49 protein-coding genes (2 of these 49 only partly in view) are annotated in these 57,671 nt (G+C 72.1%); 39 read left to right on the top strand and 10 right to left on the bottom strand.

Annotated features, from left to right (window positions below; genetic code table 11):
- The 3 genes in view from AB0316_RS10165 to AB0316_RS10155 are tightly spaced (at most 26 nt apart) and all read left to right on the top strand, a layout consistent with a single transcriptional unit that may run on beyond the window.
- Window positions 1-1,368, top strand: partial view of a CTP synthase gene (locus AB0316_RS10165; protein WP_366272765.1) — the 3' portion only. The gene continues 465 nt to the left of window position 1, outside the view; 1,368 of the gene's 1,833 nt are visible here — the last part of the coding sequence; its start codon lies off the left edge, out of view; its stop codon occupies window positions 1,366-1,368.
- 7 nt (window positions 1,369-1,375) lie between these two features.
- Complete coding sequence (locus tag AB0316_RS10160) at window positions 1,376-2,050, top strand: NUDIX hydrolase (RefSeq protein ID WP_366272763.1); 675 nt, start codon at window positions 1,376-1,378, stop codon at window positions 2,048-2,050.
- 26 nt (window positions 2,051-2,076) lie between these two features.
- Entirely contained in the window at window positions 2,077-2,460 is a 384-nt protein-coding gene (locus tag AB0316_RS10155; RefSeq protein WP_366272855.1) for a YchJ family protein, read from the top strand.
- A gap of 18 nt (window positions 2,461-2,478) precedes the next feature.
- Here the strand turns inward: AB0316_RS10155 and helR are convergent, their stop codons facing one another.
- Together helR and AB0316_RS10145 are read right to left on the bottom strand one after the other, a co-directional pair.
- Entirely contained in the window at window positions 2,479-4,626 is a 2,148-nt protein-coding gene (gene helR / locus AB0316_RS10150; protein ID WP_366272761.1) for an RNA polymerase recycling motor ATPase HelR, read from the bottom strand.
- A 233-nt stretch (window positions 4,627-4,859) separates the two neighbouring features.
- Entirely contained in the window at window positions 4,860-6,005 is a 1,146-nt protein-coding gene (locus AB0316_RS10145; RefSeq protein ID WP_366272759.1) for an acyltransferase, read from the bottom strand.
- 149 nt (window positions 6,006-6,154) lie between these two features.
- On the opposite strand from AB0316_RS10145, the gene aspS reads away from it, so the two are divergent.
- Entirely contained in the window at window positions 6,155-7,984 is a 1,830-nt protein-coding gene (aspS, locus tag AB0316_RS10140) for an aspartate--tRNA ligase (RefSeq protein WP_366272757.1), read from the top strand.
- 137 nt (window positions 7,985-8,121) lie between these two features.
- The gene (locus AB0316_RS10135; protein ID WP_366272755.1) at window positions 8,122-9,858 is read left to right on the top strand and encodes a peptide-N4-asparagine amidase; all 1,737 of its coding nucleotides are present in this window, start codon (window positions 8,122-8,124) and stop codon (window positions 9,856-9,858) included.
- A gap of 72 nt (window positions 9,859-9,930) precedes the next feature.
- Here the strand turns inward: AB0316_RS10135 and AB0316_RS10130 are convergent, their stop codons facing one another.
- The 3 genes from AB0316_RS10130 to AB0316_RS10120 form a co-directional block, all read right to left on the bottom strand.
- The gene (locus AB0316_RS10130) at window positions 9,931-11,550 is read right to left on the bottom strand and encodes an APC family permease (protein WP_366272753.1); all 1,620 of its coding nucleotides are present in this window, start codon (window positions 11,548-11,550) and stop codon (window positions 9,931-9,933) included.
- Window positions 11,551-11,687: 137 nt separating this feature from the next.
- A complete protein-coding gene (locus AB0316_RS10125) occupies window positions 11,688-12,464 on the bottom strand; it encodes a GNAT family N-acetyltransferase (RefSeq protein WP_366272751.1) in 777 nt (258 codons plus the stop codon).
- A complete protein-coding gene (locus AB0316_RS10120; protein ID WP_366272749.1) occupies window positions 12,461-14,656 on the bottom strand; it encodes an MMPL family transporter in 2,196 nt (731 codons plus the stop codon). The genes AB0316_RS10125 and AB0316_RS10120 overlap by 4 nt, the downstream gene beginning before the upstream one ends.
- 20 nt (window positions 14,657-14,676) lie before the next feature.
- Between AB0316_RS10120 and AB0316_RS10115 the strand changes: the two genes are divergently transcribed.
- From AB0316_RS10115 to aroQ, 15 genes are all read left to right on the top strand, one after another.
- A complete protein-coding gene (locus AB0316_RS10115) occupies window positions 14,677-16,077 on the top strand; it encodes a replication-associated recombination protein A (protein ID WP_366272853.1) in 1,401 nt (466 codons plus the stop codon).
- Window positions 16,078-16,323: 246 nt separating this feature from the next.
- Window positions 16,324-17,355, top strand: coding sequence for an ABC transporter permease (locus AB0316_RS10110; protein ID WP_366272747.1), 1,032 nt, complete (start codon window positions 16,324-16,326; stop codon window positions 17,353-17,355).
- 95 nt (window positions 17,356-17,450) lie between these two features.
- Window positions 17,451-19,205, top strand: a complete 1,755-nt coding sequence (locus tag AB0316_RS10105; RefSeq protein WP_366272745.1) for an ABC transporter substrate-binding protein — start codon at window positions 17,451-17,453, stop codon at window positions 19,203-19,205.
- Between the two features lie 116 nt (window positions 19,206-19,321).
- Window positions 19,322-20,308 (top strand): ABC transporter permease, encoded by a 987-nt coding sequence (locus tag AB0316_RS10100; protein WP_366272743.1) that lies wholly within the window; start codon window positions 19,322-19,324, stop codon window positions 20,306-20,308.
- Window positions 20,305-21,375, top strand: coding sequence for an ABC transporter ATP-binding protein (locus AB0316_RS10095; RefSeq protein ID WP_366272741.1), 1,071 nt, complete (start codon window positions 20,305-20,307; stop codon window positions 21,373-21,375). The genes AB0316_RS10100 and AB0316_RS10095 overlap by 4 nt, the downstream gene beginning before the upstream one ends.
- A complete protein-coding gene (locus AB0316_RS10090) occupies window positions 21,372-22,418 on the top strand; it encodes a dipeptide ABC transporter ATP-binding protein (protein WP_366272739.1) in 1,047 nt (348 codons plus the stop codon). The genes AB0316_RS10095 and AB0316_RS10090 overlap by 4 nt, the downstream gene beginning before the upstream one ends.
- A 382-nt stretch (window positions 22,419-22,800) precedes the next feature.
- Window positions 22,801-25,473 (top strand): alanine--tRNA ligase, encoded by a 2,673-nt coding sequence (gene alaS / locus AB0316_RS10085; protein ID WP_366272738.1) that lies wholly within the window; start codon window positions 22,801-22,803, stop codon window positions 25,471-25,473.
- Window positions 25,470-25,979: a Holliday junction resolvase RuvX gene (gene ruvX / locus AB0316_RS10080; RefSeq protein WP_366272736.1), complete on the top strand. Its 510-nt coding sequence runs from the start codon at window positions 25,470-25,472 to the stop codon at window positions 25,977-25,979. Before alaS ends, ruvX begins: the two co-directional genes overlap by 4 nt.
- Window positions 25,976-27,310 carry an endolytic transglycosylase MltG gene (mltG, locus tag AB0316_RS10075; protein ID WP_366272734.1) on the top strand — a complete coding sequence of 445 codons (1,335 nt, stop codon included), beginning with the start codon at window positions 25,976-25,978 and terminating at the stop codon, window positions 27,308-27,310. Before ruvX ends, mltG begins: the two co-directional genes overlap by 4 nt.
- Window positions 27,304-28,257: a shikimate dehydrogenase gene (locus AB0316_RS10070; RefSeq protein WP_366272732.1), complete on the top strand. Its 954-nt coding sequence runs from the start codon at window positions 27,304-27,306 to the stop codon at window positions 28,255-28,257. Before mltG ends, AB0316_RS10070 begins: the two co-directional genes overlap by 7 nt.
- Before the next feature lie 8 nt (window positions 28,258-28,265).
- Complete coding sequence (locus AB0316_RS10065; protein ID WP_366272730.1) at window positions 28,266-28,967, top strand: A24 family peptidase; 702 nt, start codon at window positions 28,266-28,268, stop codon at window positions 28,965-28,967.
- An 89-nt stretch (window positions 28,968-29,056) separates the two neighbouring features.
- On the top strand, window positions 29,057-30,277 hold the full coding sequence (aroC, locus tag AB0316_RS10060) for a chorismate synthase (protein WP_366272728.1): 1,221 nt from the start codon (window positions 29,057-29,059) through the stop codon (window positions 30,275-30,277).
- Window positions 30,274-30,804 carry a shikimate kinase gene (locus AB0316_RS10055; protein WP_366272851.1) on the top strand — a complete coding sequence of 177 codons (531 nt, stop codon included), beginning with the start codon at window positions 30,274-30,276 and terminating at the stop codon, window positions 30,802-30,804. Before aroC ends, AB0316_RS10055 begins: the two co-directional genes overlap by 4 nt.
- Window positions 30,801-31,925: a 3-dehydroquinate synthase gene (aroB, locus tag AB0316_RS10050; RefSeq protein WP_366272727.1), complete on the top strand. Its 1,125-nt coding sequence runs from the start codon at window positions 30,801-30,803 to the stop codon at window positions 31,923-31,925. Before AB0316_RS10055 ends, aroB begins: the two co-directional genes overlap by 4 nt.
- 27 nt (window positions 31,926-31,952) lie before the next feature.
- Window positions 31,953-32,390, top strand: a complete 438-nt coding sequence (aroQ, locus tag AB0316_RS10045) for a type II 3-dehydroquinate dehydratase (RefSeq protein WP_366272725.1) — start codon at window positions 31,953-31,955, stop codon at window positions 32,388-32,390.
- Here aroQ and AB0316_RS10040 read toward each other — a convergent pair.
- Together AB0316_RS10040 and AB0316_RS10035 are read right to left on the bottom strand one after the other, a co-directional pair.
- Window positions 32,387-33,151 carry a DinB family protein gene (locus AB0316_RS10040; RefSeq protein ID WP_366272723.1) on the bottom strand — a complete coding sequence of 255 codons (765 nt, stop codon included), beginning with the start codon at window positions 33,149-33,151 and terminating at the stop codon, window positions 32,387-32,389. The genes aroQ and AB0316_RS10040 overlap by 4 nt on opposite strands.
- Before the next feature lie 127 nt (window positions 33,152-33,278).
- The gene (locus AB0316_RS10035) at window positions 33,279-35,315 is read right to left on the bottom strand and encodes an AAA family ATPase (protein WP_366272721.1); all 2,037 of its coding nucleotides are present in this window, start codon (window positions 35,313-35,315) and stop codon (window positions 33,279-33,281) included.
- Window positions 35,316-35,577: 262 nt separating this feature from the next.
- Between AB0316_RS10035 and efp the strand changes: the two genes are divergently transcribed.
- The 19 genes from efp (at window position 35,578) to AB0316_RS09940 (ending at window position 55,562) form a co-directional block, all read left to right on the top strand.
- Window positions 35,578-36,141, top strand: coding sequence for an elongation factor P (gene efp / locus AB0316_RS10030; protein WP_366272719.1), 564 nt, complete (start codon window positions 35,578-35,580; stop codon window positions 36,139-36,141).
- 16 nt (window positions 36,142-36,157) lie between these two features.
- Window positions 36,158-36,571 carry a transcription antitermination factor NusB gene (gene nusB / locus AB0316_RS10025; RefSeq protein WP_366272717.1) on the top strand — a complete coding sequence of 138 codons (414 nt, stop codon included), beginning with the start codon at window positions 36,158-36,160 and terminating at the stop codon, window positions 36,569-36,571.
- 316 nt (window positions 36,572-36,887) lie between these two features.
- On the top strand, window positions 36,888-37,436 hold the full coding sequence (gene pyrR / locus AB0316_RS10020; RefSeq protein ID WP_366272849.1) for a bifunctional pyr operon transcriptional regulator/uracil phosphoribosyltransferase PyrR: 549 nt from the start codon (window positions 36,888-36,890) through the stop codon (window positions 37,434-37,436).
- On the top strand, window positions 37,433-38,440 hold the full coding sequence (locus AB0316_RS10015; protein WP_366272715.1) for an aspartate carbamoyltransferase catalytic subunit: 1,008 nt from the start codon (window positions 37,433-37,435) through the stop codon (window positions 38,438-38,440). The genes pyrR and AB0316_RS10015 overlap by 4 nt, the downstream gene beginning before the upstream one ends.
- Window positions 38,437-39,783: a dihydroorotase gene (locus AB0316_RS10010; RefSeq protein ID WP_366272713.1), complete on the top strand. Its 1,347-nt coding sequence runs from the start codon at window positions 38,437-38,439 to the stop codon at window positions 39,781-39,783. The genes AB0316_RS10015 and AB0316_RS10010 overlap by 4 nt, the downstream gene beginning before the upstream one ends.
- A 20-nt stretch (window positions 39,784-39,803) precedes the next feature.
- Window positions 39,804-40,991, top strand: coding sequence for a glutamine-hydrolyzing carbamoyl-phosphate synthase small subunit (carA, locus tag AB0316_RS10005; RefSeq protein ID WP_366272847.1), 1,188 nt, complete (start codon window positions 39,804-39,806; stop codon window positions 40,989-40,991).
- Window positions 40,991-44,323, top strand: coding sequence for a carbamoyl-phosphate synthase large subunit (carB, locus tag AB0316_RS10000; RefSeq protein WP_366272711.1), 3,333 nt, complete (start codon window positions 40,991-40,993; stop codon window positions 44,321-44,323). Before carA ends, carB begins: the two co-directional genes overlap by 1 nt.
- Window positions 44,320-45,210 (top strand): dihydroorotate dehydrogenase electron transfer subunit, encoded by an 891-nt coding sequence (locus AB0316_RS09995; protein ID WP_366272710.1) that lies wholly within the window; start codon window positions 44,320-44,322, stop codon window positions 45,208-45,210. The genes carB and AB0316_RS09995 overlap by 4 nt, the downstream gene beginning before the upstream one ends.
- Entirely contained in the window at window positions 45,210-46,208 is a 999-nt protein-coding gene (locus AB0316_RS09990) for a dihydroorotate dehydrogenase (protein ID WP_366272709.1), read from the top strand. The genes AB0316_RS09995 and AB0316_RS09990 overlap by 1 nt, the downstream gene beginning before the upstream one ends.
- A gap of 97 nt (window positions 46,209-46,305) precedes the next feature.
- Window positions 46,306-47,148 carry an orotidine-5'-phosphate decarboxylase gene (gene pyrF / locus AB0316_RS09985; RefSeq protein WP_366272707.1) on the top strand — a complete coding sequence of 281 codons (843 nt, stop codon included), beginning with the start codon at window positions 46,306-46,308 and terminating at the stop codon, window positions 47,146-47,148.
- A 115-nt stretch (window positions 47,149-47,263) separates the two neighbouring features.
- On the top strand, window positions 47,264-47,653 hold the full coding sequence (locus AB0316_RS09980; protein WP_366272705.1) for a hypothetical protein: 390 nt from the start codon (window positions 47,264-47,266) through the stop codon (window positions 47,651-47,653).
- Between the two features lie 162 nt (window positions 47,654-47,815).
- Complete coding sequence (mihF, locus tag AB0316_RS09975) at window positions 47,816-48,133, top strand: integration host factor, actinobacterial type (RefSeq protein WP_366272703.1); 318 nt, start codon at window positions 47,816-47,818, stop codon at window positions 48,131-48,133.
- Entirely contained in the window at window positions 48,133-48,753 is a 621-nt protein-coding gene (gmk, locus tag AB0316_RS09970; RefSeq protein WP_366272701.1) for a guanylate kinase, read from the top strand. The genes mihF and gmk overlap by 1 nt, the downstream gene beginning before the upstream one ends.
- A 100-nt stretch (window positions 48,754-48,853) precedes the next feature.
- Window positions 48,854-49,117 (top strand): DNA-directed RNA polymerase subunit omega, encoded by a 264-nt coding sequence (gene rpoZ, locus AB0316_RS09965; protein ID WP_020143994.1) that lies wholly within the window; start codon window positions 48,854-48,856, stop codon window positions 49,115-49,117.
- Between the two features lie 26 nt (window positions 49,118-49,143).
- Window positions 49,144-50,382 carry a bifunctional phosphopantothenoylcysteine decarboxylase/phosphopantothenate--cysteine ligase CoaBC gene (gene coaBC, locus AB0316_RS09960; RefSeq protein WP_366272699.1) on the top strand — a complete coding sequence of 413 codons (1,239 nt, stop codon included), beginning with the start codon at window positions 49,144-49,146 and terminating at the stop codon, window positions 50,380-50,382.
- A gap of 102 nt (window positions 50,383-50,484) precedes the next feature.
- A complete protein-coding gene (gene metK, locus AB0316_RS09955) occupies window positions 50,485-51,708 on the top strand; it encodes a methionine adenosyltransferase (protein WP_366272697.1) in 1,224 nt (407 codons plus the stop codon).
- Between the two features lie 16 nt (window positions 51,709-51,724).
- Complete coding sequence (locus AB0316_RS09950) at window positions 51,725-53,773, top strand: primosomal protein N' (RefSeq protein ID WP_366272695.1); 2,049 nt, start codon at window positions 51,725-51,727, stop codon at window positions 53,771-53,773.
- 39 nt (window positions 53,774-53,812) lie between these two features.
- A complete protein-coding gene (locus AB0316_RS09945) occupies window positions 53,813-55,072 on the top strand; it encodes a saccharopine dehydrogenase NADP-binding domain-containing protein (protein WP_366272693.1) in 1,260 nt (419 codons plus the stop codon).
- A gap of 73 nt (window positions 55,073-55,145) precedes the next feature.
- Complete coding sequence (locus AB0316_RS09940; RefSeq protein ID WP_366272691.1) at window positions 55,146-55,562, top strand: DUF664 domain-containing protein; 417 nt, start codon at window positions 55,146-55,148, stop codon at window positions 55,560-55,562.
- Here the strand turns inward: AB0316_RS09940 and AB0316_RS09935 are convergent.
- The 3 genes from AB0316_RS09935 to AB0316_RS09925 form a co-directional block, all read right to left on the bottom strand.
- A complete protein-coding gene (locus AB0316_RS09935; RefSeq protein ID WP_366272690.1) occupies window positions 55,472-55,948 on the bottom strand; it encodes a GNAT family N-acetyltransferase in 477 nt (158 codons plus the stop codon). The genes AB0316_RS09940 and AB0316_RS09935 overlap by 91 nt on opposite strands.
- 60 nt (window positions 55,949-56,008) lie before the next feature.
- Complete coding sequence (locus AB0316_RS09930) at window positions 56,009-56,608, bottom strand: ATP-binding protein (protein ID WP_366272688.1); 600 nt, start codon at window positions 56,606-56,608, stop codon at window positions 56,009-56,011.
- An 84-nt stretch (window positions 56,609-56,692) separates the two neighbouring features.
- Window positions 56,693-57,671, bottom strand: partial view of an FUSC family protein gene (locus tag AB0316_RS09925; protein ID WP_366272686.1) — the 3' portion only. It continues 1,169 nt past the right edge of the window; only the last 979 of its 2,148 coding nucleotides appear in the window; its start codon lies beyond the right edge, outside the window; its stop codon occupies window positions 56,693-56,695.

The following is a 57,671-nucleotide window of genomic DNA, read 5'->3' as shown; positions in this document are numbered from 1 at the left end:
GACGCCCCGGACGTCATCATCACCGAGATCGGTGGCACCGTCGGCGACATCGAGTCGCTGCCCTTCCTCGAGGCCGCCCGCCAGGTGCGCCACCTCATCGGCCGCGACAACAGCTTCTTCCTGCACGTCTCGCTGGTGCCCTACCTCGCCCCGAGCGGCGAGCTGAAGACCAAGCCGACGCAGCACTCCGTCGCCGCCCTGCGCCAGGTCGGCATCCAGCCCGACAGCCTCGTGCTGCGCGCCGACCGCGACATCCCCGAGCCGATCAAGCGCAAGATCTCGCTCATGTGCGACGTCGACGTCGCCGCCGTGGCCGCCTGCGTCGACGCGCCGAGCATCTACGACATCCCCAAGGTGCTGCACCGCGAGGGCCTCGACGCCTACGTCATCCGGCGCCTGGGCCTGAAGTTCCGCGACGTCGACTGGACCGAGTGGGACCAGCTGCTCCAGCGCGTGCACGACCCCGAGCACCACCTCGAGATCGCGCTCGTCGGCAAGTACATCGACCTGCCCGACGCCTACCTGTCCGTGACCGAGGCGCTGCGGGCCGGCGGTTTCCACCATGACGCCAAGGTCAAGATCCGCTGGGTTCCCAGCGACGACTGCCAGACGCCCGCCGGTGCCCAGAAGGCCCTCGGCGGTGTCGACGCGGTGCTCGTGCCCGGAGGCTTCGGCGTGCGCGGCATCGAGGGCAAGCTCGGCGCGCTGACGTGGGCCCGTGAGAAGCAGGTGCCCACCCTCGGCATCTGCCTCGGCCTGCAGTGCATGGTCATCGAGTACGCCCGCACCGTGCTCGGCAACGCCGACGCGAGCTCCACCGAGTTCGACCCGCAGACCGCGCACCCGGTCATCGCGACGATGGAGGAGCAGAAGGCCTTCGTCGAGGGGGCCGGCGACCTCGGCGGCACGATGCGCCTCGGGCTCTACCCCGCAGCCCTCAAGGACGGCAGCGTCGTCCGCGAGGCCTACGGCCAGGCCGAGGTCAAGGAGCGCCACCGCCACCGCTACGAGGTCAACAACGCCTACCGGGCCGACCTCGAGAAGGCTGGTCTCGTCTTCTCCGGCACGTCGCCGGACGGCACCCTCGTGGAGTTCGTCGAGCTGCCGCGCGAGGTGCACCCCTACTACGTGTCGACGCAGGCGCACCCGGAGTTCCTCTCCCGCCCGAACCGCGCGCACCCGCTCTTCGCCGGCCTCGTCGGTGCGGCGCTGGAGCGCCGCCGCAGCGAGCGGCTCGTCGAGGTGGAGCGCCACCGCGCCGCCGTCGACGCCGGCAGGGCCGCCAACGAGGCGGCCGAGGCCGACCGGCACGACGCATACGCCTCCGTGTCCTCCGCCGGTGCGGACTCCGCGTCGGACGACGTCTGAGCCGCGGGTGAGTCTCGACGCGCCACGCGGCACCGGAGCCGACCTCGTCGAGGACTGGACCTCGGAACCCGTCCTCGAGTCGACCACGCCCTTCGAGGGCATGATCTTCGACGTCGTGCGTGACCGCGTCGACCTCGGCGAGGGCGGCGTGGTCACGCGTGACTACATCACGCACCCCGGCGCGGTCGCCGTGCTCGCCCTGCACGAGTTCGACGGGGTCGACCACGTCATGATGATCCGGCAGTACCGCCACGCCACCGGCGCCCACGTGTGGGAGCTGCCCGCGGGCCTGCTCGACGTCGACGGCGAGCCCCCGTGGGAGGCCGCCGCCCGCGAGCTCGGCGAGGAGGTCGACCTCGTGGCCGAGGAGTGGCACGTGCTCGCCGACGACGTCACCTCGCCCGGCGCCTTCCCCGAGACGGTGCGCATCTTCCTGGCGCGAGGCCTGCGCGACGTCGCGCAGGAGGACGCCCACGAGCGCACGGCCGAGGAGCTGACGCTGCGGCCGCTGTGGGTGCCGCTCGACGACGCCGTCGACGCCGCCCTGACCGGGCGGATCAGCAACTCGGCGACCCTCGTCGGCCTGCTGAGCGCCGGCCTCTCGCGCAGCCGGGGCTGGTCGACGCTGCGCCCGCGCGACGCGGCCTGGACCGCCCGCGAGGCGCAGCGCGACCGCCGGTGACCGGCGAGGCGTTCGGCGCGGCTCCGGTGCCCGCGGCGTGCCCCTGTGGCTCACGGACGGCGTATGCCGCGTGCTGCGGTCCGCTGCTCGCCGGAGAGCGCGCGGCGGCGACGGCCGAGGCGTTGATGCGCTCGCGGTACACGGCGTTCGCGGTGGGGGACGCGGCATACCTGCTGCGCACGTGGCACCCGCGGACCCGGCCCGACACGGTGGACCTCCAGCCCGGGACCCGCTGGACGGGGCTGGAGGTGGTGCGCACCGAGCGGGGCGGGCCGGACGACGACGAGGGCGTCGTCGAGTTCGTGGCGAGCTGGCTCGAGCCGGCCGGCCAGCGGGGCCGCCTCCACGAGGTCAGCAGCTTCGGGCGGCGGGCCGGGCGCTGGCTCTACGTCGACGGCGAGCACCGCTGAGCCGCTCCCGCCCACGCGTCAGGCAGGCGTGAGCACGACGAGCTCGCTCGTGGCCCGGGTCATCGCGACGTACCGGTCGACCGCGCCCTCGATGCCGGAACCGAAGCGGTCCGGGTCGACGAGGACCACGAGGTCGAACTCGAGGCCCTTCGTCAACGACGGCGGAAGGGAGCGCACCCTCGGGCGCGGTGCGAAGGAGGGGCAGCCGACGACGCAGGCGACTCCCTCGGCGTGCTGGGCGAGCCACGCGTCGACCACCCGGTCCAGCTGGTCCGGCGTGCCGGTGCGGACCGGAATCCCGCTGGCGCGCACCGAGACCGGGACGTTCGCGTCGGGCAGCGCGGACCGGATGACGGGCTCCGCCTGCGCCATCACCTCCTCCGGTGTGCGGTAGTTGACGCTGAGCGAGGCCACGGTGAGGCGCTCGAGGCCCACCCGTTCGAGCCGGTCCTCCCAGGGCTCCGGGAAGCCCCGTCGGGCCTGGGCCCGGTCCCCGACGACGGTCAGGCTGCGCGACGGGCAGCGCCGCAGGAGCATCCGCCACTCGGCGTCGGTCAGCTCCTGTGCCTCGTCGACGACGATGTGGGCGAACGGTCCGGCCAGCTCGTCGGCGCCCGTTCGAGCCGGCTCGTCGGTGTCGTCGAGAGCGCCCTGCAGGTCGGCTCCGCGCAGCATCGACATCAGGCGCATCTCCGAGTCGTCGTGCTCGACGAGGTGCTCGACCACCTTGGCGCGCTCGACCCGTTCCGCCGCTCGGGCGGCCTCACGCCGGCGGCGGCGAGCCGATGCCTCCGGATCTCCGAGGCGGTGCCGCGCCGCGTCGATGAGCGGCAGGTCGCTCACCGTCCAGGGTGATCCCTCCGGTCGCCGCAGCAGACGCACCTGCTCCGGCGAGAGTGACGGCGCGCACCGGCGCAGGTAGGCAGGCACGGACCACAGGTCGCCGATGAGATCGGTGGCCTCGAGCAGCGGCCACGCCCGGTTGACGGCCGCCCGCAGGTCGGGGTCGCGCTCGAGGGCGGCCCTGACCTGCTCCGGCGTCGCCTCCTCGTGGCTGTGACGGTGGACCAGGATGGCGATCAGCTCCTCCCGGACGACGTCACGTGCCTCGTTGTGCGGGGTCCCGGGCAGTGGCGCCGAGAAGGCCGCTGCCCAGTCCTCGGCCTCGACGCGCAGCTCCTCCCACGGCGTCGTGACCTCGAGGGCGTTCGTCGGCGGTTCCTCGTAGAGCGCCACCGCCGGCCCGATGGCGTCGACGAGGGGCAGGGAGGACTTGAGACGGGCGACCACGGGGTCCGCCTCCTCGCCGGCGCCGGCGCCCTCGGGCAGCAGGTCCCGCAGGGTGCACGTGCGCACGCTCTCCTCGCCGAGGCTCGGCAGCACGTCCGAGACGTAGGCGAGGTACGGCTCGTGCGGACCGACGAAGAGCACCCCTCCGCGGCGGTGTCCGAGCCTCGGGTCGGAGTAGAGCAGGTATGCCGTCCGGTGCAGTGCCACGACCGTCTTCCCGGTGCCGGGGCCACCGTCGACGACGAGCGCCCCGCGCGAGCCCGCCCGGATGATCGCGTCCTGGTCGGCGGCGATGGTGGCGAGGACGTCGCGCATGCGGTCCGAGCGCTCGGCGCCGAGGCTCGCGAGGAACGCAGACTCGTCGTCGAGAGCGGCGGTGTCCGTGGGAGCCTCCGGTGTGAACACCTCGTCCCAGAAGTCGGTGACCCGGCCTCGGGTCCAGCGGTAGCGGCGCCGGCTCACCAGCCCCAGGGGTTCGGCGCGGGTGGCGGCGAAGAACGGTTCGGCGACGGGGGAGCGCCAGTCGACCAGGAGCCGGCGGCCGTCCTCGGCGGTCAGGCCCAAACGCCCGACGTAGACGCGCTCGCCGTCGTGCCTGACCATGCGGCCGAGGGCGAGGTCCAGCCCGTACCGGCGCAGGGTGCGCAGCCGGGCGGTCAGGCGGTGAACGTCCTGGTCGCGCTCGAGCGCCGTCTGGCCGTGACCGGCAGGGGCACGACGCACCGCGTCGAGCCGACCGTCCAGCTCGGCGACGGTGTGTGCGAGGCTGAGCGCGATGGCGGTGAAGTGCTCCTCGTCGGCGGCGACGAGGGCAGGAACGGCCTTGTGGGCCAGGGCGGACGGCAGGTCGAAGGCATCGGTGGTCAGCGGTTTCACGCAAGCTCCCTGGGGTCGAGCGACCGGGTGGGTCGGCCGGAGTCGGGAATTCTCGACGAGGAGGGGGGTCTTGCCGCAAGACCCCGGGTGCGTTATACGTTGAAAGTGGAGGGCGATGCCCTGCTTCTCCATGCCCTCCTTCTCCAGGCGCTCGGCCATGAGGGGCGGCAGCGCGTCGACGCCGAGCGGCGGCGTCGTCTCGCCCCGGCTGCGTCACTGACCCGCTACTCGACTCACTGACGCAGCGACGGACCGGTGCTCGGCACGGCCGCACCGTCGGCCGGCCGGGACGGCTGGGAGTCCGCACGGGTGTCCGCACTGGTCTCCGCACGGGTGTCCGCAAAGGCCTGCTGGCGGCGCGAGGGCTGGTCCAGCCGGAGGCGGCCGCGCAGTCGTCCGACCGGTCGCTCGACGAGCACCCACGACAACCACGACACGAGCACGGCGACGGCGACCAGGGCCAGGTTGCGGGGCGTCGAGTGGCCCCCGAGCAGGGAGCTGTTGATCAGCGCCTGGTGCCACAGGTAGAGCGCGTAGCTGATCGTCCCGAAGAAGACCATGACCCTGGAACCGACGACGCGCGAGTGACCCGACACGGCGGCATACACCAGCCACACCCCGACCAGCGCGTAGACGGCCCCGAGCCCCCGGAAGAGCGGGTGGTCGACCTCCAGCGCGCGGCCGGGGAAGGCGGAGACGGCCACCATGACGAGGAACGGCACGAGCGGGCTCGCGGCCGGCAGCTCCCACCCGCGGCTGCGCACCCCCGCCAGGGCGAAGGCCAGCGACACCCCGAGCAGGAGGGCGAACGCGTTCGTCTCCGTCGAGATGTCGAGCCGGACCGCCGAACCCTGCGTCCACACCGAGTAGACGGTGGCGACCGCTGCCAGCGCCAGCACGACCGAGAGGGCGTGGCGGCGCAGCCACGTCATGAGGACGAGAAAGACGGCCGGCCACACGACGTAGAACTGCTCCTCGACCGAGAGCGACCACAGGTGGTTGAGCAGGCCGAGGTCGGTGCCGGCGATGCGCACCCAGTTGCCGACGTAGAACAACGATGCGAGGGCCGCCGTCGGGTAGTCGGCGAGGCGGCTGTCGCCCGTGGCCCACAGCAGCACCGGGACGAACGCAAGCAGCAGCACGAGCGCGGGGAGCAGGCGCAGCGCACGGCGGCCCCAGAAGCGCCAGAGGCTGATCGAGCCCCAGCGGTCCCACTCGCGGACCAGCAGGCTCGTGATGAGGTAGCCCGAGAGCACGAAGAAGAGCGTCACCCCGGACAGGCCGCCCCAGCGCACCGGCAGCCCCGCGTGTCCGGCCACGACGAGGAGGACCGCGAGTCCTCGGACGCCGTCGAGGTCACGGTTGCGGGAGTGCTGCACGGCGAAGAGCCTAGGCGCAGGCGGTCTAGGATTGGTCCTCGGTGCCCGCGGCCGTCCCGCCGCCGGGCGCCCGGCTCGGCCCTCGCGGCCCGATGGACGGCCACCCGTGCCGTCCGTGCCACCCGCCCCACCTCCCGGAAGGACCCTCCGTGCTCCGCACTCACGAGGCCGGCACTCTCCGTGCCGACCACGCAGGCCAGACCGTCACCCTCACCGGTTGGGTGGCTCGGCGCCGAGACCACGGCGGGGTCGCCTTCCTCGACCTGCGTGACGCCTCGGGCGTGGCCCAGGTCGTCGCGCGTGACGAGGTGCTGGCCGAGGGCGGCGCCCACGACGTGCGCAACGAGTACTGCGTACGGGTGACCGGCGAGGTGCGCGAGCGCCCGGAGGGCAACGCGAACCCCGACCTGCCGACCGGCGAGATCGAGGTCATCGTCGAGCAGCTCGAGGTCCTCAACCCGAGCGCCCCGTTGCCCTTCCAGATCGACGAGCGCGTCACCGTCGGCGAGGAGGCCCGCCTCAAGCACCGCTACCTCGACCTGCGCCGCCCCGGCGCGAGCTCGGCCGGCGCCGCGATCCGCCTGCGCTCCAAGGTCAACGCCGCGGCCCGCGCCGTCCTCGGTGAGCGCGACTTCGTCGAGATCGAGACCCCCACGCTCACCCGCTCCACGCCCGAGGGCGCCCGCGACTTCCTCGTGCCCGCGCGCCTGGCCCCGGGCTCCTGGTACGCCCTGCCGCAGAGCCCGCAGCTGTTCAAGCAGCTGCTCATGGTCGCCGGCATGGAGCGCTACTACCAGATCGCCCGTTGCTACCGAGACGAGGACTTCCGCGCCGACCGCCAGCCGGAGTTCACCCAGCTCGACATCGAGATGAGCTTCGTCGAGCAGGACGACGTCATCGAGCTCGGCGAGGCCATCATCTCGGCCCTGTGGCGCCTGATCGGCGTCGAGCTGCAGGCGCCGTTCCAGCGGATGACGTATGCCGAGGCGATGGCGCGCTACGGCTCCGACAAGCCGGACCTGCGCTTCGGCAACGAGCTCGTCGAGTGCACCGACTACTTCAAGGACACGACCTTCCGCGTCTTCCAGTCCGAGTACGTCGGGGCGGTCGTCATGCCCGGCGGCGCGAGCCAGCCCCGCAAGCAGCTCGACGCGTGGCAGGAGTGGGCCAAGCAGCGCGGAGCCCGCGGCCTCGCGTACGTCCTCGTCCAGGAGGACGGCCAGCTCGGCGGCCCGGTCGCCAAGAACCTCACCGACGCGGAGCGTGACGGCCTCGCCGCGCACGTCGGCGCGCAGCCCGGTGACTGCATCTTCTTCGCCGCCGGCACGGCCAAGGCCTCGCGGGCGCTCCTCGGTGCGGCCCGCCTCGAGATCGGCCGCCGCTGCGGGCTCATCGACGAGGACGCGTGGAGCTTCCTCTGGGTCGTCGACGCACCTCTCTTCGAGCCGGCGGCCGACGCGGTCGCCTCCGGTGACGTCGCCGTCGGGGCCGGTGCGTGGACGGCCGTGCACCACGCCTTCACGTCGCCGAAGCCGGAGTTCCTCGACACCTTCGACACCGACCCCGGGTCGGCGCTCGCCTACGCGTACGACATCGTCTGCAACGGCAACGAGATCGGCGGCGGCTCCATCCGTATCCACCAGCGCGACGTCCAGGAGCGCGTCTTCACGGTGATGGGCCTGTCCGAGGAGGACGCGCAGGAGAAGTTCGGCTTCCTGCTCGAGGCCTTCGCCTACGGCGCCCCGCCGCACGGCGGCATCGCCTTCGGCTGGGACCGCATCGTCTCCCTGCTGGCGCACACCGACTCGATCCGCGACGTCATCGCCTTCCCCAAGTCCGGTGGCGGCTACGACCCGCTGACCGCGGCGCCGGCCCCGATCACCCCCGAGCAGCGCAAGGAGGCCGGGGTCGACGCCAAGCCGGCCGCCTCGGCGCCCGCACCCCAGGGCGCCCCGGAGGTCAGCCCCGTCCGGAGCTGAGCTCCCGCAGACCCATGGAGGGCTGTCGTCACCTCGGTGGCGGCAGCCCTCCACGCGTATGCCGGTGGCTGCCGTATGCCGTCAGCGGGAGTGTGCTTTGCCCTGCCTTGACCTACCGGGTCCTAGCGTCGGATGCCATGCGCACACCTGCCCTGCGCCCCGTCAGCGCCGCGCTCCTCGGCGCGGCCCTGGCCCTGACGGGCGCCACCGCTGCCTCGGCCCTTCCCCACGCGACCTCGGCCGGGGCAAGCTCCACCACAGTCGCCTCCACCTCCCCAGCCGCGTCCACCGTGGCCGGCCCGCCGGCGGAGTTCGGCACCGGCTGGGACGACCCCCGCACCCCGGAGCCGCCCGTCACCGTTCCGAGTACGCGCCACTGCACGGTCCGGATCGTCGACGACTCCTTCGCCGACTTCGACGTGCACCGGAGCTCCTTCACGCCGCCGCCTGCGTGCGCGGGCCGGTGGTCGAAGGTCGTCATGCGTCTCACCGGCTCCGTCGCCGGGCGGCAGTACGACCGGCTCGGCTACCTGGACGTGGGAGGGGTGCGCATGCTGACGCTGTCCACTCCCGAGCCCAGCGTCGAGGGCATCCACTGGAACGTGCAGAAGGACGTCACCGACCTCGCGGCGCTGCTTCGCGACCCGCAGCAGGTGCAGATGTCCATCGGCAACGTCGTCAACGACACCTACACCGGCGTCATCCACGTGACGGTCGACCTCGACTTCTACACGACGGGCCACGGCGCCCCTGCCGCCGCGACCTCGGACCAGGTGCTGCCGCTCGCCGGTGCCGCCCGGGACGGCAGCGACCTCGTCGGCTCGCTGAGCGTGCCGCGCAACTCGACGCGGCTGCTCGCCGACGTCTTCGCCACCGGCTCGGGCGGCGGCTGCGAGGAGTTCTGGGACACCAGTGCACCCGCCTCCACCGGCTACTCCTGCGAGGACGGGCTGCCCTACCGCGAGGTGGACGTGCGTATCGACGGGCAGCTGGCCGGCGTCGCAGCGCCCTACCCGGTCATCTACACCGGCGGCTGGAGCAACCCGTTCCTCTGGTACACGATCCCCTCGCCCAAGGCGTTCGACATCCCGCCGCTCGGCTACGACCTGACACCGTTTCTCGGGCGGCTCGACGACGGGCGTCCCCACGAGGTGCGCCTCTCGGTGGTGGGGCTGCCTGCCGGACAGGGTGGTTGGACGCTGTCGCCCCGCTTCCGGGTGTGGCGTGACGCGGGCCGGAGCGTGGTGACCGGCACGACCGGCGCTCCGTCGGGTGGTGAGCCCGTGGTGAGCAGCAGGGTGTCCGGCACCGGCGACCACGCCGGCCGGGTCGACCTCGACGCCACCCGCCGCTTCCGCGTCACCGGCACCCTCCTCACCTCGCGCGGCCCGGTCACGACCACGGTGACGCGCGAGCTCGCGAACACCTCACGGCACACGTGGACGGACGACGAGGCCGACGACCGGCTCACGGCCTCCTGGACCGACACCCAGTCGGTCGCCACGTCCCACGGCCGCGGCACCCCGACCGTCGAGCGCACCGAGCACCGCTGGGGCAAGGACGGGCTGCTCGGGTTCCACCCGAAGCCGGGCACCGAGGGCGCGTACGACGTCACCGGTGACATCGCCATCGACTGGCGTCAGGACACCTCCGTGACGCGCGGTGGGGCACGGATCTCCAGCCGCTCGGAGAGCTCCTCCTACGACGGGCGCGCGAGCTGGGTCTACGGCGTGCCCCGCGACGAGCGCCATGCGACCGCCGACACGAGTGCCCGAGCGACGGTGACCGAGACGCAGCTCGGTCGCACGACCACCACCTACGACCACCGCCTGCGGTCGGTCAACGGGGTGTTCGTGCTCGACGCGGTCAGCTGAGCCCGGGGGCGAGGACGTGGAGGGTTGCTGCTGTTCTGGCGCGGCGACCCTCCACGGGTCTTTCGCGGGGAATCACTCCACCTCGTGGCGTTGCGCCCCCGTCGGCTCGAGTCGGTCGGCGAGGTGGCTCTCGAGTCGTCGGTGCGGACGCGCGACGACGAAGTAGATCGCGCCGACGACGAGAATGATGAGGACGACGACGAGGGTGATCCAGTCGAGGTTGAACAACGCCCCGCGAGGACTGGTCAGACCGGTCGGGGCCACGATGTTGACCAGCATGAGCGCGAGGTAGGCGGCTGCGACGACGCTGACCGGCCACGCCCACCGCCCGAGCCGGAAGGCGCCCTCCGGTACCCAGCCCCGGGCTCGGGCGACCATCGAGCCGATCACCGTGAGGAGGAAGGACAGGTAGATGCCCGAGACCCCGAACGACACCAGGGCCGTCAGCGCGTTGATGCCGGCCGGGAAGGTGAACCACAGGATCTGCAGGTCCTTCGACGGGTTGACGTTGACGAGCAGGGCGAAGAGCACCGGCACGACGGCGCCGACGAGCAGGGCGTTGGTGGGGGTGTGGAACCGGGTCGAGATCCGGCTGACCCACCTGCTGGCCGGCACCGCGCCGTCACGGGCGTACGAGTAGGCCAGCCGGGCGCCGGCGCCCTGCACTGCTGTGCCGCAGGAGAAGAACGCGAGGATGACGAGCACCAGGAAGACGTCCTGGAGCCACTGCGGCAGCTCCGCCAGGATCGCCGGCACACCGCCGGTGAACGAGGTGGCGTTCGCGTAGCCCTTGGCGTCGGAGGGGGTCGCCAGGATGAGGCCGGCGACGAGGACGAACGAGGCGATGCCACCGTAGACGAGGGCGGACCGCATCGCCCGCGGGACCTGACGACTGGCGTTCACCGTCTCCTCGGCGACGTCCCCGGCCGCCTCGAAGCCGTAGAAGATGTAGACGTGGGCGAGCACCGCCACGAGGGCAGCACCGGTCCACCAGTTGCCACCGAAGTCGACCTGGAGGCTGTTGGTCGAAGCGGTCTCGGCGCCGTTGGTGGAGAAGAGGAAACCGAAACCGTGGTGGAAACCCGCGATGCCCAGTGCGATCGCGACACCGAACGTACCGACGGTCTCGACGTAGACGCCCAGCCGTGCGATCCGGCCGAGCACCTTTGCGCCGACGGCGTTGAGGACGGTCTGCAGCAGGATCAGCAGCACGGTCACCAGCAGGATGACCGAGTGGCTCGCCGGGTCGATCGTGGTCCCGAAGAGCTGGTTCAGTAGGTCGGCGACGTAGGGCACGACACCGGTGTCGACGCTGGCGACGGTGACGAGCAGGGCGATGCCGTAGATCCACCCGACCCACCAGCCGTAGCCCGCACCGACGGAGTACTTGCCGTACTGGTACAGGGCCCCGGCGAGCGGGTAGTGGCTGCCGAGCTCGCCGAAGACCAGGGCCACGAGCAGCATCCCGGCTACCACGACGGGCATCAGCCAGAGGTAGCGCGGTCCGCCGGCCCCCACCCCGAGGACGAAGAGCGAGTAGACCCCGACCATCGGCGACAGGTACGAGAAGGCCACGCTGAAGTTGTCGAACAGCGAGAGCACTCGGGACAGCTCCTGGCGGTAGCCCAGGTCGGCGAGGCGGTCGCGGTCGGACGACGCCGACGGTGCTGGGGACTGAGCTGTGCCGGCCATCGGCTTCCTCCTCGGGCGGGTCCACGCTGTGACAACAGCATCCACCTCAGCTCCTGCCCGAGCTGCCGATTTCGCCGACGAGGTGTCGCGGCGGCCGAGGCCCCGCAGGGGCTCCTCGGCTCCGGGTCCGGTCCAGCTCAGTGCCGGAGGACGACGGGACGGCTCGACCAGGCACAGACCCGGTCGTAGCCCAGGGACAGGTAGAGGCCCCGCGCCACGTCGTTGTGCGAGTACATCCCCAACGTGCACACGCCGGCCTCGGCCACGGCCCGCCGCGTCACCGCACCGACGATGGTGCGGCCGAGGCCTCGGCCGCGCAGCCTCGTGTCGACGGCCACCGACGAGAGGTGCGGCGCACCTGCGCGGGTGGTGCCCCACGCGGCCACAGCAGCCAGGGACCCGTCGGGATCCTCGACGGCGAACCATCGTTCACCCTGCCCCGGTTCGGTGTCGGCCGTGGGGGAGTGGGCGTGCAGGAAGGATCGCACCTCTGCGGCGCGCGCGACGTCGTCGAGATGAACCACCCGCTCGTACGACGGGTGCTCGTCCGGCGCCGTCGTGGTGTGGAACCACTCCCAGTCGCCGCCGTCGAGCACGCGGTAGCGCTCGCGCAGCGCCGGCTCGAGGTGCTGCGGGACGCTCACGGACAGGGCCCGCCGCTGCGGTGCGACCGTGGCGACGATCTCGGGCAGGTGCTCGATCAGCTGGGTCACCCCGGCGTCGTCGCCTAGCACGTTGACCGTGTGACGCACCGACTTGCGCGTGCGCTGGAACGCCACGGCGCCGGCAGCCCGCCACCACGTCTGCGCAAGGTCGTCGGTCACCTCCCACCGGATGAAGGGGTGGGCACCGCTGACGCGCAGCAGCTCAGCCAGACCCTGACCCGTGACGACGCGGCTCCTGGCCGCGCTCACTCCGTGATCCCGAAGCGGTCGTGCAGGCGGCGCAGCGGCGCCGGCGCCCACCAGTTCCACCGCCCGAGCAGGGTCATGGTGGCGGGCACGAGCAGCATCCGCACGAGGGTCGCGTCGATGACGACGGCGGCCACGAGGGCCAGGCCCATCTGCTTGATGATGAGGATGTCGCCGGCGACGAAGCCGGCGAAGACGATGACGATGAGCAGGGCCGCCGAGGTGATGATCCGCCCCGTCCGCTGCAGGCCCAGGGAGACGGCGCGATCGTTCTCGACGCCTTGCCGGTGGAACTCGACGATCCGCGACAGCAGGAACACCTCGTAGTCCATCGACAGGCCGAAGCCGAAGGCCAGCACGAGGAACGGGACCATCGACTCCACGGCCCCCACCGACGAGAAGTTGAGCAGCCCCTCGAGGTGGGGATCCTGGAAGATCCACACGACGACGCCGAGCGCCGCTCCCAGGGAGATGACGTTGAGCAGCAGCGCCTTGACCGGCATGACGACCGACCCGGTCATGAGGAAGAGCAGCACGAACGTGCCGAGCACGACGAGGCCCACGGCATACGGCGCCCGTGCCGCCATGGAGTCGAGGAAGTCGATCTGGCCCGCAGCCTGGCCGGTGGTCAGCGTCTGGAAGGGGGCGGTGGTGCCGCGGACGCGCGACACGAGGTCCTGGGCGTCGTTGGAGGTCGGCCGGCCCGCGACCCGGAGGTCGACCCGCTGGTGCGTCGCGCCGAGCGGCTGCACCGCGACGCTCTCCACTCCCGGGCTGGTCTTGAACTGCTGGGCCCAGGCGGTCACGGCAGCGGTGTCGGCAGACGCGGCCACGACGGTCACCTCGGGTGACGATAGCGCCGGGTAGTCCCGGTTCAGCTGGTCGAAGAAGACCCGCTGCTGCGCGTCCTTCGGCAGCAGCTCCGTACCGGAGGAGGTGAGCCGCATCGACAGGGTCGGCAGGGCGAGGAAGACGAGCACCACGACGATCCCGACGATGACGACGACCGGTCTGCCCTGCACGCCGTCGGCCAGTCGCGAGAAGAACCCGACGTCGGACGTGCGCTCGACCGCTTTGCGTGCCAGTCGTCTTGCTCCCAGGACGCAGAGGGCGGGCACGAGCGTGATGGCGACGACCATCGCCACGAGGACGACGCTGACGCCGGCGACGCCGATCGCGCGCATGATCGAGGCCTCGAAGATCAGCAGGCCGGCGAGGGCGATCGCGACAGTGAGCCCGGAGAAGAGCACCGTGCGGCCGGAGGTGGCGACGGTGCGCTCGGCGGCCAGGGCCACCTCCTCGCGCGTGGGCACCTCGTGCGCCCGGTGCGCGAGCTCCTCACGGAACCGGCTCACCGTGAGCAGGCCGTAGTCGATCGAGAGGCCCAGGCCGAGCAGCGTCACGATGTTGACGACCGTCGCGTCGAGGTCGACGACGTGCGAGAAGACGAAGAGCGACAGCAGGGCTCCGCCGATCGAGACCAGGGCGCCGACGACCGGCATGCCTGCGGCTATGAACCCGGCGAAGACGAAGAACATGACGAGGAAGGTGAGCGGCAGGGCGATCCCCTCGCCGCGCAGCAGGTCGCGCTCGACGGTGCTGGTGATCGCCTTGATGACCTTGTTGGTGCTGCCGACCGATCCCTGGGCGCCCATGGCCGCGGGCACGGCGAGCAGCTTCTGCTCCGCCTTCGCCTCGGCGGCGTCCTGCGCGGCCTTGTCCTGGCCCGGCTCGAAGTCGACGACGGTGACGAACCCACCGGCGGCCGGCGAGCCGCCCTCCAGCAGGAACGCCGTCCGGGGGTCGTCGACGCCCTTGGGGGACAGCAGGGGAGACCGCACGCTCTTGACGCCGGGCACGCCGGCGATCTCCTTGGTGGCCGCAGCGCCCCTGGCGACGGTCGCGGGGTCATCGAGCCTCGCCCCGGTCACCTGCAGGGTCAGCGTCTCGAGGGCCGGCTGGCTCTGCGCGATGACGTCCTGCGCCCGCGAGGACTCGGACGCCACCGTGGGGGCACCCGAGTGGAGGCGCTCGAAGAGGGACTCACCCGTCACCCCGCCGACGGCGATCGCGAAGCAGGCTGCCGCGACGACGGCCCAGACGGCCACCCAGCTGCGCGGGTGCCGGGCGATCACTCCTCCGAGCCGGGCGAGGCGGGTGCGCGGCGTCGGACCGGCCGGTGGGTGGTTCTGCACACGGATAGCCTTCCACAGTGATGTCGAACAGCCCGGGAGACCTCTTCGGAGCGGCCTCTGCGCTCGAGCGCGGCGAGCAGCCCGCGTCGGCCGGGGTCGCGCCGCTCGCAGTCCGGATGCGTCCGCGCTCGCTCGACGAGGTCCGTGGCCAGGCCAAGGTGCTCCGGCCCGGCAGCCCGCTGCGGCGGCTCATCGAGGGTTCCGGAGGTGCGGCCGGACCGCTGTCGGCGATCCTGTGGGGTCCGCCCGGCACGGGCAAGACGACCCTGGCGCACCTGGTCGCCACCGCTGCGGACCGCCGGTTCGTCGAGCTGTCCGCCGTGACGGCCGGGGTCAAGGACGTCCGCTCCGTGATGGACGCCGCCGTGCGGGAGCGCGACCTCTACAGCCGTCAGACGGTGCTCTTCCTCGACGAGATCCACCGCTTCACCAAGGCGCAGCAGGACGCGCTGTTGCCGGGCGTCGAGAACCGCACGGTCATCCTCGTCGCCGCGACCACCGAGAACCCGTCCTTCAGCATCATCTCCCCGTTGCTCTCGCGCTCGGTCCTGGTGACGCTCGAGTCCCTCTCCGACGAGGAGATCGCGGACCTGCTCCTCGCGGCGCTCGGCGACGAACGTGGGTTCGCCGGCGAGCACACGCTCGCCCCCGACGCCGTCGAGCACCTCGTGCGGATCGCCGGCGGCGACGCCCGGCGGGCCCTGACCTCGCTGGAGGCCGCGGCAGGCGTCGCGCTCGACGCGCAGCCGCCCGGACGCCTGTCCGACGACCCGGTCGAGATCACCCTCGCCCACGTCGAGCAGGCGGTCGCGCAGGCCGCCGTGCGCTATGACCGGGCGGGGGACCAGCACTACGACGTCGCGAGCGCACTCATCAAGTCGATGCGGGGCAGCGACGTGGACGCGGCCCTGCACTACCTCGCCCGCATGCTCGAGGCGGGGGAGGACCCCCGGTTCATCGCCCGTCGCATCGTCATCTCGGCGAGCGAGGACGTCGGCATGGGGGACCCGACGGCGCTGCAGACGGCGGTCGCGGCGATGCACGCCGTCGCCCAGATCGGGATGCCGGAGGCGCGGATCATCCTGGCGCAGGCCGTCGTTCACAACGCGCTCGCGCCCAAGTCCAATGCGGCCTACCTCGGGATCAACGAGGCGATCGCCGACGTACGCGCGGGGCGGGGTGGCGTCGTGCCCGCGCACCTGCGCGGCAGCGGCTACGCGGGCGCGGAGCGCCTCGGCAGCGGCAAGGGGTACGTCTATGCGCACGACGAGCCGGACGGCGTCGCCGCGCAGCAGTACCTCCCGGACGACCTGGACGGCGAGGTGAGCTACTACCGGCCCACCGACCGCGGCTTCGAGGAGCGCCTGCGCACCCGCTGGGAGTGGCTCTCGGGACGCCTGGGACGCACGCGCCGCCAGTGAATGTTTCGACCCCGATCGGTGCCGACGGACGTTGTGCGGCACAACGTGGTGCTCGGTAACGATTTGTCATCCATGACCATCTCGGTGCTTGGACGTCGGGATTCTGTGTGGCAGGCTCACGTCGTCCCGGCGGGGGTGGAGTCGGATGGTCGGCGCGCCCCGAACGGGCGCCCCGGGAGGCAGGTTCCCTGGCCGGACCCGGGTCGGATGTGATCCCACAAGGATGGAGACAACGCGTTGAACGCAATGCCGGAGCCCTCAGCAGGAACGCTGACCGAGGTGCCCGAGGAGGAGGCTTCGACGCCGGTCCGTGAACACCAGGAGGTGCGCACCGGACGCTCTCCCGGCCAGGTCGCCTGGGCCCGGCTGAAGAAGGACAAGGTCGCGATCGTCTGCTTCGCCATCATCGTCTTCTTCATCCTCGTCGCGATCTTCGCGCCGCTGCTCTACTCCCTCGAGTCCACCGACCCGATGACCGGCGCGGCAGCCGACCCCTACGCGGTGCACACCAAGCTCATCGACTTCAACGGCCTTCCCGAGGTCGGCACCAGCTCGGCCCACTGGCTGGGCGTCGAGCCCCGCCTCGGTCGTGACCTCTTCGCCCGCTGGGCCGTGGGCGCGCGGCCCTCGCTCATCATCGGCTTCGTCGCAGCAGCGGCCTCGACGATCATCGGCGTCACCCTCGGGCTCATCGCCGGCTACCTCGGCGGCGTCGCCGACAAGATCATCTCGTGGGTCATCGACTTCTTCCTGTCGCTGCCGATCCTGCTGCTCGTGCTCGCGATCGTGCCGATCATGGAGAAGGGCTTCGCGGCCAAGGGCGACCTCACAGCCGACGAGACCTCCCGGATCCGCTTCTTCATCCTCATCGTCATCCTCTTCGTCTTCGGCTGGATGGGACTGGCGCGCCTGGTCCGAGGTGAGGTCAAGAGCCTGCGAGAGCGGGAGTTCGTGCAGGCGGCGCGCGCCATCGGCGTGCCGACCCGTCAGATCCTCTTCAAGGAGATCCTGCCCAACCTCGTCGGGCCGATCATCGTCTCCGCCTCGATCGCGGTCCCGGCCTACATCACCTACGAGGCCACCCTGAGCTACCTCGGCGCCGGTCTCGTCGAGCCGACGGCCTCCTGGGGCCGCACCATCGCCGATGCGCAGAACCTCTTCGCCACCTACCCGCTGTGGTTGTGGCCCTCCGTCATCGGTCTGTCGCTGCTCGTGCTGGCCCTCAGCCTGCTCGGCGACTCGATCCGCGACGCGTTCGACCCGACCAGCCGCCGCTGACCCCACCGGGTCTCGGCCACCAGATGTTCCCGGTAAAAACGCCGGGACAAGCACAAAGGGAGCAAACAACAATGCGCTGGACCAAAGTCCTGACCGTGGGAGCCGCGGCTTCCCTCGGCTTCGTCGCGGCCTGCGGTGCACCGGCTGCCAACCAGACCGGCAACGGCGGCACCAACGGTGGCAACGGCGGCAAGGTCGACACCGCCGGAGCAGCCCTCGACCCGAACGCCAAGGGCCCCGCCCCGGCGGTCCCCGGTGCGAAGAAGGGCGGCATCCTCACCGTCGCCTACTCGACGACCCCGGCCAACATGGACCCGAGCGACCAGTTCTACCAGGACACGGCCGTCATCTTCTCGCTCACGCACCGTGCCCTGACGACCTACGTCAGCCGCAACGGCAAGCAGGTCCTCGTGCCGGACCTCGCCACCGACCTCGGCAAGCAGTCCGAGGACGGCCTGACCTGGACCTTCACGCTCAAGGACGGCCTGAAGTACGAGGACGGCAGCCCGGTCAAGGCGCAGGACATCGTCTTCGCGGCCAAGCGCTCCTTCGACCCCGACCTCGCGGCCAACGGTCCGACGTACCAGAAGGAGTTCTTCAAGGGCGGCGCGGACTACCAGGGCCCCTACAAGGGCGACAAGAACTGGAAGGGCGTCGAGGCCACCGACGACAAGACCGTCGTCTTCCACCTCGAGAAGCGCTTCGAGACGCTGCCCTACTTCGTCTCCTTCAACCAGTTCACGCCGATCCCCGAGGCGAAGGACAAGAAGGCCGACTACCAGCTGCACCCGCTGGCCACCGGCCCGTACATGTTCGACAAGTACACCCCGGGCACCGAGCTGACCCTCAAGCGCAACCCCAACTGGGACCCGAAGACCGACCCGGCGCGCAACGACTACCCCGACGGCTTCGACTTCAAGTGGGGCGTCGACGCGATCAAGACGCAGACCGCGATCCTCGCCTCCAACGGCACCGACGCCACGACCCTCAACTGGGACCCGATCGACTCCTCGCTCATCCCGCAGATCGAGGGCGACAAGAAGGCCCAGTTCGAGGAGGGCCCGTCCTCCTGCGTGATCATGGTCAACCTCGACGCCCGCAAGATCCCCATGCCGGTGCGCAAGGCGATCGCGGTCGCGTGGCCGTTCGACTCGATCCACAAGGCCGGCGGTGAGACGTCGCACTCGTTCTCGCCCGCCAGCACCATCATCCCGCCGCAGATCCCCGGCCACCTCGACTACCAGGCCGAGGCCGCTCCCGGCTTCAAGATGAACGGCCAGGGCGACGGCGACCCGGAGCAGGCCAAGAAGATGCTGGCCGCTGCCGGCTACGGCGCCGACAAGCCGTTCGAGCTCGTGTACTACTACACGAACGACGACGACCAGGCCCAGAAGGTCAACCAGGTCCGCAAGCAGGCCCTCGAGAAGGCCGGCTTCAAGGTCCAGGACATCGGCGTCCCCGGCAAGGAGCGCCGCAAGATCGTCGGCGACCCGAAGGGCAAGTACAACATGCTCCAGTCGCCGCGCGGCTGGTGCTTCGACTGGCCGTCGGCTGACTCGATCATCCCGCCCACCTTCGGCACGATCGCCCTCTCGCAGGGTGGCACGACCTTCGGCAACTTCTCCGACGCCAAGATCGACGCCGAGATCAAGCGCATCCAGCAGCTCTCCATCACGGAGCAGGGCCCGGAGTGGGGCAAGATGGACAAGTGGCTCACGGAGAACTACCTCCTGGCCATCCCGGACTACAACGACAAGGGCAACTCGGTCTTCGGCACGAAGGTCAAGAACGTCCACAACAACCCGAACAAGGGCATGCCGGACCTCAACGACGTCTGGCTCGACCAGTAAGTCGGTGCTGACAGCTCTCCCCACGGAGAGCAGGATCTGATCCGACAGTCGTGGGTGGGGGTCCGGGGTTTCCCGGGCCCCCACCGTCGGCGCCCATCTCGTTTGGAAGGCAACACGTGCTCACCTACATCCTCAGGCGGTTGGCTCTCGCCCTGAGCGTCGTCCTGGCCACGCTGGTCTCGGCGTTCCTCATCTTCTTCGCAGGACCGTCCGACCCGGCCCAGGCGATGTGTCCCGAGACGCGCTGCAACCCGCAGCGGCTCCAGCAGATCACCCAGAGCCTCGGACTGGACAAGCCGCTGTCGGTGCAGTTCATCGACTACTTCAAGGGACTGTTCGTCGGGCGTGACTTCGTCTACGCCGGCGACACCGTCCACTGCAGCGCCCCCTGCCTGGGCTTCTCCTTCGTGACGCGGCGCTCGGTCAACGACGAGCTCTTCAGCCGCTTCCCGAACACCGTCGTGCTGGCCCTGATGGCCGCCGTCGTGTTCCTCGTCATCGGTGTCACGGTGGGCATCTTCGCGGCGGTCCGCCGCGGCACCACGATGGACCGCACCGTGGTCGGTGCCTCGCAGGTGCTCGGCTCGATCCCGTACTACGTGCTGGCCCTCCTCGTCGCGCTCTACCCCGTGATCCTGTGGAACGTCCTTCCGCAGTACTCAGACCTGTCCTCGGGGGTCGGGCCGTACCTGCTCGGCATGCTGGCCCCGGCCCTGATCCTCGGCGTGGTGACCTCCGCCTCGTACGTCCGCTACACGCGCAACTCGATGATCGAGACGCTGTCGATGGACTACATCCGCACGGCGCGCTCCAAGGGCATCAGCGAGCGGACGGTGCTCTTCAAGCACGGCTTCCGCGCCGCGATGAGCCCCATCGCCACGATCCTCGGCCTCGACATCGCGGCCCTGCTCACCGGCACGCTCATCACCGAGCAGATCTTCGGCGTCGACGGCATCGGCCGCCGCGGCCTCGCCGCGCTCCGCGCCGACGACCTGCCGGTGATCATGGGCACCGTCCTGATCGGCGCCGTCGTCGTGGTCATCGCGAACCTCCTCGTCGACATCGCCTACTCCTTCATCGACCCGCGAGTGAGGCTCTCGTGACCGCCACCGCCAGCTCCGTCTCCGCCCAGACCGCGGAGGCCCGCGACCCCGGCGACGTCGTCCTCGACGTCAGTGACCTCTCGGTGGCCTTCCCCACCGAGGAGGGCGTCGTCAAGGCCGTCTCCAACCTGACCTACCAGGCCCGGCTCGGGCGCACCCTCGCCATCGTCGGTGAGTCGGGGTCCGGCAAGTCGGTCAGCAGCATGGCCGTCCTCGGCCTGCACAACCCGAAGCGCACGCAGATCACGGGCAGCATCAAGCTCGACGGCATCGAGCTCGTCGGCGCGGCTGCCTCGACGTTCCAGAGGATCCGCAGCACCAAGGCCGCGATGGTCTTCCAGGACCCGCAGAGCTCGCTGCACCCCTTCCACAAGGTGGGGCGCCAGATCGCCGAGGCCTATCGGGCGCACCACTCGGTGAGCAAGCAGGTGGCCCTCAAGCGCGCCATCGAGATGCTCGACCTCGTGGGCATCCCCAACCCGCAGCGACGGGCCAACCAGTACCCCCACGAGTTCTCCGGCGGTATGCGCCAGCGTGCCATGATCGCACTCGGCCTGGTCAACAACCCCAAGCTGCTCATCGCCGACGAGCCGACCACGGCACTCGACGTGACGGTCCAGGCCCAGATCCTCGACCTCGTCAACGACCTCCAGAAGGAGTTCGGCTCGGCGGTCATCCTCATCACCCACGACCTCGCGGTCGTGGCCGAGACGGCCGACGACATCCTCGTGATGTACGCCGGTCGCGGCGTGGAGAAGGGCAGTGCCAAGGAGGTGCTGGCGCAGCCGTCGATGCCCTACACCTACGGCCTGCTCCAGTCGATGCCCTCGCACAGCGAGGACCTCGCCGAGCTCAAGGCCATCAAGGGCTCGCCCCCCAGCCTGCTGAACCTGCCGTCCGGGTGCTCGTTCAACCCGCGTTGCGAGTTCAAGACGCTGGTCGAGGGGGACCGGTGCTTCACCGAGCTGCCCCAGTGGCGGCCGACGCCGGGACTGGTCAACCGTGAGATCCGCTGCCACCTGGCCGACCCCGTGGCCACGCTGCAGCTCGACGAGGGAGCCCGATGAGCGACCAGACACTGCTCAAGGTCACCGACCTGCAGCGACACTTCCCGTTCCGTGAGGTCCAGGGCCTGAAGATGGTCCGGGCGACGGTCAAGGCCGTCGACGGGATCAGCTTCACGATCAAGCAGGGCCAGACGCTCGGCCTCGTCGGCGAGTCCGGCTGCGGCAAGTCGACGACCTCGCGCCTGGTGACGCGCCTCGACGAGCCGACGAGCGGCTCGATCGAGTTCGAGGGCCGCGACATCACGCACCTGAAGGAGCACGAGCTGCGCGGCATCCGTCGCGACGTGCAGATGATCTTCCAGGACCCGTACTCCTCGCTGAACCCCCGTCACACGGTCGGGTCGATCCTCAGCACCCCGCTGCACGTGCACGGCCTGCACAAGGGCAAGGAGAAGGCGCGCGTCCAGGAGCTGCTCGAGCTGGTGGGCCTGAACCCCGAGCACATCAACCGCTACCCGTCGGAGTTCTCCGGCGGCCAGCGCCAGCGCATCGGCATCGCCCGGGCCCTCGCGGTGGAGCCGAAGCTGATCGTGGCGGACGAGCCGGTCTCGGCCCTCGACGTCTCCATCCAGGCGCAGGTGATGAACCTGCTCGCCAAGCTGCGCAACGAGCTGGACCTCGCGTTCATCTTCGTCGCCCACGACCTCGGTGTGGTCCGCCACTTCTGCGACCAGGTCGCGGTCATGTACCTCGGCAAGATCGTCGAGTACGGCGACAAGCGCAAGATCTACGACGCGCCGGAGCACCCCTACACGCAGGCGCTGCTGTCGGCGGCTCCCGACATCAACGTCGCGCGTGGCGTCGCCCCGAAGGAGCGCATCCGCCTGGTCGGCGACGTGCCCAGCCCGATCGACCCGCCGAGCGGCTGCCGTTTCCGCACCCGCTGCTGGAAGGCCCAGGAGATCTGCGCCACCCAGGAGCCGCCGCTGCTGGCGGCCAGCACCGAGGAGTCGTCGCGCGGCCACCGCGAGGGTGGCCTGCACCTGCAGGCCTGCCACTTCCCCGAGGTCAAGACAGACCTCGTGGCCGAGGTCCCCGCCTGACCCGAGCCGTCGAGGCGACGAGCACGTATGCCGCTGGGCCGGCTCCCGCACGGGAGCCGGCCCAGCGGCCTGCCGGCGTGGGGCACCCGCCGGCCGGGACGGCATACGGCAGCGTGTGCGCCCCGGCCGTGGTGGGACTCACGGTGGCGGGTCCGTTAGGGTTGATTGACCTCGGCGCGAGCGTGCGCCGACGACCGAAGGACGATGATCGTGGCCCGGACGGGACCCAGGGTGAACCTGCGCGTCCGCCTGCAGCAGGCGGCGCGAGCTCCGTGGGGGTCAGCCGCGCCCCAGTGAGGCGCCGCGCTGACCCCGCCCCTGCCCACCCGCGCGATGCGTGGGCCCCGCAGACCACAACCGTCGACCCACCCGAGGACCCATCATGGAAACCGCTGAGATCAGGCGTCGCTGGCTCTCCTTCTTCGGCAGCCGCGGCCACACCGTCGTGCCGAGCGCCCCACTCGTGCACGAGGACCCCAACCTGCTGTTCGTCAACGCCGGCATGGTCCCCTTCAAGCCGTACTTCCTCGGCCAGGAGACCCCGCAGTTCACCCGCGCGACGAGCGTGCAGAAGTGCGTGCGCACCCTCGACATCGAGGAGGTGGGCAAGACCACCCGGCACGGCACGTTCTTCCAGATGAACGGCAACTTCAGCTTCGGCGACTACTTCAAGGAAGGCGCCATCGAGCTGGCCTGGGAGCTCATCACCCGCAGCCAGGCCGAGGGCGGCCTCGGCTTCGACGAGAAGGACCTCTACGCCTCCGTCTACTACGAGGACGACGAGGCCATCGCGCTCTGGAAGAAGGTCGCGGGCCTGTCGGACGACCGCATCGTGCGCCTCGGGCGCAAGGACAACTACTGGAACATGGGCGTGGCCGGCCCCGGCGGCCCGTGCTCGGAGATCCTGCTCGACCGCGGGCGTGAGTACGGCGCCGACGGCGACTGGGAGGCGGGCGACCGCTACCTCGAGTTCTGGAACCTCGTCTTCATGCAGTACGAGCTCGAGAACGTCCGCTCCAAGGAGGACTTCGACATCGTCGGGGACCTGCCCAAGCGCAACATCGACACCGGCATGGGCCTCGAGCGCGTCGCGTTCCTGCTTCAGGGCGTCGACAACATCTACGAGACGGACGAGGTCTTCCCGGTCATCGCCGCCGCCGAGGACCTGAGCGGCCGTCGCTACGGTGCGAACCACGACGACGACGTGCGCTTCCGTGTCGTTGCGGACCACGTGCGCTCCTCGCTCATGCTCATCGGCGACGGCGTCACCCCCGGCAACGAGGGCCGCGGCTACGTGCTGCGCCGGCTGCTGCGCCGCGCCGTGCGCTCCATGCGCCTGCTCGGTGTCGACGCGCCGACCCTCGAGCAGCTGCTGCCCGTCAGCATGGAGCGGATGAAGGCGTCCTACCCCGAGCTCGAGACCGACTTCTCGCGCATCAGCCAGGTCGCGTACGCCGAGGAGGAGGCCTTCCGGCGCACGTTGAGCTCGGGCACCACGATCCTCGACACCGCAGTCGCGAAGGCGAAGGCGTCGGGGTCGACGACGCTCGGCGGCACGGAGGCCTTCGCGCTGCACGACACCTACGGCTTCCCGATCGACCTGACCCTCGAGATGGCCGCCGAGCAGGGCCTGCAGGTCGACGAGGCGGGCTTCCGCCGGCTCATGGGGGAGCAGCGCGACCGCGCCAAGGCCGACGCCCGCGCCAAGCGGTCGGCGCACGGCGACACCAGCGTCTACCGCCAGCTGTCCGACACGCTCGGCGGCGACGTGGAGTTCACCGGCTACGACCAGATCCTCACCGACACCCGGGTGCGCGGCCTGATCCGCGACGGTGCCGTCGTCGACCGCGTGGGTCCCGGTGACGACGTCGAGATCGTGCTGGACCGCACGCCGCTCTACGCCGAGTCCGGTGGCCAGCAGGCCGACCACGGCCTGATCCGGCTCGCGAACGGCGCGCTCCTCGAGGTCAAGGACGTGCAGCGGCCGATCACTGGGCTCGTCGTCCACCGCGCCACCGTGCTCGAGGGTGAGGCCCGGGTCGGCGAGGACGCCGAGGCTCAGGTGGACGTGTCACGCCGCCGGTCCATCTCGCGGGCCCACACCGCGACACACATGGTCCACCAGGCGCTGCGCGACGAGCTCGGCGACACCGCGACCCAGGCCGGCTCGGAGAACTCGCCCGGCCGGCTCCGCTTCGACTTCAAGTCGCTGCAGGCCGTCCCGGCCTCGGCCATGGCCGAGATCGAGGCGCGGATCAACGGCGTGCTCCTCGAGGACCTGCCCGTCACGGCCGACATCATGGCGCTCGACGCGGCCAAGCGCCTCGGCGCGATGGCACTCTTCGGCGAGAAGTACGGCGAACGCGTACGCGTCGTGTCCATCGGCGAGTGGTCGCGCGAGCTGTGCGTGGGCACCCACACCCCCCGGGTCGGGCAGATCGGCGTCGTCAAGCTGCTCGGCGAGAGCTCGATCGGCTCCGGCGTGCGCCGGGTCGAGGCGCTCGTGGGCGCCGACGCGTACACCCACCTCGCGCGCGAGGCCACCATCGTCAGCCAGCTCACCGACACGCTCGGCGTGCGCCGTGACGAGCTGCCCGACCGCATCGCCACCATCCTCGGCCGCCTGCGCGACGCGGAGAAGGAGATCGCGGCGGTCCGCCAGAGCCAGGTGCTCGGTGCCGCGAGCGGTCTGGTGCAGTCCGCACGCGACATCGGCGGAGTCACCTTCGTCAGCCACGACGCGGGCGAGGGGGTCACGGCCGACGACCTGCGCAAGCTCGTCACCGACGTCCGCGGGCGCCTCGGCAACGACCGCCCGGTGCTCGTCTCCATGGCGGCCGTCAACAACGAGCGCCCCGTGGTGATCGTGGCGACGAACGAGCGCGCCCGCGAGGCCGGGCTCAAGGCAGGCGCCTTCGTCAAGCTCGCGGCGACGGCGCTCGGCGGAGGCGGCGGCGGCAAGGACGACCTCGCCCAGGGTGGCGGCACCGACGCGTCCAAGGTCTCGCTCGCCCTCGGCGCCGTCGAGGACCAGCTGCGGTCGCGGAACCCGTGAGCAGCGAGGCGCGCCTGCGGCCCGGGGCACGGGTGGGCATCGACGTGGGCAACGCCCGCGTCGGCGTCGCCGCCTCGGGCGCCGCGGGCGCGCTCGCGCACCCCGTCCGCACGCTGAGCCGCGACTCGCAGGGTGACACCGACATCGACGCCATCGTCGACCTCGTCCGCGAGCTCGACGCCGTCGAGGTCGTCGTCGGCCTGCCTCGTCTGCTGTCCGGGCAGGAGGGGGAGGCCGCCCGGATCGCCCGGGACTACGCGGGCCGACTGGCCTCGCGCCTCGGCGCCATCGCCGTGCGGATGGTCGACGAACGCTTGACCACGGTGGACGCGCACCGCAGACTACGCGACAGCGGTGTGCCCGGCCGCGGACAGCGAGCCGTCGTCGACCAGGCCGCTGCCGTGCTCATCCTCCAGTCGGCGCTCGACACGGAGGCGCTCTCGGGCAGACCGCCCGGGGAGATCATCATGCCGGGGGGCAAACGGAAGAAGGAACGTCGTCGATGAAGGACCACCTCGAGTCATCCATCTTCGGCGACCACGAGGACCTCGTCGAGGACGAGCCCGTCACCGAGGGCGGCCATGACCTGGAGCCCCGCTCCGTCGCCGACCCGGGCCATGACTCCAGCCTCGACTCCAGCCTCGACTCCAGCCATGACTCGCTCGGCGGCCCCGCCACCGACGCGCGCCCCGCACCGCCTTTGAGCCGGCGGGAGCTGCGCGAGCAGGAGCTCGCCGGACGCCGCCGTCGTGGACGTCGCGACCGCTCCGAGGCCGCGCGGGTGCCGCGCGGGAAGCCGCCCGTCTGGCGACGCATCCTCGTCATCCTCGTCGCGCTGGCCGTCATCGGCGGCGGTGTGGCAGTCGCGTACAAGGGGCTGCGTCCGGTCGTCGAGAGCGTCCTGGAGTCCAACGACTACCCAGGTCCCGGCACGGGTGAGATCCGCGTGACCATCCAGCCCGGCGCCGGTGGCAGCGCGATCGCCCAGACGCTCGTCGACGACGACGTCGTGAAGTCGAGCAAGGCGTTCGTCGAGGCGGCGAACAACGACGCGAGAAGCAGCTCGATCCAGCCGGGCGTCTATGTGATGAAGCGGCAGATGAAGGCCGCGGACGCCCTCGCGCTCCTCGTGGACCCCAAGAACCGCCTGGTCACGCGCGTCGTCGTCCCGGAGGGCCTGTGGGCCACCGAGATCTACGACCGCCTCTCCAAGGCCTCCGGCATCCCTGTCGCGCAGTACGAAGCAGCGGCGAAGAACGTCGGCGAGCTGGGCCTGCCCCCGTCGGCGAAGGGCAACATCGAGGGCTACCTCTTCCCGGCGAGCTACGAGTTCGGCCCCACCGCCACGGCCCTCGACCAGCTCAAGCAGATGGTGGCCGAGTCCACCAAGCGGCTGGCAGCCCTCGGCATCGCCCCCGACCGCATGGAGCGCGTCGTCACGGTGGCGAGCCTCATCGAGGGTGAGGCCAAGACCGCGGAGGACCAGGGGAAGGTGGCCCGGGTCATCGAGAACCGCCTGGCCAAGAAGATGCCGCTCGGCCTCGACTCGACGGTCAACTACATCTTCAAGAAGCGCGGCGTCCCGACCCAAGCCATGCTCGACAGCACCAACCCGTACAACACGCGGCGCGTGGTGGGCCTGCCGCCGGGGCCGATCTCCAACCCCGGCGACAGCGCGCTGAAGGCCGCCGCCGCCCCTGCTGCCGGGCCCTGGCTCTACTTCGTCACGGTCGACCTCGACACCGGCGAGACCAAGTTCGCCACCACCTACGAGGAGCACCAGCGCTACGTCGCCGAGTTCCAGAAGTGGTGCGCGGCCAACAAGGGCAAGTGCTGAACAAGGGGCACCGCCCCACCCGCCGGTGCGCGGTGTGGGGCAGCCCGGTCGCGCACTCCCTGTCCCCGGTGCTGCACCGGGCCGCCTACACGGCGCTCGGTCTCACGGGCTGGTCCTACGAGCGGCGTGACGTCGGCGCCGAGGCCTTCGCCGGAGCTTTCGCGGCGCTGGACCCGACGTGGCGGGGGCTCTCGCTGACCATGCCCCTCAAGGAGGCGGCTCTCGCTGCCGCTGACACGGTCACGCCCCTCGCGGCGACCACCGGAGCGGCCAACACGTTGGTGCGCGACGACGCGTCCGGGTGGACCGCCCACAACACCGACGTCCACGGCATCGCCACGGCCCTGCGCCTCGCGGGCGCCGCGCGCTGCGAGAGCCTGCTGGTCATCGGCTCGGGTGCGACCGCACGATCGGCCCTGGCCACGCTGACGGCACGCGGCGCGCGCGTGCTCTTCATGGTCCGTGACACGGTGCGCCCGGCCAGCCTCGCGCAGGCCCGGGACGCCGGGATGGACGTCGACATCGTGCGCATGGGTGACTGGGCCGCGGCCGCCGAGGTCGACGCCGTCGTCAGCACCGTCCCTCCCGCGTCGGTGCCGGGGCTCGACCGGCTGCCCGCCGCCGGCCCCGGCGACCCCGGCACTCGACGGCCGGTCCTGCTCGACGTCGTCTACGGGTCGGGCGAGACACCGCTGCAGCGGGCGGCCCGAGCGCGCGGCTGGAGCGTCGCCGAGGGCACCGACATGCTGCTGCACCAGGCAACCGAGCAGGTCCGCCTGATGACCGGGCACGCGGCGCCCACCGAGGCCATGGCCGCCGCACTGCGGCAGGCCCTGGCAGCCCGCGCCGACGCCGCCGACGCCGCCGACGTCGCCGACGCCGCCGACGCCGCCGACGCCGCCGACGCCGCCGACGCCGCAGGTGCCGCCGGCGCGGAGAGCCGATGATCCCGCCGGTGACGTGGGTCGAGGCGCCGGGGACGCCGTGGTGGTTCATCGTCCTGTTGACGGTCGCGGGCGCGGCCGTGGGAGAGGTGCTGCGACGGCGCCTCGCTTGCGGCGGCTACCGGCTCGACGACGAGGGAGGACCTCTGCCACGGGTGTCCTCGCGCATCGTGCCGGTCGCGCTGGGGCTGCTCTGGGGACTGCTCGCCTGGCGGTTAGGTCCACTGTCGGGGTGGGCACTGACCCCCGCCTACCTCGGCTTCGCCTTCGTGGCCGTCGCCCTGGCCTGGATCGACGCCGACGTGCACCGGCTCCCGCGCGGGCTGACCCGACCGGCCTACCCGCTCCTCGTGGTGCAGCTCGCCATCGCTTCTGTCGCCTCGGGGGACTGGGAGGCCCTGCGACGCGCCGTCATCGCGGGGGTCGTGCTGTGGGTCGTGTACTTCGCGCTCGCCCTCGGGGCAGCCCTGCTCGGCAGTGGCTTCGGCTACGGCGACGTCACCCTGGCCGGGCTCGTGGGGCTCGCCACCGGCTACGTCAGTGTGGGCACCACCCTCGTCGCCTCCTACGCCGCCTTCATCCTCGCCGGCATCTACGGTGTCGTGCGGCTCGTGGCGCGGCGCGGCACCCGCAAAGACGACATCGCCTTCGGGCCCTGGATGCTGCTCGGCCTGCTCATCTCGCTCGTCGTGCAGGTGCGACCGCTCTTCTGAGCGCCCCTCGTCCTGCGGCGGCCGCACCCGGCGGTCCCGCGGACCGGGCGCCCCGAAGGGCCCGGCCTCACGCGTGGGAGGATCGCTCCATGTTGCGTTGGTTGACGGCCGGTGAGTCGCACGGGCCTGCACTCGTCGCCATGCTCGAGGGCCTGCCGGCCGGAGTCGAGGTGGGGGCCAAGGACCTGCAGGCCGCCCTGTCGCGCCGCCGCCTGGGCTACGGCCGCGGCGCGCGGATGAAGTTCGAGCAGGACGAGGTGGAGTTCCTCGGCGGCCTGCGCCACGGCGTGACCCTCGGCTCGCCGATCGCCGTGCGCATCGGCAACAGCGAGTGGCCGAAGTGGACGACCGTGATGAGCCCCGAGGCGGTCAGTGCCGAAGCGTATGCGGCGTCCGACGACGTCAACGCCGAGAAGGAAGTCGCGCGCAACCGACCGCTGACCCGCCCCCGGCCCGGGCACGCCGATCTGGTCGGCATGCAGAAGTACGGTCACGAGGACGCCCGCCCGGTGCTCGAGCGTGCTTCAGCGCGCGAGACGGCGGCGCGGGTCGCGCTCGGCGAGATCGCAGCCCGCTTCCTCGAGCAGGCCTACGGCATCCGGCTGGTCTCGCACACCGTCTCGATCGGCACGGCCGACGTGCCCGCGGACGTGGAGCTGCCCACGCCCGACGACGTAGAGCGTCTCGACGCCGACCCCGTCCGCGCGTTCGACCCGAACGGCTCGGCGGCCATGGTCGCCGAGGTCGATGCCGCCAAGAAGGACGGCGACACCCTCGGCGGCGTCGTCGAGGTGCTGGCCTACAGCCTGCCCCCGGGCCTGGGCTCCCACGTCCACTGGGACCGCAAGCTCGACGGGCAGCTCGCCCAGGCCCTGATGAGCATCCAGGCCATCAAGGGAGTCGAGGTCGGCGACGGCTTCGAGACGGCCCGGCGCCGCGGTTCGCAGGCGCACGACGAGATGGAGCTCGTCGACGGCGTCATCACCCGACGCACCGGTCGCGCCGGTGGCACCGAGGGCGGGATGTCGACCGGGCAGGTCCTGCGCGTCCGCGCCGCGATGAAGCCGATCAGCACGGTGCCGCGCGCCCTGTCGACCGTCGACGTCGCCACGGGTGAGGCCGCCACGGCGATCCACCAGCGCTCCGACGTCTGCGCCGTTCCTGCGGCCGGCGTGGTCGCGGAGGCGATGGTCGCTCTCGTCCTCGCCGGCGCGTGCCTCGAGAAGTTCGGCGGCGACTCGGTCACGGAGACGTCCCGCAACCACACGGCATACCTCGACGGCATCCGGAAGGAGCTGCGCACGTGGTGAGCAGCGAGACGACCACTCGACCCGCGGCTGTCGTCGTCGGCCCTCCCGGGGCCGGCAAGACGACGGTGGGCGAGGCCTTGGCGGCGCGTCTCGGCGTCCCCTTCCACGACGTCGACGCCGCGATCGAGCAGGCCCAGGGCCGCTCGATCTCCGACATCTTCGTCGACGACGGCGAGCCGGTCTTCCGCGACCTCGAGCGGGCGGCGGTGGCCAGCGCCCTCGAGCAGGAGCGCGGCGTCGTCTCGCTCGGCGGGGGAGCGGTCATGGACCCTCTCACCGAGCAGGCCCTGGCCGGCCACACGGTCGTGTTCCTCGACGTCTCGATCGCCGACGCGAGCAAGCGCATCGGGTTCGACCGGTCGCGGCCGCTGCTGTCGGTCAACCCGCGCGCGACGTGGGTGTCGATGATGAACCACCGCCGTCCGACCTACGAGCGGGTCGCCAGCATCCGCGTCGACACCGCAGGGCGCACGCCGGACGAGGTCGTCGACGACGTCGTCGCCCAGCTCGACGGGGCTCGCCCGTGAGCGTGGCCCTCGAGCCCACGACGATCTCGGTCGGCGGCGACTACGACGTCCTCATCGGGTCAGGCGTGCTCGGACGGGTGGGCGCACTGCTCGGTCCCGGCGTCGAACGGGTCCTCCTCGTGCACCCGCCGACCCTGCCCGAGCTCGCCGCTCGGGTGACCGGTGCGCTGCGCGAGCAGGGGTATGCCGTCCACGTCGCCGAGGTGCCCGACGCCGAGGCCGCCAAGACCGCCACGGTCGCGGCGGAGCTCTGGGCGCAGCTGGGGCGAGCCGGCTTCACCCGCAGCGACGCCGTCGTCGGGCTCGGTGGCGGCAGCGTCACCGACCTCGCCGGGTTCGTCGCCGCCTCCTGGCTGCGCGGGGTCCGGGTGGTCCAGCTGCCCACCACGCTGCTCGGCATGGTCGATGCGGCCGTCGGCGGCAAGACGGGCATCAACACCGCTGAGGGCAAGAACCTCGTCGGCGCCTTCCACCCGCCCGCGGGCGTGCTGTGCGACCTCGACGTCCTCACGACGCTGCCGGAGTCCGACCTCGTCGCGGGGCTCGGGGAGGTCGTCAAGTGCGGCTTCATCGCCGACCCGGTGATCCTCGACCTCGTCGAGTCGGAGGTCGCCGTCGATGCCGCCCGGGCACGCACCGCGGCCAACCCGCACCTGCGCGAGCTCATCGAGCGGGCGGTGCGCGTCAAGGCCGAGGTCGTCGCCGCCGACCTGCGCGAGAGCTCGCTGCGCGAGATCCTCAACTACGGCCACACCTTCGGCCACGCGATCGAGCAGGTCGAGGGCTACTCCTGGCGGCACGGCGAGGCCGTGTCCGTCGGCATGGTCTACGTCGCCGAGCTGGCCCGTCTCACCGGGCACCTGTCCGGATCCGAGGGGGACGCCCTCGTGACCCGGCACCGGTCGGTGCTCGAGTCGCTCGGACTGCCGACGGCCTACGCGCCCGGCCGTTGGGACGCGCTGCTGGCCGTGATGCGGCGCGACAAGAAGTCCCGCGGCTCCACGCTGCGCTTCGTCGTGCTCGACGGTCTGGCCCGGCCCACCCGCCTCGTCGGGCCGGACGACGCGCTGCTCCACGCGGCATACGGCCTCGTGTCGCGTGGCGGCGCCGCAGCGTCCTGAGCGCTCCCGCTCACTAGACTCCCGGCCATGACGGCACCCACGGTCTTCGTCCTGTCGGGCCCCAACTTGAACCGCCTCGGCACCCGCGAGCCGGAGGTCTACGGCTCCGACACGCTCGAGGACATCCACGACGCCGTGGAGCGCGAGGCCCGCGACCTCGGTCTGGTGGCCGACTGCCGCCAGACCAACCACGAGGGCGAGCTCATCGACTGGCTGCACGAGGCCGTCGACGCCGGCGCCGACGTCGTGCTCAACCCGGGGGCGTTCACGCACTACTCGTATGCCGTTCGCGACGCGTGTGCCATCGTCACGACCAGCGGTCGCAGCCTCGTCGAGGTGCACTTGTCGAATCCCGCTGCGCGAGAAGAGTTCCGGCACACCTCCGTCGTCGCCGGTGTGGCGACGGGGACGGTCGCCGGCTTCGGGCTGCAGTCCTACCTGCTGGCGCTGCGCGCGCTCGTCTAGGACCCGGCTGCGGTGCGAGCCGCGAGGGCGTCGAGGTCGCGCACGGCGTAGCGGTGGTGCTCCCACTCCTCCTCGAGGATGGTGTGCAGGCACGACAGCACGGTCTCGGGGCGGTCGGGGAACCACGGGTTGCGTCGCTGGGCGGCGAGCTCGTCGGACGACACGGACGCGAGGTGGTCGCGCACCATCGCGACCCGGTCGGCGCGGGCCTCGAGCACCTCGGCGAAGCTGGGCGTCCGGCTCGTGAACACCGAGAGGTCGAGGCCCCAGTCGCCGGCGCTCGCGTCGGCCTGGCCGAGTGGGTGGAACGGCTGCTCGAGGCGCAGGACCGCGCGCCCGAGCCACACGTCGGTGGCCATGACGAGGTGCCGCAGCGTCTGCGCGAAGGACCACTCGCCGTCGACCGACTCGTCGATGCTGCCCTCCGGCAGGGCCGCCGCCCGGGCGATCGTCGCTGCCCAGGTCGCCTGGACCGCGTCCCACGCGGCCCGCAGCCCGGCGGGATCGGTCGCGCGCCGCTGCTCCCGGCCCGGGAAGCGGCGGTCGAGCTCGGCGTCCACGAGCGGCGCGACGTCGACGCCGTTGACCACGAGGGTGGCCCCGCCCTCGAAGAGCCACGGCGACTCGATCTCGAGCCCGGACACGTCAGCGCCGCGCAGGACCGCGCCCGACAGGTCGCACCCGATGAACTGGGCGCGGCGCAGGTTCACCTCGGTGAACTGCGCCCCCTCGAGCTCGTCGGAGCTGCCGAACGTGACCATGCCGCCTCCTCGTCGAAGTCCTGGTGGCGACGCTACCGGCGCGCGGCGACAGTGACCCGGATCGGAGTGGAGGTGATCGCCGACCACCGGTGGTCGCCGATCACCTCGAACCGGGTGCGCGCACGGGTCAGGCGACGGCCAGGACCTCGGGCAAGGGCTCGGCGTGCACGATCGTCAGCTCCGACACCGCGCGGGTGAGCACGACGTAGAGGCGCCGCAGTCCGGTGCGCTCGTCGGGCTCGGCAGCCGCGATCGCAGCGGGCTCGACGACGACCGTGCGGTCGAACTCGAGGCCCTTGGCGACGCTCGCCGGCACCAGCTCGACCTGGTGGTCCTCGTCGTCGCCGTGGTCGCGGTCGAGCCTGCCGTGGCGGATGCCTGCGGCGGCCAGGGCCGCGGCGAGCCGGTCCATCGCTGTATCGGGGGCGATGACCCCGACCGATCCGGGGTCGGCGGACGCCTCCTCGACCGCCAGCACCACGTCCGCGTCGAGACAGCCCGGCCCGGCGGACCGGACCACCAGCCGGCCCGGGTTGTCGCGCACCGACACCGGCGCGCCCAGGCCGGGAGCCATGACCGGCAGCAGCCGGGCGGCGTACTCGATGACGGCCGCCGGCACGCGGAAGCCGCGGTCGAGGACGACGAGGTCGTGGTCCTCCTTGCCGAGGTGGCGCATCGCGTCGTCCCACGAGGCCGTCGCCCACGGTGTGGTGCCCTGCGCGATGTCGCCGAGCACGGTGAGCGAGCCCGTGGAGCAGCGTCGCCCGACCGCGCGCAGCTGCATGGGGGAGAGGTCCTGGGCCTCGTCGAGGACGATGTGGCCCAGGCTGGGGACGCGCCGGAGCAGGTCGTCGAGTTCGTCGAGCAGGGCCATGTCGGCGCGCGACCAGCGAGCCGCGCCCTTGGTGCGGGCCGGCTTGTCCCACAACAGCATCGCCTGCTCCTCGGCGCTGAGGTCGTCCTCGGCCGCGGCGCGCAGTGCGTGCGCGTCCGACCACAGCCGGTGCAGCACGCCCTGCGGGTCGAGGGCCGGCCACACGGATGCGACGTACCTCTTCACCGCCGGCGACTTGGCCACGGCGTCCTGCACCCGGTCGTCGGGCGCGTCGCCGGCGCGTTCCATCTCGAGGAGCACGTGGTGGGCGAGGCGCTGGGGCAGCAGGTCGCGGGCCGCCGAGTAGCGCACGCCGCGCGCCGCGAGCTCGGCGACGATCTCCGCGACGACGTATGCCGGCACGCGCCACTTGCGCACCCCGCGCGGGACCACGAGCGCCTCCGTGGGTCGCTCGACGCTGGACCAGACGGCCCGGTGCAGCACCGACGCCAGCCGGGGGTCGCCCTTGAGGGAGGCGACGTCGGCCGGCTCGTCAGCCCGCACCCGCCCGTGGTCCAGGAGGGTCTCGATGGTGGCGTGCCGCACGCGCACCTCTCCGAGCGACGGCAGGACGGCGCCGATGTGGTCGAGGAACGCCCCGTTGGGGCCGACGACGAGCACCCCGGAGCGGTCGAGCCGCTCGCGGAAGGAGTAGAGCAGCCAGGCGGCACGGTGCAGGCCCACGGCGGTCTTGCCGGTGCCCGGCGCACCTTGCACGCAGACGTTGACGGCGAGGTCGCTGCGGACGATCTCGTCCTGCTCCGGCTGGATCGTCGAGACGATGTCGCGCATCGGGCCGGTGCGGGGCCGTTCGATCTCCGCGGCCAGCAGCGACCCTGCCGAGGCGTCGGCCCGCTCCGGCTCGCGCAGGTGCTCGTCCTCGATGGCGGTGAGGCGGCCGCGGTCGACGCCGAAGCGTCGCCGCAGGGTCACGTCCATCGGCTCGAGCGGCGAGGCGCGGTAGAAGGCGGTCGAGATCGGCGCGCGCCAGTCGACGACGACCGGGTCGCCCGCCTCGTCCGACACGTGCCGCCGCCCGATGTGGAACTGCTCGGCGGGCCCGTCCTCGGGCTCGACGTCGATGCGGCCGAAGAAGAGGGTGGTGCGCGGGTCGTCCTGCAACGAGGCGATCCGCCGCGCGAGCACCCACCCGAGCACCTCTCCCGACACGGCGTCACTGGCCTTCGAGGCGTCGAGCGACTCGGCCAGCTCGCGCATCCGGCCCAGCTGGGCGCGGGCCTCGTCGAGGAAGGCCTGCTCCCGGGTGAGCTCGGAGTCGAGGGCGGTCACGCGAGCACCTTTCTGCACCGCAACACACCGAGAAGGATGTAACCCACCGGGATCGGATGCCGGTGGGTCGTGACCTGCACGGTGTGTTGGGGAGGGACGGGGGAGCGGATCAGGGTACACCGGCCGGGTGGAGCGATTCCGCGATCGGGAGGCCGCCCCGCTAGACTCGTTCGGCAACTTCCCAAGTCAAGAAACGTCCGGGGCTGCGGCGTGCCCATCGGCACCTCGCGGGCGGGCCGGCATACGAAAGTGGTTTGTCACGATGGCTACGACCAACGACCTGAAGAACGGCATGGTGCTCAACCTCGAGGGACAGCTCTGGTCCGTCGTCGAGTTCCAGCACGTCAAGCCCGGCAAGGGCCCCGCGTTCGTGCGCACCAAGCTCAAGGCCGTCCTCTCCGGCAAGGTCGTCGACAAGACGTTCAACGCCGGCACCAAGGTCGAGACGAGCAACGTCGACAAGCGCACGATGCAGTACCTCTATAAGGACGGCACCGACTTCGTCTTCATGGACACCGACACCTACGACCAGATCAACGTGTCGGAGACCGTCGTCGGTGACGCCGCGAACTACCTCCTCGAGAACCAGAACGCGATCGTCGCCACGCACGACGGCGCCCCGCTCTACGTCGAGCTCCCCGCGTCGGTCGTTCTCGAGATCACGCACACCGAGCCGGGCCTGCAGGGCGACCGGTCGACCGGTGGCACCAAGCCGGCCACCCTCGAGACCGGCGCCCAGATCAACGTGCCGCTCTTCCTCGAGACCGGCACGCGCGTCAAGGTCGACACCCGCGACGGGTCGTACCTCGGCCGCGTCAACGACTGAGCGGACGCGAACTCCCTTGGCAGCACGCAGCAAGGCCCGTACGCGGGCGCTCGACATCCTCTTCGAGGCGGACCAGCGCGGCCTCAACGCCGAGGCGCTCCTCGACGAGCGCCTGCGCGACCGCGAGTCGCGGGCGGCCAACAACCCCTACACCGCGGAGCTCGTCCGCGGCGTCGTGGGCAAGTGGAACGACATCAACGCGGCGCTGACCGACTACAGCCAGGGCTGGACGCTCGAGCGCATGCCCGCCGTCGACCGCGCGATCCTGCGGCTCGGTGCGTGGGAGGTGCTCTGGAACGACGAGATCCCCGACGCGGTCGCGATCTCCGAGGCCGTGACGCTCGCCACCGAGCTGTCGACCGACGAGTCCCCGGCCTTCGTCAACGGCCTGCTCGGCCGGCTCGCCGAGGTCAAGGCGACCATCGTCTGACACCCCACGCCTACGCCGAAGCCATCCGTACGCGGGTGGCTTCGTGCGTTCCCCGGCGCGGCGCCGACGGACCGCCACGACAGGGCGGTGACGCCGGCTCCCAGCACAGGCGGCTGCGTTCGTGGCGGTCGGCCGGTCCGCGGTAGGTGACGTGCCACGGGGTGGACCGGTGACGGGTCGCCTCCGGCGCCGGGTTAGACTCCTTCGCGATCGACATCCTTTAACCACCGTCCTGTGAGGCGGGGAAGGAGGTCCGGCGGCTGTGACCTGCCCTGACCTGAGCGCGCCTGCCCACCCATCGAACGATCGTTCGAGCATCCCCCCTGACGCCAGAGACGTCATGAGCGAGGGAGACATCTCCCGGGCGCTGCGGCGCATCGGTCACGAGATCCTCGAGCGCAACCGCGGGAGCGAGGGCCTGGTCCTGCTCGGCATCCCCTCGCGCGGGGTGCCGCTGGCCCGCCGCCTCGCCGCCGGCATCGAGGACGTCGAGGGCTCACCGGTCCCCGTCGGAGAGCTCGACATCACGCTCCACCGCGACGACCTGCGCCGCAACCCGGTGCGCACCGCCCACCGCTCGCGCATCCCCGACGGCGGCATCGACGACAAGGTCGTCGTCCTCGTCGACGACGTGCTCTACTCCGGCCGCACCATCCGCGCTGCGCTCGACGCGCTGTCGGAGCTCGGCCGCCCGCGTGCGGTTCGCCTCGCGGTCCTCGTCGACCGCGGCCACCGCGAGCTGCCGATCCGCGCCGACCACGTCGGCAAGAACCTGCCGACCTCGCGGGACGAGCGGGTGCACGTCCGCGTCGCCGAGGTCGACGGGCTCGACGTCGTGCGGATCAGCGGGGGAGAGGCCCGATGACCAAGCACCTCATCTCCTCCGCCGACCTGACCCGCGCCGAGGTGGAGGACATCCTCGAGACCGCGGCCTCGATGCACGACCTGCAGCGCCGCGAGGTCAAGAAGGTGCCGACCCTGCGCGGCCGCACCGTCATCAACTTCTTCTTCGAGGACTCGACCCGCACCCGCAGCTCCTTCGAGATCGCGGGCAAGTGGATGTCTGCCGACACGATCAACCTCTCGGCCAAGGGCTCCTCGACGAGCAAGGGCGAGAGCCTGCGCGACACGGCGATGACCGTCGACGCCATGGCCGTCGACGCCCTCGTGATCCGGCACAACGCCTCCGGCGCCTGCCACCAGGTCGCCCAGTGGGTGCGCTGCAGCGTCATCAACGCGGGCGACGGCACCCACGAGCACCCCACGCAGGCCCTGCTCGACGCGTACACCCTCCGCACGCGCCTCGGTGGCCTCGACGGCAAGCACGTCGTCATCGTCGGCGACCTCACCCACTCCCGCGTCTTCCGCAGCAACGTCATCACGCTCAAGACCCTTGGCGCCCGCGTCACCGTCGTCGCGCCGCCGACGCTGATGCCCAGCGGCATCGGCGCCTGGAGCGAGGCCGACGGCTTCGCCACGAGCTGGGACCTCGACCCGGTCCTCGAGGGCAGGGGCGAGCACGGGCCCGTCGACGCCGTCATGATGCTGCGGGTCCAGCGCGAGCGGATGAGCGGCGGGTACTTCCCCACGCCGCGCGAGTACACCGTGGGCTACGGCCTGACCCGCGACCGCCTCGAGACCCTCGTCGCCCGCAACCGCGACGTCCTCGTGCTGCACCCCGGCCCGATGAACCGCGGCCTCGAGATCGCTCCCGAGGCGGCCGACTCGCCGCAGTCGGTCGTGCTCGACCAGGTCTCGGCCGGCGTGGCCGTCCGGATGGCCGTGCTCTACCACCTGCTCGCGGGCGAGGACTCGTCGGCGACCGACGCGTCCGCCCGCACCGCCGCGACCGAAGGAGCCAACCGATGACCCGCCTCCTGATCCGCGGTGCCCGCCTCCTCGGGGCCGAGGCGGCCGACCTGCTCGTCGAGGACGGCGTCATCACCGAGGTCGGCAGCGTGGCCGCCCCGCGCGACGCCGAGGTGCTCGACGCCGACGGACTCGTCGCGCTGCCCGGTCTCGTCGACCTGCACGTCCACCTGCGCGAGCCGGGCCGCGAGGACGCCGAGACCATCGCGACCGGCTCGGCGGCCGCCGCGGCCGGTGGCTTCACCGCCGTCTTCGCCATGGCCAACACCAACCCCGTCACCGACACCGCGGAGGCCGCCGAACGCGTCCTCGACCTCGGCCGCGCCTGCGGCCTCACCGAGGTCGTCCCCGTCGGCGCCGTGACCAAGGGCCTCGAGGGAGCCGAGCTCGCCGAGCTCGGCCTCATGGCCCGGTCCCGGGCCAAGGTCCGCGTCTTCAGCGACGACGGCCACTGCGTCCACGACGCCCGCATCATGCGCCGGGCGCTCGAGTACATCAAGCCTTTCGGGGGCGTCGTCAGCCAGCACTCGCAGGACCCGCGTCTCGCCGGCCGTGAGGCCTGCTGCCACGAGGGCGAGGTGTCGGGCCGCCTCGGCCTGCCCGGATGGCCGGGCATCGCCGAGGAGTCCATCGTGGCCCGCGACGTCATGCTCGCGCGCCACACCGGCTCGCGGGTCCACGTCGCCCACGTGTCGACGGCCGGCACGGTCGAGGTGATCCGGTGGGCCAAGGCCCAGGGCATCGCCGTCACGGCCGAGGTCACGCCACACCACCTGGCCCTAACCACCGACCTGCTGCTCGGCTACGACCCCGTCTACAAGGTCAACCCGCCGCTGCGTCCAACGGAGGACGTCGAGGCCCTGCGGGCTGCCCTAGCCGACGGCACCATCGACGCGGTCGCCACCGACCACGCCCCGCACGCCCGGCACGACAAGGAGCACGCCTTCGTCGACGCGGCGTTCGGCATGCTCGGCCTCGAGACGGCACTGTCGGTCGTCAGCGACGTCATGGTGCGGCCGGGCCTGCTCGACTGGGCCGACGTCGCGCGGGTCATGTCGACCGCACCGGCCCGCATCGGCGGACTCGCCCACCAGGGAGGGGAGCTCGCCGTCGGCAGCCCCGCCCACATCACCCTCGTCGACCCCGACCGAGAGGTCACGGTCGATGCCGCCGCGAGCCGCAGCCGCTCGCGCAACAACCCGTGGCACGGGCGCACCCTGCGCGGAGCCGTCCTCGCGACGGTCCACCGGGGCCGTGTCACCCACGACGTCCGCAACGACGGGGACGGCCGGGACACCGAACGAGAACTGACGAACGCGACGACCTCGGGAGCAGACCTGTGACCACCCAGACACCGTTGACCGTGCCCGACCGGGACGGCAGGACGCGCCGCGTCCGAGAGGCCGCCACCCTCGTCCTCGAAGACGGCCGCACCTTCCGCGGGGCCTCCTACGGCGCCATCGGGGAGACGGTCGGTGAGGCGGTCTTCTCCACCGGCATGACGGGCTACCAGGAGACCCTGACCGACCCGAGCTACCACCGGCAGGTCATCGTCATGACCGCCCCGCATGTGGGCAACACCGGCGTCAACACCGAGGACGACGAGAGCACCCGCATCTGGGTCGCCGGCTACGTGGTGCGCGACCCCGCCATCCGCTCGTCCAACTGGCGCGCTAGCCGTGACCTCGAGGACGAGCTGGTCCACCAGGGCGTCGTCGGCATCTGCGACCTCGACACCCGCGCGCTGACCCGCCACCTGCGCGAGCGGGGTGCCATGCGCGTCGGGATCTTCAGCGGTGAGGCCGCCGCCCGCCCCGAGGCCGAGCTTCTCGAGGCGGTCCGCACCAGCCCCCAGATGGCCGGTTCCGCCCTCGCCGCCGAGGTCAGCACCACTGAGCCGTATGCCGTCCCGGCCGTCGGCGAGAAGCGCTTCACCGTCGCTGCCGTCGACCTGGGGATCAAGGCGATGACCCCGGCCCTCATGGCGCAGCGCGGCATCGAGGTGCACGTGCTGCCTGCGACCGCGACGATCGAGGACGTCCTCGCCGTGGGCGAGTCCGGCCCCGACGGGGTCTTCTTCTCGAACGGCCCCGGCGACCCGGCCACCGCCGAGCACGAGGTGGCGCTGCTGCGCGAGGTCCTCGACCGGCGCATCCCGTTCTTCGGCATCTGCTTCGGCAACCAGCTCCTCGGCCGGGCCCTCGGCTTCGGCACCTACAAGCTGAAGTATGGCCACCGCGGCATCAACCAGCCGGTGATGGACCGCACCACCGGCAAGGTCGAGGTCACCGCCCACAACCACGGCTTCGCGGTGGACGCGCCCCTCGACAGGGAGAGCGACACGGCATACGGCCGCGTCCGCGTCTCCCACGTGTGCCTCAACGACGACGTCGTGGAGGGCCTGGAATGCCTTGACCTGCCTGCCTACTCGGTGCAGTACCACCCCGAGGCCGCGGCCGGCCCGCACGACGCCGCCTACCTCTTCGACCGCTTCCTCGAGCTCATGACCGACCGACAGACCACCCACCAGACCACGGAGGTCAGCGCCTGATGCCCAAGAACGACAGCATCCGGAGCGTCCTCGTCATCGGCTCGGGGCCGATCGTCATCGGCCAGGCCTGCGAGTTCGACTACTCCGGCACCCAGGCCTGCCGCGTGCTGCGCGAGGAGGGCATCCGCGTCATCCTCGTCAACAGCAACCCGGCGACGATCATGACCGACCCGGAGTTCGCCGACGCGACCTACGTCGAGCCGATCACCCCGGAGGTCGTCGAGGCGATCATCGCCAAGGAGCGTCCCGACGCGGTGCTCGCCACCCTCGGTGGCCAGACGGCCCTCAACTGCGCGATCTCCCTGCACGAGAACGGCGTCCTCGAGAAGTACGGCTGCCCGCTCATCGGCGCCAACGTCGAGGCCATCCAGCTCGGTGAGGACCGCGAGGCCTTCAAGGGCGTCGTCGAGCGCTGCGGCGCCGAGTCGGCGCGGTCGATCATCTGCCACTCGATGGACGACCTGCTCGCCGGCGCGGAGGAGCTCGGCTACCCGGTCGTCGTCCGTCCGTCCTTCACCATGGGCGGGCTCGGCTCGGGCTTCGCCTACGACGAGGCCGACCTGCGCCGCATCGGCGGCCAGGGCCTGCAGTACTCCCCGACGACCGAGGTGCTCCTCGAGGAGTCGATCCTCGGCTGGAAGGAGTACGAGCTCGAGGTCATGCGCGACCACGCCGACAACGTCGTCGTCGTCTGCTCCATCGAGAACCTCGACCCGATGGGCGTGCACACCGGCGACTCGATCACCGTCGCCCCGGCGCTCACCCTGACCGACCGCGAGTACCAGCGGCTGCGCGACATCGGCATCGCCGTCATCCGCGAGGTCGGCGTCGAGACCGGCGGCTGCAACATCCAGTTCGCCGTCAACCCGGCCGACGGCCGCATCATCGTCATCGAGATGAACCCGCGCGTCTCGCGCTCGAGCGCCCTGGCGTCCAAGGCGACCGGCTTCCCGATCGCCAAGATCGCCGCGAAGATGGCGCTCGGCTACACCCTCGACGAGGTGCCCAACGACATCACCCGCGAGACGCCGGCGAGCTTCGAGCCGACGCTCGACTACGTCGTCGTCAAGGTGCCGCGCTTCGCGTTCGAGAAGTTCCCGGCCGCCGACCCGACGCTGACGACGACGATGAAGTCGGTCGGCGAGGCCATGGCGATCGGCCGCAACTTCACCGAGGCCATGCAGAAGGCGCTGCGCTCCCTGGAGAAGAAGGGCGCGAGCTTCCACTGGGACGGCACGATCACGAAGGTGCAGGCCGAGCGCGCGCTGGAGGAGGCGAAGGTCCCGACCGACGGTCGCATCGTCCTCGTGCAGCAGGCGCTGCGCGGCGGGTTCAGCGTCGAGGAGGTCCACGAGGCCACCGGGATCGACCCGTGGTTCCTCGACCAGATCGCGCTGCTCAACGACGTCGCCGCGATGCTCGCCGAGGCCGACGAGCTGACGCCCGACCTGCTCCGCCTCGTCAAGCGCCACGGCTTCAGCGACGCCCAGGTGGCCTCGATCCGCCGTATGCCGGAGGCCGTGGTCCGCGGGGTGCGGCACGCCCTCGGGGTGCGCCCGGTCTACAAGACGGTGGACACCTGCGCGGCGGAGTTCGCGGCCACGACGCCCTACCACTACAGCTCCTACGACGAGGAGACCGAGGTCGAGCCGCGCGAGCGCCCGGCCGTCATCATCCTCGGCTCCGGCCCCAACCGGATCGGGCAGGGCGTCGAGTTCGACTACTCCTGCGTGCACGCGTCGTTCTCCTTGCGCGACAAGGGTTTCGACACGGTCATGGTCAACTGCAACCCCGAGACCGTCTCGACCGACTACGACACGAGCAGCCGCCTCTACTTCGAGCCGCTGACCCTCGAGGACGTGCTCGAGGTCATCCACGCCGAGGCCCAGGCCGGCCCGATCGCCGGCGTCATCGTCCAGTTCGGCGGGCAGACGCCGCTCGGCCTGGCTCAGGCCCTGGAGGACGAGGGCGTGCCGATCGTCGGCACCTCGCCCGGCGCCATCCACCTCGCCGAGGACCGCGGCGCCTTCGGCCAGGTGCTCGCGAAGGCTGGGCTGGTCGCGCCCAAGCACGGGACGGCATACAGCTCCGACGAGGCGCTCGTCATCGCCCGCGAGATCGGCTACCCGGTGCTCGTGCGCCCCTCGTACGTCCTCGGGGGCCGCGGCATGGTCATCGTGTACGACGACGACTCGCTCGTGACCTATATGGAGAAGGCCACGGAGGCCTCGCCGGAGCACCCGGTCCTCGTCGACCGCTTCCTCGACGACGCGATCGAGATCGACGTCGACGCGATCTTCGACGGCGAGGACATGTACCTCGGCGGGATCATGGAGCACGTCGAGGAGGCCGGCATCCACTCGGGCGACAGCTCGTGCACCCTGCCGCCCGCCACCCTCGGCGACGGCGAGCTCGAGCGGGTGCGCGTGGCGACGCGAAAGCTCGCGGAGGGCATCGGCGTGCGTGGCCTGATGAACGTCCAGTTCGCCCTGGCGCAGGACATCCTCTACGTCATCGAGGCCAACCCCCGCGCGTCGCGCACGGTGCCGTTCGTCGCCAAGGCGACCGGGGTGCCCATCGCGAGCGCCGCGGCCCGGGTCATGCTCGGCGCGACGATCAAGGAGCTGCGCGAGGAGGGGCTGCTGCCGGCCACCGGCGACGGCAGCCGCATGCCCGACCACGCCCCGGTGTCCATCAAGGAGGCGGTGCTGCCCTTCAAGCGCTTCCGCACCAGGGAGGGCGTCGCCGTCGACTCGCTCCTCGGCCCCGAGATGCGCTCGACCGGCGAGGTCATGGGCATCGACGTCGACTTCGGCTCCGCCTTCTCCAAGGCCCAGCAGGGCAGCGGCTCGGCCCTGCCACGCTCCGGTGCGATCTTCGTGTCGGTCGCCAACCGCGACAAGCGCGCGATGCTCTTCCCGGTCAAGCGCCTCGTCGACCTCGGCTTCACGATCCTCGCGACGAGCGGCACCGCTGCGGTCCTCAAGCGCAACGGCATCGAGGCCACGGTGGTTCGCAAGATCACGGAGCGCGACGACGACCTGTCGGGGGAGAAGTCGATCGTCGACCTCATCCTGGACGGAACGGTCCAGATGGTCGTGAACACGCCCTCGGGCCAGGACGCCAGGGCCGACGGCTACGCGATCCGCGCCGCGACGACGAGCGCCGACAAGCCGATCGTCACGACCATCGCGACGCTTGCTGCGGCCGTCCTCGGCATCGAGGCGGGCCTGACCGAGGAGATCCGCGTCAAGTCGCTGCAGGACCACGCCCGGGACCTCGACCTCTACGGCCGTCGCGAGGCCCTCGCCGAGGCGGGGGTGGGCGCATGAGCGAGCGCGCGATCCGGGCCCGGGTGACCCAGGAGGTCGCCGAGGTCATCGCCACCCGGCGGGTCGGGGCCTACCAGCACCTCACCCTCGTCGCACCCGGTGTCGCCGAGCTCGCCCGCCCGGGCCAGTTCGTCGCGCTCGCCGTGGGCGACGAGACGTCGGGCAACCTGCTGCGCCGCTCGTTCTCGATCCACAAGGTCAGCCCGAGCGGCACCTACGGCGGAACGGTCGAGATCGTCGTCTCCGCCGTGGGCGTCGGCACCCGCTGGATCGTGGAGCGTGCGCCCCACGACACCATCGACGTCGTCGGCCCGCTGGGCAAGGCCTTCCCGCTGCCGACCGAGCCGGTCGCGTGCGTGCTCGTCGGCGGCGGCTACGGCAGCGCACCGCTCTTCTGGCTCGCCGGCGAGCTGCGCGAGCGCGGCTGCCACGTCGAGATGGTGCTCGGCGCCGCGAGCGAGGACCGCCTCTTCGGCGTCGTCGAGGCGCGCCGCAGCTGCGACGGCGTCACGGTGACCACCGACGACGGCTCCGCCGGACAGCGGGGATGGGTCAGCGACCCGCTCCCCGAGATCATCGACCGCACGCACGCGGGAGTCGTGTACGCGTGTGGCCCGATGGGCATGCTCGAGTCGGTCACGCGGGTGGCCCGGGCGCACGGAGCCGTCGCCCAGGTCGCGGTCGAGGAGTCGATGGCCTGTGGTGTCGGGGTGTGCATGACGTGCGTCATGCCGGTCGTCGGCTCCGACGGCAGGACGCGCATGGTCCGCTCGTGCGTCGAGGGACCGGTCTTCCGGGGCGACCGGGTTCGCTGGGAGGCCTTCGAGGGCCGTCACGCCCGCGTCCCGGACGACTGTGTAGGCGCGCCGAAAGTGGGTGGTCACTGATGACCGAGCTGTCCGTGGACCTTGCTGGCGGTCGCTCTGCCGGTCTCGACGTCGACATGTCGGTCGACCTCGGTGGTGGTCGCCGACTGCCAAACCCGCTGATGACGGCCTCCGGCTGCGCGGCCAACGGCAAGGAGCTGCACCGCTTCTTCGACGTGGGGGACCTCGGTGCCTTCGTCACCAAGTCGGTCATGGCCGACCCGCGCTCGGGCCGGGGCACCCCGCGCATGGCCGAGACGCCGTCGGGCATGCTCAACTCGATCGGCCTCCAGGGGCCCGGGATCGACGCCTTCGTCGAGGAGGACCTGCCGTGGCTTGCGTCGGTCGGCGCCCGCGTGCTGCCGTCCATCGCCGGTAGCTCGAGCGCCGAGTACGCCCACGTGGCGGCCACGCTCCGGGCCAGCCGCGCCTTCGACTCCGTCGTCGGCGTCGAGGTCAACATCTCGTGCCCCAACGTCGCCAACCGCGGGCTCGTCTTCGCGTGCGACCCGATGGCCTCCGCGGGGGTCATCGGCCTCGTGCGCGAGCAGCTGCCGCGAGACATCCCGATCTTCGCCAAGCTGAGCCCCGATGTCACCGACATCACGACGATCGCCTCGGCCTGCGTCGAGGCCGGCGCCGACGGCCTGACGATGATCAACACGCTGCTCGGCATGGTCATCGACACCGACCGGCTGCGGCCGCAGCTCGGTGGTGTCACCGGCGGTCTCTCGGGCCCGGGCATCCGGCCGGTGGCCGTCCGGGCCATCTGGCAGGTGCGCCAGGCGATGTTCGAGGGGCGCATCCCGACCGTGCCGATCATCGGCGTCGGGGGAGTGCGCACCGGGCGCGATGCCCTCGAGCTCGTGGCGGCCGGAGCCAGCGCGATCCAGGTCGGCACGGTCGTCTTCAACGACCCGTCGGCGCCGGTGCGAGTCCTGCGCGAGCTGTCCGACCTGCTGGGCGCCAAGGGTTTCGAGCGGTTCACCGACGCCGTCGCCGTCGCGCACGACCGGTGACGCGCACCAGCACCGGGCCGCACGGCGTACTGCACGGTGTACTGCAGGGTGTCACGCACGGCCTGACCCAGCCCCACGACGTGAAGGAGACTCGCCGATGAAGGCATTCGGGGCGCGCCTCGAGGACGCCATGCAGGCCCTCGGCCCGCTGTGTGCGGGCATCGACCCGCACCGGGGGCTCGTCGAGTCCTGGGGGCTGTCCTACGACCTCGCCGGGCTCGAGCGGTTCGCGCTGACCTGCGTCGAGGCGTTCGCCGGACGCGTCGCGGTCGTCAAGCCGCAGTCCGCCTTCTTCGAGGTCTTCGGCAGCCGCGGCGTCGCGGTCCTCGAGCGGGTGCTGACCGAGCTGCGCGAGACCGGCACCCTGACGATCCTCGACGCCAAGCGCGGCGACATCGGCTCGACCATGACGGCATACGCCGAGGCCTTCCTCGGGAAGGACGCCGTCGCGCCACCCGACGCGCTGACCGTCAGCCCGTTCCTCGGCTACGAGTCGCTGCGGCCGGCCATCGACCTCGCGCACCAGACGGGCCGGGGCCTCTTCGTGCTCGCGCTGACCTCCAACCCCGAGGGCGCCGGGGTGCAGCACGCCGTCCGCGACGGCGAGTCGGTCGCCGGCTCCGTCGTCCGCGGGGCGGCCCACGACAACGCCGCCGCCCGCGCGCGGGGCGAGCTCGGCAGCGTCGGGCTCGTCATCGGCGCGACGGTGGGCGACGCCGTGCGCGACCTCGGCCTCGACCTCGTCGAGGCGGCGACACCGGTGCTCGCACCCGGGTTCGGCGCCCAGGGCGGCACGCTCGAGTCGCTGGCGGCCACCTTCGGGCCCGCTCGCGGCCAGGTCCTCGCCTCCTCGAGCCGGGAGATCCTGGCCGCCGGCCCCGACCCGGCGCGTCTCGCCGCCCAGGTCACGCGGGTGGCCGAGGCGCTGCCACGCCCCTGAGTCGCCCCTGAGCCGCCCCTGAGCCGCCCCTGAGCTGCCTCGCCGGAGCAGACCTGCCCGCCCCGTCGTGCGCGAGCCCGACCCGGGGGCTGCCGACACGGCATACGGTGGGCGCATGCGAGGGACGGCGCGGGCTCGGGGGACGTCACTGGCGGCCGCGGCCCTCGCCCTGGCCGTGCTGCCCCTCGGCGGCTGCAACGACGACGACACCACGGCGTACTGCGACGCGCTCGGGTCCGCGCAGGCCGCGTGGCAGGACGCCGGGGACGGTCTCGAGGACCCCGCGGCAGCGACCCGCCTCGTGGCCTCCGTGCGGCAGGTGGAGGCGAGCGCGCCACCGGAGGTCAAGGGCGACTGGACCTCCCTGCGCTCCCTGTTCGAGAAGTTCGCGGCGCCCCGGCCCGACCTCGCCGCGCTCACCCGCCAGCTGCAGTCCTTCGAGAGCGCCGCGAAGCGGGTCGAGACGCACGCCAGGGAGACGTGCGGGGTCGACCTCGCCCGGTGAGGAGCGGGCCGGCCACCGGGCACGGCCCCCGCTCGTGCTCGCGACGCACCCCGCGTTGCGGCGCAGGAGGACGGATCGCTAGGTTCGGCGGAGACAAACGCAGACGTCGAGAACGACGGGGGGCGCCGGGCGCTCTCCTACGCACCGAGGAGACCGAAGACCGTGGCGCTTCCACCGCTGACCCCTGAGCAGCGAGCTGCAGCACTCGAGAAGGCTGCAGCCGCTCGTCGGGAACGGGCAGCGGTCAAGAACCGGCTGAAGTACTCCAGCGGCTCGCTCGCGGAGGTCCTCGAGGACGGCCGGACCGACGCGGTCATCGGCAAGATGAAGGTCACCGAGCTGCTCGAGTCGATGCCGGGTGTCGGCCGCGTGCGCGCCCGGGCGATCATGGCCGAGGTCGGCATCGCCGAGTCCCGGCGCGTCCGCGGGCTCGGGGCCAACCAGGTGGCGGCGCTGCTGCAGCGCTTCGAGAAGCAGTGATGACGGCCGAGCAGACGCCGCCAGCCAGCCCGCAGCTCGACTCCGACCCGTCCAGGCGCGGGCGGCTGACGGTGCTCGCCGGACCGACCGCCGTGGGCAAGGGCACGATCGCGGCCTACGTGCGCACGCACTTCCCCGGGGTCTGGTTCTCGGTCTCGATGACGACGCGTCGGCCGCGGCCCGGAGAGGTCGACGGCGTGCACTACCACTTCGTCGACGACCACGAGTTCGACCGACTCGTCGAGGCAGGGCAGTTCCTCGAGCACGCCGTCGTGCACGGTGCCGCCAAGTACGGCACCCCCCGCGGCCCCGTGGAGCGCGCCATCCGGGAGGGCCGCGACGCCCTCCTCGAGATCGACCTGCAGGGCGCGCGACAGGTGCGTGAGACCTGGCCCGACGCCCTCTTCGTGTTCCTCGCCCCGCCGAGCTGGGACGAGCTGGTGCGCCGGCTCGTCGGCCGCGGCACCGAGGACCAGGGGGAGCGGGAGCGCCGGCTCGCCACCGCGCGCGAGGAGCTGGCCGCCCAGACCGAGTTCGACGAGGTCATCGTCAACGACGATGTTCGGCGCGCGAGCGAAGAACTCGTATCATTGATGAGATCGGGACGCGCCAGCCGGTGAGTCCCGCCTCGTCGTGTGCCGCGGTGGCGCCGCCTGCCACAGCAGGCCGGCCTCGCCGACCACACGTCACGCCCGCTGAAACCAACGAAACGAGATCACTGTGTCCGGTACCCAGGCTGCTCCCATCGGCATCACCAACCCGCCGATCGACGACCTCCTGACCGCCGCCGACTCGAAGTACGCGCTCGTCATCTACTCCGCCAAGCGCGCCCGCCAGATCAACGCCTACTACTCGCAGCTGCAGGAGGGCCTGCTCGACTACGTCGGCCCGCTCGTCGAGACCGAGGTCCACGAGAAGCCGCTGTCGATCGCGCTGCGCGAGATCAACGAGGGCCTGCTGACCTCGACGCCCACCGAGGCCTGAGCACGGCACGGGAGCCGGGGCCGCCGATGCGCGTCGTACTCGGGGTGGGCGGCGGCATCGCCGCCTACAAGGCGTGCTCGCTGCTCCGGCTCTTCACCGAGGCCGGGCACGACGTCACGGTCGTGCCCACCGCGTCGGCCCTGCAGTTCGTCGGCGCGCCCACCTGGTCGGCCCTGTCCGGCAAGCCGGTGAGCACCGAGGTGTGGACCTCCGTCCACGAGGTACCTCACGTGCGCATCGGGCAGTCCGCCGACCTGGTCGTCGTCGCGCCCGCCACGGCCGACCTGCTGGCCAAGGCGGCGGCGGGCCTCGCGGACGACCTGCTCACCAACACGCTGCTCACCGCCCGCTGCCCGGTCGCCTTCGCGCCGGCCATGCACACCGAGATGTGGGAGCACCCGGCCACGCAGGCCAACGTGGCGACGCTGCGGTCGCGCGGCGCCCACGTCATCGACCCGGCCGTCGGCCGGCTCACCGGCAAGGACTCCGGCGCCGGCCGGCTTCCCGAGCCCGAGGAGCTGTATGCCGCGTGCCTCGCGCTGCTCGACGGTTCCCCCTCCGGGGCGGCCGCCCCGCGCCGGCGTGACCTCGAGGGTCGCCGTGTCGTCGTCTCCGCCGGCGGCACCCGCGAGCCGCTCGACCCGGTGCGCTTCCTCGGCAACCGCTCGTCGGGCAAGCAGGGCCTGGCCATCGCCCGGGCCGCAGCCCAGCGCGGCGCCAAGGTCACGCTGGTCGCGGCGAACGTCTCCCTCCCGGTGCCCGACGGCATCGACGTCGAGCGGGTCGAGACCACGCTGGAGCTGCAGCACGCCGTCGAGGCGGCGGCCGGCGGGGCCGACGTCGTCGTCATGGCCGCCGCACCGGCCGACTTCCGGCCCGCGTCGGTGAGCGGTAGCAAGATCAAGAAGTCGTCGGACCCGCAGGCAGGCCTGCGCGTCGAGCTCGTCGAGAACCCCGACATCGTGCGCGGGCTCGTCGAGGCGCGTACCGCTCGTGGTGCCACGGCCCCGCTGATCGTCAGCTTCGCCGCCGAGACGGGCGACGTGAACGGGTCCGTCATGGACCACGCCCGCGCCAAGTTCGCGCGCAAGGGCAGCGACCTGCAGGTCGTCAACGAGGTCGGCACCGACCTCACCTTCGGCGAGGACGACACCACCGTCCACCTCCTGCGCCGCGGCAGCGACGAGGCCACCACCGTCGGGCCCACGTCCAAGGAGGCGGTGGCCGAGGCGCTCTGGGACACCATCTCGCCGCTGCTGGGGTGAGCACTAGACTCTCGCCCCAGCGTCACCGTCGGCCCGTCCGCACCACCCATGCACGACCACCGACCCACCCAGTACCACCCGCACCCGAGGCAGGGAGTTCAAGTGTCCGCACGCCTGTTCACGTCCGAGTCCGTCACCGAGGGACACCCGGACAAGATCTGCGACCAGATCAGTGACTCCATCCTCGACGCGCTCCTGGCCGCCGACCCGCAGGCACGCGTCGCCGTCGAGACGATGGTCACGACCGGCCTGGTCCACGTGGCCGGCGAGGTGTCCACGACGGCCTACGTCGAGATCCCCAAGATCGTCCGCGAGACGATCCTCGAGGTCGGCTACGACGGCTCCCAGAAGGGCTTCGACGGGCGCACCTGTGGCGTGTCGATCTCCATCGGCGCCCAGTCGCCCGACATCGCGCAGGGCGTCGACACCGCCCACGAGCACCGCACCGGTGACGTCGACGACCTGCTCGACAAGCAGGGCGCCGGAGACCAGGGGCTGATGTTCGGCTACGCGTGCGACGACACGGCCGAGCTCATGCCGCTGCCGATCTTCCTCGCCCACCGGCTCTCCGAGCGCCTGACCCAGGTGCGCAAGAGCGAGGAGCTGGCCTACCTGCGCCCCGACGGCAAGACGCAGGTCACCATCGCCTACGAGGGCGACCGCGCGGTCTCGCTCGACACCGTCGTGCTCTCCACGCAGCACGCCCCCGACGTGTCCCTCGAGGGCATGCTCGAGCCCGACATCAAGGCGCACGTCATCGACCCGGTGCTCGCCGAGCTGCGCGAGAGCGGCAACGACCTCGACGTCAGCAGCTACCGCGCCCTCATCAACCCGACCGGCCGCTTCGAGATCGGCGGCCCGATGGGCGACGCCGGCCTCACCGGCCGCAAGATCATCGTCGACACCTACGGCGGCATGGCCCGCCACGGCGGCGGCGCGTTCTCCGGCAAGGACCCGAGCAAGGTCGACCGCTCGGCCGCCTACGCGATGCGCTGGGTCGCCAAGAACGTCGTGGCCGCGGGCCTGGCCCGTCGCTGCGAGGTCCAGGTCGCCTACGCCATCGGCAAGGCGCAGCCCGTGGGCCTCTACATCGAGACCTTCGGCACCGAGACCGTGCCGGTCGACAAGATCCAGCAGGCGATCGGCGACGTCTTCGACCTGCGCCCGGCCGCCATCGTCGACGCGCTCGACCTGCTGCGCCCGATCTACCGCCCGACCGCCGCGTACGGCCACTTCGGCCGCACCAAGGCCGACGGCGTGGAGAACCCCTTCACCTGGGAGCGCACCGACCGCGTGGAGGCGCTGCGCGCCGCTGTCTCCGGCTGAGGATAGGTTCGCCCCCGTGGGCGACGACGTGTTGGAGCAGCGACCGGCCGATCGGCCGGTCGCTGCCGTCGTCGTGGAGACGCCGCTGGCACACCTCGACCGCGTCTTCGAGTACGCCGTGCCCGACGAGCTCGCTGCCGACGCCGTGCCCGGGGCCCGCGTCCGGGTGCGCTTCTCCGGCCGCGAGCTGGACGGCTTCGTCGTGGAGCGCCGCGAGAAGCCGCAGCACGACGGCCGGCTGACGCCGCTGCGCCGCGTCGTGAGCCCCGAGCCGGTCCTGACGCCGGAGCTGCTCGCGTTGTGCCGGGCCGTCGCCGAGCGGTATGCCGGCACGCTGAGCGACGTGCTGCGCCTGGCCGTGCCGAAGCGCCACGCCACCGCCGAGCGCAACCTGCCGAAGGAGTGCCCCGAGGTCGACCCGGCCGTCGCCGGGGTCACCGTGCCCGACCCCGGCCCGTGGGCGGCCTACCCGGCGGGTCCGGCGTGGCTCCGGCGCCTGTCGGAGGGTCAGGGCCCGGCCGCGGCGTGGACGGCACTGCCCGGTCGTGCGCCCGAGGAGGACTGGCCTGCCGCGATGGCGGTGGCCGCCGCGACGGCCCTGGCCGCGGGACGGGGGGCGCTGCTCGTCGTGCCCGACCACCGCGACGTCGACCGGCTCGAGGCCGCGCTCGTGGCGGTGCTCGGCAAGGGCCGCCACGTCCGGCTCACGGCCGACCAGGGCCCGCAGGCGCGCTACACCGCGTGGCTCAAGGTGCTGCGCGGTCACGTCCGCGTCGTCATCGGCACGCGCGCGGCCGCGTTCGCCCCGGTGCACGACCTCGGCCTCGTCGCCTGGTGGGACGACGGCGACGACCTGCTGGCCGAGCCGCGGGCCCCCTACCACCACGCCGGCGTGGTGCTCGGGCTGCGCGCGGCCGCCACCGGTGCGGCGCTGCTCACCGGCGGCTTCGGGCGGAGCCTGCGCGTGCAGGTGGGCGTCGAGTCCGGTGCGCTCGTGCCGGTCGAGGCGGACCCGGCGCTTCTGCGCGCCGCGTCGCCCCGCGTCACGATCGCCGGCGAGGGCGCCGACGAGGAGCGCGACGGGCCGGCGGCGAGAGCTCACATCCCGTCGCGCGCCTGGAGGGTCGCCAAGGACGCCCTCGTCGACGGGCCGGTGCTGCTCCAGGTCCCGCGACGCGGCTACCTTCCCGCGCTCAGCTGCGCCGAGTGCCGCACGCCAGTGCGATGCGCGCGCTGCCAGGGCCCGGTCGCGCTCGGCGCGGCAGGCACCGCGCCGGCCTGCCGGTGGTGCGGCCTCTCGCTCGGCAGCTCCGGCTTCGAGTGCGCGCACTGCGGCTCCCGGCGGCTGCGCTCGTCGATCACGGGCGCGCGGCGCACGGCCGAGGAGATCGGCCGGGCGTTCCCGGGTGTCCCGGTGCACACGTCCGGCTCCGGTGAGGTGCTCGCGGCGGTCGGCCGCGACCCCGCACTGGTCATCGCCACGCCCGGCGCCGAGCCGGTCGCCGAGGGTGGGTACACCGCGGTGCTGCTCCTCGATGCCTGGGCGAGCCTCGACCTGCCCGTCCTCGACGCGCCGCTCGAGGCGTTGCGACGCTGGATGGCGGCGGCCGCGCTGGCCCGGCAGGGAAGGGCGGTGGTCCTCAGCGGGGCCCCCGAGGCGGTCGCGCTCCCGGCTGTGGAGGCATTGGTGCGCTGGGACCCGGCCTGGCTGGCTGCTCGCGAGCTCGACGAGCGGCGCGAGCTCGGGCTGCCTCCGGCGGTCCGGATGGCGCAGCTGACCGGTGGTCGTCGGACCCTCGAGGAGACGCTGGAGCAGGCAGACCTGCCGGAGTCCGCCCAGGTCCTGGGCCCGGTGCGGCTGTCGACGGCCGCACCGGCGCTGCGACGGGTGTCCCTCGAGGCCGACGGTGACCGCGCGCCGTCCGACCACCATGCGCTCGTCCGCGTGCCCCTGCCCGAGACCTCCGCTCTGACGCGGGCGCTGCTTGCGCTCAAGGCGTTCCGTTCGGCACGCAAGGAGACCGATGTCGTGACCGTCCGCGTCGACCCGCACGACACCTTCTGACGTCGGGGGTCGGGCGCCTCGCCGTGACAGAGTGACGGCATGCCCGAACGCGACCTCGACATCGTTCTCTACGGCGCGACCGGCTTCGTCGGCGCCCTCACCGCGCTGCACCTGGCCCGCAACGCCGGCCCGGACGTCCGCATCGCGCTCGCGGGCCGGTCCCGTGCTCGCCTCGAGGCCTTGCGCATCGAGCTCGGGCCGGGGGCATCCCGGTGGGAGCTCGTCACGGTGGACGCCTCGGACGCAGCGGGCCTGCGGGCTCTCGCAGCGCGCACGCGGGTGCTGGCGACGACGGTGGGGCCCTACGCGGCATACGGCAAGGAGGTGGCCCGCGCCTGCGCCGAGTCGGGAACGCACTACGCCGACCTCACCGGAGAGGTGCTCTTCGTCCGGTGGTCGCTCGACGAGCTCGACGCCTGCGCGCAGCAGACCGGGGCCGCCATCGTGCACGCGTGTGGCTTCGACTCGATCCCCTCGGACCTCGGGGTGCTGGTGACGGCCCGACGGGCAGCTGCCGATGGTGAGGGCGAGCTTGCGGACACGACGCTGCTCGTCCGGTCGCTCAAGGGCGGCATCTCCGGCGGCACCGTCGACTCGATGCGGCAGCAGGCGATCACCATGCGCTCCGACCCCGCGACGCGCCGCGTCGTCAGCGACCCCTACGGCCTGAGCCCGCGTCGCTCCGAGGAGCCGTCGTCGGACCGGCGTCCGGGGGCTGCCGGCCTCCTCGGCAAGGTGCGTCGTCTCGTGCCGGTGCAACGCGACCCGGGCACCGGGCGGTGGACCGGGCCCTTCGTCATGGCCTCGTTCAACACGCGCATCGTCCGCCTGTCCAACACGCTCTCCGGGTGGTCCTACGGGCGCGGGCTGCGCTACCGGGAGGCGACCGACTTCGGCTCCGGCCCGATGTCGCCGGTCCTGGCAGGCAGCATGGCCGTGGGCCTCGGCAGCGTCGTGGCCGGCATGTCGTTCGCCCCGACCCGTGCCCTGCTCGACCGCGTCCTGCCGGCGCCGGGGGAGGGCCCGAGCCCTGAGACGCGGGCCACGGGCCGTTTCCGGATGGACATCCGCGCCACGACCACGACCGGCGCCCGCTACCGCACCAGGGTGGGCGCCGACTACGACCCCGGCTACGGCGGGACGGCGGTCATGCTCGGGGAGGCGGTGCTCTCGCTCGCATCGGACGACGGGGTGCCGATGCGGGCCGGTGTCTGCACGCCTGCGACGGCACTCGGAGAGGTCCTGGTCGACCGTCTGCGAGCCCAGGGCTTCACGTTCGACGTCGAGCGCGAGGAGTGAAGGGCGTCCGTCTCCGCCACGGGTGCGGGCGGCGGTTTCCGTCGGCCCGACGGCGCATACTCGGCGGGTGTGCATGCCCTTCCCGGAGCCGACCAGCCCTGCGCCGTCGCCCGCCGAGGTGCTGATCCGCTACCTCGACTACTTCCGCGACCAGGTTGCGCACCGGGTCGTGGCGCTGTCCGAGGAGGACCGGCGGACCAACCGTCTGCCGTCGGCGTGGACGCCGGTCCAGCTCGTCAAGCACCTGACCCTCGTCGAGCGGCGTTGGCTGGAGTGGGGATTCGAGGGTGCCGCGGTTGCCGAGCCGTGGGCGGACACTCGCGACGTCTCGACATCGTGGCCGAGCTGGCCGGTGGTCCCACCGGCGAGTGACCCGACCCGGGGCCCGTCCGTCGGCCGTCAGCGCCTCTGCATGGTCTCGATGCGGACCGATGAGCCTTCGCGCAGTGGCTGGACCTCCCCGGTCGCAGTGAACCCGTGCCGCTCGTAGAGGCGGCGAGCGCCGTCATTGCCCTGCGTGACGTGCAGCGTGACGGGGCGGCCGACGTGGTCGGCGTACTCCAGCAACCGCTGGAGGATCCGCGCCGCGACCCCTCGCCCACGGTGCGTCGGCTGCACCCACATGCCCCAGACGAACGCCTCGGACGATTCGTTGGGCGCGTAGAGCCCGCCCATGGCGACGGGTCGGTCCTGCGCGTACGCCAGCACGATCGGGTCGGCACCCGCAGCGCGCTCCCGCCACTCCGAAGGAGCCTTCCCCATCGACTCACCGAGCGTGGCCCCGAAGGCGTCCGGTGAGTCCGCCAGCGCCGCAAGGCGGACAGAGCGGAACTCCTCCCACTCGTCGGGGCCGATGACGCGCAGCTCAGTGGTCATCGTCGGAGGGTAGCCGTGCCCGGCAGGGGCGGGACGGCATACGGCGCACGGCACACGGCGTCACGAGACCGAGGCGGGCCAGCGGTGCCGGCGCCACTCGTCCCACGAGGCGAAGCCGGCCGGTGGCTCGTCGACCGGCTCCGTGCCGTCGAGCTCCCCGGGCGTGGGAACGCTGATGATGGCGGCCCACCTGGCCAGCTCCTCGTCGGACATGTGCCAGGTGGCGTGCGGCTCCTCGTCCTGTCGCCGGTCCAGCCGGCGCCGCTGCTCCGCGGGCGTCAGCTCGAAGTAGCGCATCTGCACCGCCGCCCCCCGGGCGGCCGCCGCCGCCCGCAGGGCCGATCGCTCGTCACGGCCCCACAGGCCGAAGTCGATGACCACGCTGGTGCCGAGCTCGAGCGCGCGCAGCCCGATCTCGACGAGCCGCCCCTCGATGACGTCCGAGGCCGCCGGCGGGTTCGCATCGCCGTAGAGGGCCTTGACCCACTCGTCCTTCGTCAGCCGAAGCGCCCTCTCCTCCAGCTCGATCCGCCGGGCGGCCGTGGTCTTCCCCGTGCCAGGCAGGCCGACGGTGAGGAAGAGGGTGGGTCGTGGCGTCGCCACGACCCGGTCCTCCTGCTCGCGGCTACCAGCCGGTGTGGATTCGGTGCGTTCGCTCACAGCCGGCAGCCCATCAGGTCCAGGAGGCTCCGGCAATCGCATTGTGACCGCCCCGGTGTGTCGCGAACCGGGCGTGGCGGTGGCTCAGGGCGCGGCCACCAGCGTGAGGGCGTCGGCCACCCGACCGATCTCGATGCCGGCCTGCGTGGCGCGGGGGTCCGCGTCGGCCGGGACGGCGACCAGGGAGGCCACGCGCTCGCGGGCGTCGGCGACCGCGGCACCCACGTCGGAGGGTGCCGGCAGGACCTGCTGCTGCGCGAGCAGACGGGACTGCTCGGCGAGCTCTCGGCAGGCGTCGGCGAGTGCGGGGGAGGCGATCCCCGACTCGGCGACGACGACAGCGAGTGCCCGGGCGTGCCCTCCGCAGGCTCCGAGGACGCTGAGCCGGTGGCGCAGCCGCCCGCGGTCGATGCCGATGAGGCCGCCCCGCGCGACGGCGCGGTAGGTGTTGACGACCTGGCGGCCCCACGCGTCGAGGGCCACGGTGAGGGCGACCAGGTCGCCGGTCGGCTCGGCCCGCAGGTGCTCGGCGCACTCGTCGAGCACGTCGGCCAGCTGGGAGAGGAAGCCGGAGCGAGCCGCGCGGGCCGTGGCCCGGGTGCCCGTCGGCAGGACGAGCACCGAGACGGCGACGCCGATGGCCGCGCCCGCCGCGGTCTCCTCCAGCCGCAGGACGAGCACGGCGTCGGTGAAGGTGTTCAGCATCGTGTACATCTGCCCGAGCATCAGGGTGATGAAGAAGATCATCCCGGCGTAGGACAGCCGCTGGACGTAGAAGGCCAGGAAGATGCAGGCGAAGAGCGCGGTCACGACCGCGGCCGGGTGGCCGGTCGTCGCGTGCGCCAGGGCGATGGCCCCGACGAGCCCGGCCATGGTGCCGGCGACCCGGGCGATGCTGCGCCGGAAGGTCTCACCCGCGTTCGAGGCGCCCGTGAAGGCGATGAACGCGGCGATGACCGCCCAGTAGTAGCGCTGGGGGGAGATGGCCTCGCCCACGAGGATTGCCAGCGCGGCCGCCAGCGCCGCCTGCACGGCCTGGCGGGTCGTCAGCTCGAGCCCGGCG

This window comes from Terrabacter sp. NPDC080008 (genome assembly GCF_040702505.1).
Lineage (GTDB): Bacteria > Actinomycetota > Actinomycetes > Actinomycetales > Dermatophilaceae > Terrabacter.
Note: the sequence above shows the minus strand (reverse complement) of the source record. Positions and strands in the feature narration are given on the sequence as shown.

What these genes read in the sequence shown, in the direction of transcription:
- AB0316_RS10010 (WP_366272713.1), top strand. Translation starts at nt 38,437, where the DNA reads ATGACCCGCCTCCTGATCCGCGGTGCCCGCCTCCTCGGGGCCGAGGCG.
- coaBC (WP_366272699.1), top strand. Translation starts at nt 49,144, where the DNA reads ATGCGCGTCGTACTCGGGGTGGGCGGCGGCATCGCCGCCTACAAGGCG.
- aroQ (WP_366272725.1), top strand. Translation starts at nt 31,953, where the DNA reads ATGACGGCACCCACGGTCTTCGTCCTGTCGGGCCCCAACTTGAACCGC.
- gmk (WP_366272701.1), top strand. Translation starts at nt 48,133, where the DNA reads ATGACGGCCGAGCAGACGCCGCCAGCCAGCCCGCAGCTCGACTCCGAC.
- AB0316_RS10115 (WP_366272853.1), top strand. Translation starts at nt 14,677, where the DNA reads ATGTCGAACAGCCCGGGAGACCTCTTCGGAGCGGCCTCTGCGCTCGAG.
- AB0316_RS09980 (WP_366272705.1), top strand. Translation starts at nt 47,264, where the DNA reads ATGCGAGGGACGGCGCGGGCTCGGGGGACGTCACTGGCGGCCGCGGCC.
- aroC (WP_366272728.1), top strand. Translation starts at nt 29,057, where the DNA reads ATGTTGCGTTGGTTGACGGCCGGTGAGTCGCACGGGCCTGCACTCGTC.
- AB0316_RS10110 (WP_366272747.1), top strand. Translation starts at nt 16,324, where the DNA reads ATGCCGGAGCCCTCAGCAGGAACGCTGACCGAGGTGCCCGAGGAGGAG.
- alaS (WP_366272738.1), top strand. Translation starts at nt 22,801, where the DNA reads ATGGAAACCGCTGAGATCAGGCGTCGCTGGCTCTCCTTCTTCGGCAGC.
- pyrF (WP_366272707.1), top strand. Translation starts at nt 46,306, where the DNA reads ATGAAGGCATTCGGGGCGCGCCTCGAGGACGCCATGCAGGCCCTCGGC.
- mltG (WP_366272734.1), top strand. Translation starts at nt 25,976, where the DNA reads ATGAAGGACCACCTCGAGTCATCCATCTTCGGCGACCACGAGGACCTC.
- AB0316_RS10135 (WP_366272755.1), top strand. Translation starts at nt 8,122, where the DNA reads ATGCGCACACCTGCCCTGCGCCCCGTCAGCGCCGCGCTCCTCGGCGCG.
- AB0316_RS09935 (WP_366272690.1), bottom strand. Translation starts at nt 55,948, where the DNA reads ATGACCACTGAGCTGCGCGTCATCGGCCCCGACGAGTGGGAGGAGTTC.
- carB (WP_366272711.1), top strand. Translation starts at nt 40,991, where the DNA reads ATGCCCAAGAACGACAGCATCCGGAGCGTCCTCGTCATCGGCTCGGGG.
- AB0316_RS10040 (WP_366272723.1), bottom strand. Translation starts at nt 33,151, where the DNA reads ATGGTCACGTTCGGCAGCTCCGACGAGCTCGAGGGGGCGCAGTTCACC.
- AB0316_RS10130 (WP_366272753.1), bottom strand. Translation starts at nt 11,550, where the DNA reads ATGGCCGGCACAGCTCAGTCCCCAGCACCGTCGGCGTCGTCCGACCGC.
- AB0316_RS09990 (WP_366272709.1), top strand. Translation starts at nt 45,210, where the DNA reads ATGACCGAGCTGTCCGTGGACCTTGCTGGCGGTCGCTCTGCCGGTCTC.
- AB0316_RS09995 (WP_366272710.1), top strand. Translation starts at nt 44,320, where the DNA reads ATGAGCGAGCGCGCGATCCGGGCCCGGGTGACCCAGGAGGTCGCCGAG.
- AB0316_RS10015 (WP_366272715.1), top strand. Translation starts at nt 37,433, where the DNA reads ATGACCAAGCACCTCATCTCCTCCGCCGACCTGACCCGCGCCGAGGTG.
- AB0316_RS10090 (WP_366272739.1), top strand. Translation starts at nt 21,372, where the DNA reads ATGAGCGACCAGACACTGCTCAAGGTCACCGACCTGCAGCGACACTTC.
- AB0316_RS09945 (WP_366272693.1), top strand. Translation starts at nt 53,813, where the DNA reads ATGCCCGAACGCGACCTCGACATCGTTCTCTACGGCGCGACCGGCTTC.
- AB0316_RS09940 (WP_366272691.1), top strand. Translation starts at nt 55,146, where the DNA reads ATGCCCTTCCCGGAGCCGACCAGCCCTGCGCCGTCGCCCGCCGAGGTG.
- efp (WP_366272719.1), top strand. Translation starts at nt 35,578, where the DNA reads ATGGCTACGACCAACGACCTGAAGAACGGCATGGTGCTCAACCTCGAG.